The sequence below is a fragment of the Paenibacillus sp. CAU 1782 genome, from assembly GCF_054551715.1.
On record NZ_JBTOLL010000002.1, the window covers coordinates 230686 to 288356 of the forward strand.

A 57671-nucleotide genomic window follows, 5' to 3' on the forward strand; every position below is an offset into this window, starting at 1 on the left:
GCTAAACGTCTGCTCCGGCTTGCCTTTGAACAGTCCCCTGGACACCGCTCTTCTGAGCTCGGCATCAATGTGCTCTTGTACTAGCGGCATTGTCCCCCCGGCTTCTTCCTCTGTCACAAACAGAATCTGAACTCCAGCATGAGCCGTTCCTCCAGCCGCTCCATTACTTTCTCCGGCGATTTCGCCGTATGTTAATTTCGTTTTAATCATCTTATTCCCCACTTTCATTTTCCCCATAAAAAAGAATCGGAACATATGCCCCGATTCGATTCTAATCCTTTATTCCGCCAATGGCAAATAAATGATAAACTCTGTGCCGCATCCTTCGCGGGAGTCTACCCGAATGGTGCCTCCATGATTGCGGATGATGCGATAGCTAACCGATAACCCCAGCCCCGTTCCGGCTTGCTTGGTCGTGAAAAACGGATCGAACAGGCGGTTCATGACAGCCTTGTCCATTCCTTTGCCGTTATCCTTGATAGTAACTTCCACGTATTGACCGTCACTTTTGAGCGAAATATGTATGTTGCCTCTTCTTTCAGTCCGAACCTCTTCCACAGCGTCCAGCGCATTTTTGACCATATTCAGCATAACCTGCTTCACTTGCTTAACATCCACGGCGACAAAAGCATCGGGTTCAAGCGATTCAAACGTGATCTCGCAATTGCGGAGCAGCGCTTCGCTTTCCGTCAGCATGACGACTTCGCGGATCAGCCCGTCAATTGAGGTCGCCTTTTTCATCGGCGCGGAAGGCTTGGAGGAATTCAGAAACTCATATATGATGTCGTTTGCGCGATCGATTTCTGTCAAAATAATACGAGCATATTCTTCTTTCCCCACTTCCAGCAGATAGGGACGAAGAAGCTGAATAAATCCTCTGATGCTAGTAAGCGGATTGCGGATTTCGTGGGCGATGGCCGCGGCTATTTTGCCCAGCATGGCCAGTTTGTCGTTTTGCAGCGCGCTTTGCTCAATCTGCTTGTACTCCGAAACATCCTTGACGCTGATGAGAAAATCGCCGTTTAACTGATCGCCGTAAGTTACGGTCGCTAGCAGATGTCTGCCGTCTCTGTGCTGAAACTCGTAATACCGGTTTCTCTTGCGGAACATTTCCCGGTAGAGTCGCAAAATGATGCGTTTGGTGCCGATATGCAGGCCCGGGTGGAGCAGAATGCCCCTGATATTATGGCCAACCAGCTCGTACCGGGATATATTAAGTTCCTTGGCCATTTGCACGTTAATAAACGTCAGGATGCCGTCATCATCGAACAAAGCGATTCCGCTATCCATATGCTGCAGCACATTTTCGTACTTGTTTTTGACTCTTTCGGAATCGGTAGGGTATTGAACCGGAAGCAATCCCTGTAATTCCAGACTTGAGGTTCGACGGCGCAAATCGATAATTTCTCCGCTGGCGTCAATGCCTACCTTCTCATGTTGGGCCGCCAGCAACTCTTTCAAAAAAGAAAAAGAGTCATGATAAAGCTTCAGTGCGTCGTGTGACTCCATATTTGCGGCAAGTGTCCCTAGGCATTCTTCATGTACGGCAAAAATCGCTTCAGGATGAAAGTCGTAAAGTTGTTTGCCAAGCTCACTGGCATGAAACAGCGATGCTTCTCCGCCGCCACGAACAAATTCGGCAAGCGCCGGGAAATACCGCTTTCGAATGGCTTGCATCTACTACTCCTCCCCGGCAAAACTATGGATTATGGAATGTTCAAAAGACCATACCTCATCATAGGTTTACTTTGCGAAGGCTGTCAATCAGAAATCCTGTCGAATTATGGTAAAACCATTCATCGACTTACATTTTTCAATGGCGGCCGCCGTTTCCGCGGCCTTGCCCTTGGTTGCCGCGATCGTCGTTATCGCGGCCTTGGCCCCTGCCGCCGCGATCATCATTATCGCGGCCTTGGCCTTGGTTGCCGCGATCGTCGTTATCGCGGCCTTGACCTCTGCCGCCGCGATCGTCATTATCGCGGCCTTGACCCCTGCCGCCGCGATCATCGTTATCGCGGCCTTGACCCCTGCCGCCGCGATCGTCGTTATCGCGGCCTTGACCCCTGCCGCCGCGGTCGTCGTTATCGCGGCCTTGATCTTGGTTGCCGCGATCATCGTTATCGCGGCCTTGCCCCCTGCCAGGCTTCGCCGATGAATCTGGCGTTGCTCCAATGCCCGGCTTGGCGGAAGGGCTGGCAGGACGGGTCGTTTCCGACTGCAAAACCGGCTTGGCTGTCGGAGCAGGCTTTGGCGTAGCGGACGGCTTGGCGCTAGCCGTGCTTTGCTCCTGCTGCAGCAGCTCCTGCAGCATTTGTTTCGTTTCCACCTCGGGCTCGCTGGAAACGAGATTTTTTACGCCACCCATGGACTCCGTGGCATCATGAATCGATTGAGAGCGCAGCTCATCCAGCCCTAGCTGGAAACCTTCGCTTTTGGCCATCAAATAAACCGCCATTTTCCCTGCGGACAAGCCGTTTGCTTCGGCGGCAAGGCGCAGCTCCTCCGGGGCAAGCAGCGTTGTGATATGCACCATATCGGATGGCGTCCCATGCTCCGTTAGCCACTCCTGCAGCTTGTGATCCAGCTTACGCGCCAGCACGGCTTCAAAATCCAGCGCTGCCGAGCTTGAGCCATCCACCAGCATGCTTGTAATAAAGATATCTTTATACGGAGTATCCAGATAATGCGTGTCGCCAGCAATGTTCAGAATGGATGCAGCAACGGCTTCAATATCCATTCCACGGTATTTCAAACCTTCAATCACAATCTCGCCGTCGCTGTTCAACGCACGCAGCACACGAACCTTCTCCGATTTGTCGATGCCGATTTCGATGCTGGGATTAATATCAATTGTGACATAAGCGACAACCGTCCTTGCGCTGCTTACCGCATAAACGAGAACAACGCTCAGCAACAGGCACAACACAGCTGCTGCGGCGCCATATCGCGCATAACCGCCCCGCAACGAAAATGCGATTCGTTTCCTATCCTCTCCGGAAGGAAGCTCTTCCTCAAATGCGATTTCTTCTCCGATTTGAGGATTGCCGCGAAGGGGAGCCTTCAGAAAGCGGCCATCACGCGTCATTACAACTGCATGTTTGGAATGGATGCTCATGACTACGCCGCGTTTCATCGACTCACCTCCTTCAACGTTTCAGTCTCGCTTTTTTCGACACGCAAATAATCGTTCATATAGGGATAATTGCCTGATTTAATAATAGCGATGGCAATCAAATATTTTCGGTTGCGCTCAATCGTTTTGCGGGATACGCCCCCAACCTCCATCAATTCTTTTACCGGCAGCTTTCCCGTCGCCCTCAACTGCTCCATCAATTCGCCGTTTTCGGCCAGTACGATTGCAATCGAGATCAACATGACTCTTGAGTCGGAATGTTTGGGAGAGAGTTCGACTAGCTCCGCAAAGGTAATGCCGTACCTTCCCAATTCACTGCTAAGTTCCGCAATCTCCGAACGGCGGGCCGATTCGGTTTTTCCCGCTTCATGGGCCGCGATCGATTGCCGAGTCTCTAATACATTATAAGCCGCGCCATCATCACTTTCATAATCGAATACGCTATAGGGCACATCCTGGCGATGCTTCTTCTCTTTTCGGGCATAGTCAATAAGCCTGCGCTGAATGACCGTTTTTGCGAAACCGAGGAATGATTTGCCTGCGCCAGCATTGAAGCTGTCAATCGCTTCATTAAATGCCAGCAGCGCAATGCTGAATTCATCATCCTTCTTCGGATCGATGTAACGTCTGCAGAATTTGCTTGTTAATTTGGCTATGTATGGCGAATAATTCGCGATTAAGGCATCGCGTTTGCTTTCATCGCCTTTTATAATTTCGGAAACGGTCTCTTCCGGGCTCAGAGCTTGCTCCTTTGCCCCTTTTTTGGAGGAAGACGATTTCCGCAGAAAACGCTCCAACAGGATCAGCAACAATCGCTCCACCTCGCTACTATATAGTTTCGCCGAACGTTTGTGGTTTGCGGGGGTCCAAATGAGAAAACCTTCATTTTTTGATCAGCAATATCGTAAGGCCCCGGACATCTTGCCGATTATACACCAATTGCCGGACAAGTCACATCCCTTATAACGCTTGAAGCGCCTAAATGAAACAATTCTAATCCGGCGAGGCCGCAGGACAAACCTGTAACCCTATACCCTAAACGGTGCAAAATCAAACAGCAACAGCGTTAAATCCTCTGCTTCTAAGCTGCTAATGGTAACGTAGGCGGAATATTCACGGCAGGCGCATTTTTTAAAATTCAAAAAGACCTCCTTGAAAGGAGGCCTTGACTGTTCTTATATGGACGTTTTATAAGGTGGATTCTAAACAGAGGATCGTCTCTGCATCAGCTTATTGCGGCGCTCATTTAATGAAGAAAGCCGTTTCATCAGCATCACTTGCCACTCTCTGTCATTAATGCCTTTGGCAAAGCTCAACAAATCAAGCGCCATGTCGATTTGGCTTCGGACAACCTCCATCGGTTCTTCACTTTCGTGGTTAACGCAGTTTTCGACCAGATCCTGCTTTCTTTTTTCCACATAATCCGTAAAATCAACCTCGGCAGCCCCATCGCCAAAAGCGTATTCCGCAAGAATGTCATATTCGTGCTGGGCGAGATAATGAATGTCCACCCGATGGCATACCGGACAAAATGTAATAGGCACATTATGAACATGCGTGCTATGATGCTTCAACGTTCCTTTTGTTCCAATCATGCTGGCCCCGCAGCAAAAGCTCATCGGAAGACCTCCTTCATATCTGTTGGACGTACTTTCGAAACTGAACCACAAAACGCCGCTTCCTTCTTAACTTATTCGCTATCCTTCCGGCAAATTCCTTCATTATTTACGATTGCTTTCCCCCGTATCCGCCGATTCTTTCATTGGCAAGTTTCCGTAATAAGGGGCAATCTGATACACCGTCCAAACAACATCATTTAAAAAATGAGCCAACCACATTTCTCCATCCATGATATAGAGGCGATAAAAATCACGCTGGTCGTCGTGAGCCCTATCCAGATCGTACTGCAGGCGGGTTTGGTATGTCCCAATATCCGGAATTAATGATTTCAGCGCATAGTTCCCGTATGCTTCAATGAAGTCGTCTGGCTCCACTACCGATTTTTCATATCGGGCAGACAACTGCGTCTGCTCGCCTTTTTGATCTGTAATTGTAAAGCTGTTTTCTCTAAAGGAATAATATTCAACAAAATCAGGGCCCGGATAGAAAGAGCTCAGTGGATTCAAATACAGCTTTTTCTCAAAACGATACGACCCGCTAACTGCTTTGTCCCCCACCTGAGCCTCGTTAGCTGGTCGAACTTCCGATTCCGCAGTTGTGCCGGAGACCCCTGCACTCCCTTTCTCTGCTTGCAGCCTCTTACCGCTGCTTCCTGCTCCGGGATCAGCTGTACAAGCTACAATAGCCATTACGGTTAAGATAGCTGCCGCAGTTGAAACCCACTTGTTTGCTTTTTTGAATGAAAGAACATTTATGATTCGTTTCCGGACACTGCTTTCTCCAAAAGCAAGAGGACTTGCCGTCGGTATTCGCCGGTTTGAGGCAAAGGAAAGAAGAGAGAGGCTATATGGCTTGGTTATACCCGGCCCTGCTTCGGTCAATACCTTTTCATCGCAGCTCATCTCCATATCTCTCATCATCCCTATATAAGCCGCCCATACTAGCGGATTAAACCAATGAACAGCAAGTATTAAAAAAGCGATCGGCTGAATCCAGTGATCCCTTCTGCGCAAATGATATCTTTCGTGCATCAATATGTAGGCTTTTTCAGCCTGCCCAAGACCAAACGGAATGTAAATGCGCGGTTTAAAAAATCCTAATATAAACGGAGAGCAAATGGCGTCTGATTCATAGATATTTCCTTCAAGCTTAATTGCCGTTGCGGTTTTTCGATTAACCTTATATAGCGCAGCACCGCTATACGTTAACAATACAACAATGCCAACGAGCCAGATCAAGGCGGCAAACATTACCCATTCAGGCTGAAAGCCCCCTTCTTCAGCAACAATTTCAGGAAATGGACTCCAAATCCCGCTAAACGTTCCCGAAGAGATGTGGTCTTCAGTTGGCGTATTGAAGTAGGGGGATGGATCAGGTTCTATTGCGGAAGTTGGAAACATCCCGCTCCCCGCCGCCAATCCCGCAGAATCAGTTGACGAAAAAAGCTCCTTCAAACGAAGCAAGCTGAAATCAAACGTAAAGGAATGTGGAAAAACCAAGCGGAAACCTACAGCTACCCAAAGCAAATAGGCATATTTTTTTGGCGCTTTTTGGAGAAAGAAACGAACAAGCAGCACGGCCAAAATCACATAGCTTGCAGTCAAACTCATCTTCAGGACCGTACCAAACAAATCCTGCATGGCTATTCCTCCTTGTGCGCATCAATCAGCCGCTTCAATTCATCCGCTTCCTTGCCCGTTATTTTTTTGCCTCCAAAAAACGACACCAAAAAATTCGGCAACGAACCTTCGAAAGCTTTTTCTACAAAATTCTCGCTTTTAAACGACTGGATTTCTTCCTTAGGCACAAGCGAAGCAACGATCGTCTCCTCATTGACTAACATGCCTTTTTGAATCATTTTCCTCAGCACGGTATAGGTCGTGGACTTTTTCCAACCCAACCTTTGAGCGCAAAGCGCAACCAGCCGCCCTGAGGCTACAGGCTCATTCTCCCAAACGACCAGCATAAACTGGTAGTCGCTTTCACAAAGATTCAAACGTTCCATATCGCTTCTCCCCCGTTTTGGTTTATAATCACAGACCATTAAAACAAGTTTATAACAATAGACCAACCTGTGTCAATTTCAGGAATAGATACAAAAAAAAGCTCTACCTATCCACGGCCTGATCAATTAGACAAACTTTATCAATAGTGCCGACCTCAATTGTCCATCATGATTACCATGCAAAAAACCTATTAATTCAACACGAGGGCATAATGCCGATTGATTGGTCCATCGCCTATCTAAGCCCTCATCTCGGTGACCTGTATTGCTTGACTAAGGAACCATCTTTCAAAAGAAAAAATAATTTCAGCTTACCTTGAAGTAGCTGATCTTCAAATTGAACAGTTGAACTGGCAATTGCGAATAGCCGGTTTATATTGGCTAATTAAGACATTGGGCTGGTTTGTTTTTGGCGGTACAGAAATCATTCCTGGATCAGGCTCCTGGATACCTGATCTGCCAAAAGATGTAGAAAATCTGTACATGGGGGAGTTTTCTCAGTAGAGCCGCAAAAATAATTGCGGTATCGGAGTCATCTAGATTATTGCCGTTTGTTGCAGCGGCGTATATTGGAGGGTAATGAAAAAAAGTAGCTGTCCAAAAAGTAGATATCAACAAAAAACAAAAAGATAGCCTGGGATTACTGTGGAAACGGTTGGCACATGCAGGCAGCTTGAACCACTTGTTGAGGACAAACGATGACTTGACGGATAAAGGCACAGCTAGCGACACATGGCTAACAGAAAATACAGGTCGGCACATGGCTAACAGAAAATACAGGTCGGCACATGGCTAGTAGTACAGCGCTCGGTGCAAGCGCGACGCATGGCTAGTGGTACAGCGCTCGGTGCAAGCACGACGCATGGCTAGTGGTACAGCGCTCGGTGCAAGCACGACGCATGGCTAGTGGACAAACATGACCGTTAGCCGTATTTTTCATAGCTTTTGACGAATGTAATGGACATCCATGTCCATTACAGCCCCAAAACATGCCATTTTGGCTCTTTTTCAAGCTGTAACGGTCAAATATGTCCGTTACAATGTAGAAAAGTTACTTTTCCCCCTTCTAAGGGACATTCATGTCCACTACAGCGAAGGCGAAGATGACAGTACAGGTAAAAGTGGTGGGGATGCACCTCACCATGCACCTGTAAAAGCACGTACATAAAAGGCCGGACGGAAAACCTAACGTTTTTCCGCCCAGCCCGTAATTTTAGGGACTTTTTTGGACAGCCCCTCTCTCTATTGTTGGTTACGCAATTTGTTTTACCTAATTTGTCTACGTTGTTTCTGTTTTGTATGCTCTCTTATTTGGCAACCAGATTGCTTTGGCCAGGTTTCCAGTTGATCGGGCACAATCCGCCGGATTGGAGCGCTTGAAGCACACGAAGCGTCTCGTCAACGCTGCGGCCTACATCATTGTGGTTAACGACCTGGTATTTGATCTCGCCTTCTGGATCGATAATAAACAATCCGCGCAGCGCAACGCCTTCTTCTTCGATCAGCACGCCGTAATCGCGGGCAACGCTTTTGGTCAAATCGGAAGCAAGCGGGAAGCTCAACTGGCCAAGGCCGTTGTCGCTCACCGGTGTATTGATCCAGGCGCGGTGGCTGTGTTTGCTGTCCACGCTAACGCCTAGAATTTCGGTATTCAACTTGTTGAATTGTTCCGCAGCCAAGCTCAGCGCCGTAATTTCAGTCGGGCATACAAACGTAAAATCAAGCGGGTAAAAGAAAAATACCAGCCATTTGCCTCTGTAATCGGCCAGCGAAGCCGTTCCAAAATCCCCGCCATTGCCAGTCGCCGTTTCCATCGTAAAGTCCGGCGCTTTGCGTCCAACCAATCGTTCTGCCATAATATCGTTCCTCCTATCCGCTAGGGCGCCGCAGCGCCCTTGGATTTCTATATTTATTTTGTCATTGCCGCAACGATCAGATCGCCCATAGCAGTGGTGCCGATTGCTTTAGACTTGTCAACCGCGATATCGCCTGTACGGTGACCCGCATCCAATACGTCCTTCACCGCTTTTTCAATGGATGCAGCGGCTTCGTGATAACCAAAAGTCAAACGGAACATCAAAGCAACGGACAAAATCGTAGCGATCGGATTAGAGATGCCTTGTCCGGCAATATCAGGCGCAGAACCGTGAACGGGCTCGTAAAGGCCAAAGCTGCCTTCGCCCAGCGAAGCCGAAGACAACATGCCGATGGAGCCGGTAAGCATTGCCGCTTCATCGCTAAGAATGTCCCCAAACATGTTTTCCGTAACGATAACGTCAAAGCTGGATGGACGGCGCAGCAGCTGCATTGCGCAGTTGTCGACCAATACATGCTCAAGCTCAACTTCCGGATATTCAACCGCAATCCGGTTAACAACCTCGCGCCACAGACGCGATGTTTCCAGAACGTTTGCTTTGTCGACGGATGCCAGACGTTTGCCGCGTGTCATGGCAATATCGAAGGCTTGGCGAACGATGCGCTCCACTTCCTGTACATTATATACGCAAGTATCAACTGCTTCTTCGCCGCCGGCTCCCTCGCGGCGGAACTTCTCACCGAAATAAATGCCGCCTGTCAATTCGCGCACAACGATCAGATCCGTGCCTTCCAAAACTTCAGGCTTAAGCGTAGAAGCTTCTTTCAGACAGTCGAATACAGTTGCCGGACGAATATTCGAGAATAGGCCAAGCGCCTTGCGAATGCCCAGCAAGCCCGTTTCAGGACGAAGCTCTTTGGAATTGTTGTCCCATTTTGGACCGCCAACCGCGCCCAGCAGCACGGCATCAGCATTTTGGCAAATATCAAGCGTTTCCTGCGGAAGCGGAGTACCCTTCTCATCGATGGCGATGCCGCCGAATAATCCATGCTCCGTTTCAAATTGATAGCCGAAAAGCTCTTCTGTTTTTTTCAACACTTTCAGCGCTTCGCCAACAACCTCCGGTCCAATACCGTCTCCGCCCAAAACCGCAATTTTTTTCACTTCAGACATGTAAATTCAACTCTCCTCTTATCATTCTCATTCTATTATCATTTGTACCACAAATCGGCTAACAAGACAAAGATATAAATTCTATGAACTTTATAGCCAATAACTATAATCAAACGCGAACTCAGACATTAATTGGTTAAAAAGTTAATCAAAGCGGGCTAAAAATTAAGCCCCTTCACTGGCGGCGGCTTCTTCTCCACTTGGAGATGGAGATAATTTTCCCATCGGTTTTTTTGACTGAACCGCTGATCCTCCCGCAATAGCATCGATATACCCCTCAACCTTCCATCTCTCTTTTTCAGACAGCTTTTTCAACTTGGCCAGCAATTCGATGTCATCAGGCGTTATGTTTTCCCCGGACAAGGCTTGATTCCAGCGCTTCATGTGGGGCGATTGAAACTCGTGGCCATTGAGAATCCAATCAACGGAAACGGAAAAATAACTGGACAATGCAACGAGCGCCTCCGCTCCCGGCTTCGCCCGGCCCCGTTCCCAATCTCCGACATTTCCCCGGGAAACCTTGATCTCGGAAGCCAACTCTTCCTGGCTGATGTCATGTCTTTTTCTCAATTCTTTGATCCGTGTTCCAATTCCCGACATAAGGGCCTCCATTGTATGGTTTTTCGTGTAAAATTGGGCAAAATATGACGAATAAACCGTCCTTTTGTTGACAACGCTCGAAAATACGTGTAACCTATAATTAGGTCAATATTTTTCATCATACCAGATATGCAGATATACTAACAGAGCGGCATTAACGGGATCAGTCTGTCTTTTCGGCTTGGGTTGACTCTTGCGCTTAAACCAGAAACCCGTTTCACAACAGCTAGATATATCTGGTTGTGAATAAGGAGTGAATTCGGTTGAAGAAAAGAAAACTAACCCCGCTAGGCATGCTGATCCGAAAACGTCTGCTTGATAAAGGAGTTAGCCAAGCCTGGCTCGCTGAACATGTCGGGACGACGAAGGTATATTTGAACTATATTTTGCATGGCGAACGCTCCGGCAAAAAATATTTATCCAAAATACTGGAGACGCTGGAAATTGATCCCGAGAGCTTACGGAATGTAGCTTCTTAACCTGCATTATACCCGTAACGGCCTGCCAACAATCGGTCAAGCGAAAATTTGAAGGAGAGATCCGGTATGACCAGAGGCATTACATCGGTCGACAACTCCAATTCCGATATTGAGCAAGACGACATGGAAAGCTTGTGCCTGAAGCTTTTGAAACGGAAGAGTCCTTCGACCTACATCCATTGCATACGCGCCTCTATCATCGCCAGTCAGTTTGGCGCTTTTATGGATTTGGACGCCCGCTTTTTGAACCAGCTCGTTGAAGGATGCCGTCTTCATGATATCGGCAAGCTATTGGTTCCCAATACCATTCTGCACTGCACCAGCAAGCTGACCGAAAAGGACTGGATGATTCTGAAGCTCCACCCTGCATGCGGCGGTCATCTGCTGGATTATGATGGATGCAGCCATGACCGGGCTGTATGGGGCATTGTTATGCATCATCACGAGCGATGGGACGGCTCCGGTTATCCGGATGGGCTTTCCGGCACCCAAATTCCTTATCTGGCCCGAATTTGTTCCGTCATTGATGCGTTTGACAGCATGACATCGGATCGCGGTTATCGAAGAGGCTTGTCTTATATTACGGCCATACATGAGCTGCAACGAAACAGCGGAAGCCAGTTTGATCCCGAAATCGTTGAGGCATTTATCCATTTCACCAGAGATTCTAACTTTTTGCCTTTTATTCATAACCTGCCTGCTGCTATTTGAACGGAATTTCCCCAAGTTTACCGAAGCTATTCGAACTCATCATTATGCAAGGACCAACAAGCAAAGCCCGAAGAGAAAATTCTCTTCGGGCCTTGCTTGTTACTAGACATTTTAAATCAAGCTGATATTGTCGCGGCGACCTGGCGAATTGCGTTTGTCGAGCAGCCGGTTAACCGCATCCAGATAAGCTCTGGCGCTTGCTTCCAAAATATCGGTGCTGAGGCCGCGCCCCTGCGCCGATTGCTCATCCTGCTTCAGAACGACATGCACCTCGCCCAAAGCATCCTTGCCTTGCGATACCGACTTGATGGAATAATCCTCAAGCTCTACCGTTTCCCGAGTCGCTTTATCGAGAGCATTGTAGATGGCATCAACCGATCCGTTTCCTTCAGCGGTTTCCTCGCGCGTCTCTCCGTCTGCGGCACGAACCACAACCGTTGCGCTTGGCGTAGAACGGTTGCCATAGCTAACCTGGATCGTTTCCAGCGTAAATACTTCCGGCGTATCGATCAGGCGTTCTTCCAGCATAGCCCGGATATCTTCATCGCCAACCGTTTTTTTCCGATCCGCCAAATCCTTGAATTTAGCGAAAGCGGTATTAACCGACTCATCATCCAAATCGTATCCCATATCAATCAGCTTTTCACGGAAGGCATGGCGGCCGGAGTGTTTGCCAAGCACCAGCTTGGAATCCTTCAGGCCGATCACGTCCGGAGAAATGATCTCGTAGGTTGTTTTTTCCTTCAACATGCCGTCCTGGTGAATACCGGATTCATGGGCAAATGCATTGGCACCAACGATAGCCTTATTGCCCGGCACAGGCATACCCGTCAGCTTGCTGACAAGACGGCTTGTTTTGGCGATTTCTTTCAGGTTCAACGTGGTTTGAGCATTAAAGAAATCTGGGCGAGTCGCCAGCGCCATTGCGATTTCCTCGATAGCCGTGTTGCCTGCACGTTCGCCAATACCATTAATGGTGCCTTCGATTTGATCCGCACCATTCAGGATAGCGGCCAGGGAATTGGCCGTTGCCATTCCCAGGTCATCATGGCAATGCGCGCTCAGCTGAATTTTTTCAATTCCAGGCACGTTTTCCTTTAAGGTTTTGAAGATGTTTCCGAACTCCTGCGGGTTCATATACCCTACTGTATCAGGAATATTGACAACGGTTGCGCCAGCTTTAATGGCCATTTCCGTTACTTGGCACAGAAAGTCCAGCTCAGTCCGGCCTGCATCCTCAGGCGAAAACTCGATTTTGTCAAAATAACGCTTGGCATAACGAATAGCGCGGTCTGCCGCTTCCAGTACCTGCTCCTTCTCCATGCGCAGCTTGTGCTTGCGATGAATCGGGCTTGTAGCCAGAAACAGGTGGATGCAAGGATCCTGGGCGCCTTTAAGCGCTTCCCGCACGGCATCGATATCGCCTTCGCGCGAGCGCGACAAACCAATAATAGATGCATTTTTGATTGCGCGCGCTACAGCGTTGACCGCAGCGGAATCGCCAGGAGACGCAGCCGGGAAGCCTGCTTCAATCCGGTCTACGCCTAGCTTTTCAAGCTGAAGCGCAATTTCGACCTTTTCCTTGGTATTCAGGTTGACGCCGGGAGACTGCTCGCCGTCGCGAAGCGAAGTATCAAAAATATAGATTTTACGCATTTCTCCATTGCACCTCCGTGAACAGAATGATCCCGATTGCATACGGAGCGGCCGCAGGCTGATTCAAAATGAGTCCTCCTGCGGCCGCCCCAATGAACCGGGATTGGTCTTTTATCTATTACTTTTTAATCCAGTGCATCAGTTCACGAAGCTGTTTGCCTGTTTGCTCGATTGGATGAGCAGCTTCGTTGCGGCGTGTAGCCGTCAGCATAGCGCGACCGGATTGGTTCTCCAGGATGAAATCGCGAGCGAAACGACCGGATTGGATATCTTCCAGAACACGCTTCATCTCTTTTTTCGTTTCTTCCGTTACAACGCGAGGACCTGTTACATAGTCGCCGTATTCTGCTGTATTGGAGATGGAATCGCGCATAGTTGCAAGTCCGCCTTCATACATCAGGTCAACGATCAGCTTCAGCTCGTGAAGGCACTCGAAGTAAGCCATTTCTGGAGCGTAGCCAGCTTCAACCAGTGTTTCAAAACCTGCTTTAACCAGCGCAGTAGCGCCGCCGCACAATACGGCTTGCTCGCCGAACAGATCTGTTTCGGTTTCTTCTTTGAAGCTGGTTTCGATAACGCCTGCACGAGTACAGCCGATACCTTTAGCATAAGCCAAACCGATTGCTTTGGCATTGCCTGTTGCATCCTGGTGGATGGCGATCAGGCCGGGAACGCCAAATCCTTCTTCATAAGTACGGCGAACCATGTGGCCCGGCGATTTAGGAGCAACCAGGAATACGTCTTTGTCTGCGCTTGGCACGATTTGGCCATAGTGCACGTTAAAGCCGTGAGAGAACATAATAGCCGCGCCTTGCTTCAGGTTAGGCTCGATTTCATCTCTATATACTTGGGCTTGTGTTTCGTCAGGAAGCAAAATTTGAACAACGTCGGCAAGTTTAGTTGCTTCTGCAACTGTCAACACTTCAAAGCCGTCTTTTTTGGCAACGTCAGCGGATTTGCCTGGACGAAGACCGATAACAACTTTCAGACCGCTGTCGCGAAGATTTTGCGCTTGCGCATGGCCTTGGCTGCCGTAACCGATAACTGCGATTGTTTTGCCTTGAAGTACGCCTTGATCAGCGTCTTTTTCATAATACAATGTAACTGCCATTTTAATAATTGCCTCCTTTGATTTAACCCTTTTGAACGGGTGTTTAAGCGGAGAAGCCGGGCTTTCTGACGCCGGTTCTCCTCTTAAACGCCCGCTCAAAAGCGGTTGTGTGCATTATATCATACTATTGTTTTACGTTACCGCGGTTAAGCGCAGTTACGCCAGTGCGGGAAAGCTCGCGGATGCCATAAGGCTTCAGCAACTCGATCATAGCATCTATTTTGCTGGAATCTCCAACAACCTGAACCATTAATGATTGAGTGCCGATATCAACGACGGATGCGCGGAAGGTTTCAACCACGCCCAATATTTCGGGACGGCTGGAAGGCTCGGCGTATACTTTGATAAGCGCCAATTCCCGGCCAACCATAGCGTTGGAGCTAAGATCAATAACCTTGATTACGTCGATCAGCTTGTACAGCTGCTTTGTAATTTGCTCCAGTGTATGGTCATCGCCGGAAGTGACGATAACCATACGCGACAATCCCTGCTCCTCGCTTGCGCCTACCGTAATGCTTTCGATGTTGAACCCCCGGCGTCCGAACAAACCGGATACGCGCTGCAAAACACCGGGCTGGTCATTGACAATTACTGCGATGGTATGTTTTTTCATTCCGCATCCCCCATGATCATTTGATCGATCGTGCTGCCTTGCGCGACCATTGGGAAGACGTTTTCGTCCTTGCGAACGATAAATTCTACTACGGCAGGGCCTGGATGGCGGAGCGCTTCCTCCCATACCGACTTGGCGTCTTCTTTAGTGGAGGCACGGAAGCCTCTAACCCCGTATGCTTCAGCCAGCTTGACAAAATCCGGGCTTCCGGCCAGATCGATATAGCTGTACCGGTTACCGTGAATCAGCTCTTGCCATTGGCGAACCATGCCGAGCACCTGGTTGTTAATAATAACAACTTTAACCGGAATGTTATTGATTGAGCAAATCGCCAGCTCCTGCGCACACATCTGCATGCCGCCGTCGCCATTGATGGAAACAACCGTGCGGTCCGGCTGCGCCATCTGGGCACCGATTGCCGAAGGGAAGCCAAAACCCATTGTGCCAAGGCCGCCGGAAGTTACCCAGGAACGCGGCTTGTTAAACGGATAATATTGAGCTGCCCACATTTGATGCTGGCCTACATCCGTTGTTACGATTGCATCCCCGCCAGTTGTTTCGTGGATCAGCTCCACAACCCATTGCGGCTTAAGCTCCGTATCGGAATCCTTGTAACGGAACGGATATTGCGCTTTGGAAGCTTTCAGCTTCGCTCTCCATTCATCGGCCTTGTCTGCACGAACCGCTGCTTTGTTGGCCAAACCCAGAACCGTCTTGACATCTCCAACGATCGGGATGTCCGTCGGTACGTTTTTACCGATCTCCGCAGGGTCGATGTCGATATGAATGACTTTTGCCAGCGGCGCAAAGCCCGATAGCTTGCCAGTTACGCGGTCATCGAACCGCGCGCCGATATTGATGAGCAGGTCCGCATTCTGGATGGACGTATTGGCCGTATAGGTGCCGTGCATGCCCGGCATGCCCAGCCACAAATCGTTGCCGCTTGGAAATCCGCCCAGTCCAAGAAGGGTTGTCGTGATCGGAATTTCGGTCTTCGTAACGAATTCCAGAAGTTCCTCATGCGCTCCGGAGTAAACGACGCCGCCGCCTGCCAGAATGAGCGGACGCTCAGCTTCCGCAATAGCTTTGATCATTTTGTCTACTTGCAGCTTGTTAGGGTTAACCGTTGGATTATAGCCCCGGATGCTGACGCTTTTAACCGGTTCGAACAACGTCTGCTGCGCGGATACATCCTTCGGAATATCGATCAGCACCGGTCCTTTGCGTCCCGTATTGGCAATATGGAACGCCTCATGAATCGTGCGGGCCAGATCCTCTACGTTGCGCACCAGATAACTGTGTTTCGTGATCGGCATCGTAATGCCGGTAATATCGGCTTCCTGAAAAGCGTCTGTGCCGATCAGAGTCGACATGACGTTGCCCGTAATGACAACCAGCGGAACGGAATCCATATAAGCGGTCGCAATTCCCGTCACCAGATTGGTCGCTCCTGGGCCGGAAGTGGCGATACATACGCCAACCTTGCCGCTGGCGCGGGCGTAACCGTCCGCAGCGTGTATGGCTCCTTGCTCATGCCTGGTCAAGATATGGTTGAAATCGGAATTGCCATGCATGGCGTCATAAATATACAAGACTGCACCGCCCGGATAACCGAAGACGCAATCCACGCCTTCAAGCAATAGGCTGCGGAGCAAAATTTCGGAACCGGAAATCACTTCGGGCTTGGACAGTTTTTTCAACAACTCTTCTTTTGACTTCAATGTTGCGCTTTGTGTTGTCATTAGTGGTCCTCCTCTCAAAAAAGCAAAACAAAAAACCTTTCATCCCTCAGTCATTAAACTGAAAGGGACGAAAGGTTGATCTTCCGTGGTACCACCCAAATTCGTTACATATCTCCCGATACGTAACCTCTACAGGTCGGAACGCTGTGCACATATCGACGTTCCACCAGTGGCACTTTAACGCTTGCCCTGCGATGCTCCCTAATACGCGTTGCCGCTTTTCAGGAGGATAGCTCCGAGGTGAGCTCGTAGAAAAGGGATTTTGGCGATGGTTGCAGCTGATCCATCCGCTCTCTGAACAAAAGAGCCCTTAACACTTCGTCCTCATCATAGCTGATTGATATGACTTTTCATCATTATAGTCCGATTCAATCTGTTCGTCAAGAACAATAACCATTGAAAATTGCACCCTATTTTGGAGGGACATTTTGGCTCTGTCTTCATATCGTATTATAACCCGGGCATCGGGGATTCATTCAGCATTCGCCAATCGCCGTCTTTGCCCGAAACAAGTGGAGGTTCGATATGATCCGAATCCGCAAGCCAAGCGATGATACCGAGCTTGTCCGGTTAATCAGAGCCGAACTGCTTCCCTACTCCTATTCAGTAAGGCCGCATGACGCCCATGCCATTCGGGAGCTGCCCAAGCGCTTTCGCTGGGGCGTCACCTATGTAGCAACAAAAGGCAAGACAGGCCCCCCCGTCGCCTTTGTCCACTGCAGCGCCTCACGCGGAGAACTGCTGGTAGATATGCTGGTTACGCATCCGCAGCACCGAGGCTGCGGACACGGAACCTCATTGATGAACTATGCCGAGGCTTATGGCCGCAAGCATCACTGTTCCGTCAGCCGGTTATTTGTTGACCGAAGCAACGGGCGCGCCATGGCATATTACCATAAGCTTGGCTATTCCATCCTTCGCTTCTGGCCGAATCTGCAATGTTATGAGCTCTTCAAGCCGATTTAGAAGCCGCCAAAGCCATAACCGCCGCCTTTGCCGCCGTAACCTCCATAGCCGCATCCGCCTCCGCAGCTTGGCACGCCGCATCCGCATCCGCCGCCAAAGCCGCCTCCGAATCCGTAACCGCCGCCCCAGCCGCCTCCCCAAAAGCCAAGAGTGCCGATTGCAAGCAGGTCGAATAAAACAAGCGGCAATAAAAAGGCTTTGGTTTTAACCTTTTTTCCTTTTGATGATTTGCCTGAGGACAAATAAAGCCGATTGCCGCTAATTCGGATCAGTCGGCCAGTCACGACCGCCCCGTCACGTTTTACCGCATAAACGGACTTGCCCAGAAGCTTTCTGGCTTGTTCCCTAGAAACTTTGCCACGCATGCCGGTTCCCCCCTTCCCTGTTATCCTACAGATTATTCACTTGAAGGAGGGATTGCCTGTATGTTTGTCCGCTCGCGAACATTTGTTTACCCTATAAATCTATTACGTGAGCAAGTTTTAAGACGCGCTCTAATCAGGCGTTGTTCGACTTGTTTCTCCAGGGGTGCACCCGTATTGTTTCTTGAATGCTTTGATAAAATGGCTTACGTTGGAGTAACCCACCATCCATGCCGCATCCTTGACCTTTCGCTTCCCGGAATCCAGCAGAATGACCGCTGTTTCCATTCGTTTATTAAGAATATATCCATACACAGTATGGCCGAAGATTTTCTTGAATCCGGTCTTTAATTTGTATTCATTTAAACATACCATTCTCGACAAGCCGGAAATGGTGAGCTGCTCCGCATGTTTTTGATCTATGATTTCCTTTGCGAGCTGCAGCCGCTCGTAATCATCCTTCGAAACGGAAGGCTTGCCGCCGCTTCTGGAATCCATGCCAATCATTTCATCAAAATAAACCGCGAGCAGCTCCAGTATTTTTCCTTCCGTATATATTGGGCGAAGGCTTTCGCAAATGGAGCTTTCATCCAGCTGCTTGATCAGAAGCTGTGCCTTAGGCGAAATAACCTTTGCTTTGCCAAAATCCGCGGATGAAATATGTTTCGCACGGAAATTGGAGAGCAGCTCCCCGAAACGCCTCTGACCCAGACCGATGCTCAAGCCGGCGCAATGCTGACCGGCGTCAAACGAACTCCGGCATTCCTCAGAAGTCCCATCTTGAATCCGGCTCTCGCAACGTCCTATTGCATAATCTCCCCCGGAAAGATTGGGATAACGCCACGACATGGACCCCTCCAGACAAAAGCTAATCTGCACAAGCCGGCGGGGATCATATGGTTCATGTATAACGCAATTTTTCGCAAAGATTAAATCACTCCGGCACATTGTCAAATCGCTTGCGACATTGCTTATTATGATTTCGCCGCTTGCGGTGCCATCCGCCAGAAGATTAGCAGCGGCATTATTATCGTTCATATTGGATTCAACTCCAGAACCCGATCAAGCTAATTTGGCAAGTATGACGGATTATTATCCGGTCCATCCAATTTCCGCGCCGCTTTTTCGGGATTTTTTTTGCTGTCCAAAAATACTGATCGGGTTATTAAAAAATCCGCTTTGGAGCACAAAACTCATTGATTCTGCGTTAGTATTTTAATCCTGATGGCTATTATATACGATTATAACAGGAGGAGACGATATGCAGCCAACCCCGCCGTTTCGGATCGGACATGTCTTAATTAAAGTCGATCATTTAAAGACGGCCGTAAATAACTTCACAAAACTGGGGTTTCGCGTTACTTACCCAACCAAACCGGACAAATCCGTTAATGCAATGATCTATTTTAAAGACGGCTCCTTTCTGGAGCTGTTCTGCACAAATTTTGGCCAGCCGCTGAACAGCCTTATACGCCTGGCGGTGCGCTGCATGCTTTTTTTCAAAAAGCCTGATGGCGGCCGATACGATAACTACACCCGCGCTGGCGAAGGCTTCAGGGATTACGCCTTGGACAGCTTCCCAAACGAATCTTTTCAGCGTAACATGGAGGCTCAATCCTTATCCGGACTTCACGTACACGGACCAAAGCGCATGAAAAGAAAAAATGAGAATGGGACTGCTACAACGTGGTCCATTTATTATCCCGGTGACGAAAAGCTTCCATTTTTCATGAGCCCCTATAAGCCTGCTATTTCTCTCAGTGAAGCCTTGACGACGCATCCAAACGGCAGTTATGGATTTCAAGAGCTGATGATTGTCACGGATGAATGGAGTAATACATTGGATTGGTACCGGATTCTGCTTCAACAAAACCCGCCAGTAGAATCGGGGGGAAATGGCATGAGCTGTCGTTTTCGGTTGGGCGATACGGTTATAACGCTGAAAAACGGAAACTACAATGGCATCGAAAAAGTTATTTTGAAAAACAAGCTGCTCCATCAAGTGAAAACGCTTGACCGCAAGTTTTGCCATGGCGCAGAGCTTGAACTTAATTAGCAATTGGATAGCGCAGAAATAAAAAAGCCGTTTCGTTCGCAGGTTGTGGCCTGTAACGAAACGGCTTTTTTGCAATTAAGCGTTGATTTTTTCTTTAGCGATGCCAGCCAGGGAGTTGAACGAACCGATGTCGTTAACAGCCAGGTCAGCCAGGATTTTGCGGTTTACTTCAACGCCAGCAAGTTTCAGGCCATGCATGAATTTGCTGTAGGACAAGCCGTTGATACGAGCAGCCGCATTGATACGAACGATCCACAGTCTGCGGAAATCGCGTTTTTTGTTGCGACGGTCGCGGTATGCGTACATAAGCGACTTGCCAACTTGCTCCTTCGCTGTTTTAAACAGACGGTGTTTGGAACCGAAATAACCTTTTGCCAACTTCAAAATTCTTTTGCGACGACGAGTGCGGACAAAGCCGCCTTTAACTCTTGCCATGAGTGGAGACCTCCTGTAGTTTAAATGTACTTGGATAGGAAAGTCCAAAAAGTCTGCTTCCGATTACGCAACATGTCTATATGCATAAGCGTGTCGAATATAGCTCGGCCTTTTGAAACTCTCGTTATATTGACGTGCTATTATTTCAGGTTGGAAAGGCCTTGTTGCAGACGACGAACGTCGCCAGCTGCCATCAAAGGTTGGCCAGCCAGAACGCGCTTCTGGCGTCCGGATTTGTGCGAAAGCAAGTGGTTTCTGTAAGCTTTGTAGCGTTTCACTTTACCAGTACCGGTAATTTTGAAACGGTCTTTCAGACTGCTGTGTGTTTTCATCTTAGGCATGTCAGTATTTTCCTCCTTAAAGTTGTATCCAGTTATTGACTGGTGTTTTTCGGTGCCAAAATCATAATCATGCTCCGGCCTTCCAGCTTTGGAGCGCGCTCGACATTGCATATTTCGGCAACTTCCTTGGAAAGACGGTCCAGAATACGCTGCCCGATCGATGCATGCGTAATTTCACGGCCGCGGAAACGAACGGAAGCTTTTACCTTGTCGCCTTCATTCAGGAACTTCACAACATTGCGGAATTTAACCTGGTAGTCATGCTCCTCAATGTTTGCGCGGAACCATACTTCCTTAAGATCAACGATCTTCTGATTTTTGCGCGCTTCCTTTTCTTTCTTCTGTTGCTCGTAGCGGAATTTGCCGTAATCCATAATGCGGCAAACCGGCGGTTTAGCCGTTGGCGCAACGTTCACCAGATCCAGACTGGCATCAATTGCAAGCTGCAGCGCATCACGAATCGATTTAATGCCGATTTGCTCTCCATCAGCGCCTACCAGGCGAACTTCTCTGGCCCGGATTTCATCGTTGATTTGATGTTCTCTGCTAATAACGTGCCACCTCCAAATGGTTTTACTTCTTCTCATAATAAAAAGATGCGGGCTCGATAGAACCCGCATCACATCAACGTCCATTGAAATTCATTGCACTCCCGTTCAAAGGCAATGCAGCTATCATTCCATGATCGCGAACCTGTCAGCCTGCGCCGAGGAGGTGAGAAGCGGGTGCTTCTGCTTGTTGCATATGTTTTAACACAATACTAAATTAATATAACTTACTCATCCAACCCTGTCAAGCGCCTTTTTTCGAAAAGTGTCCAAAAGATACTTTCTCTTCCCGGACCTGCCTTATTTGCCCTGTACCTCTTCGATGCGAACCACGCGGGTATGCTGCGTATGGCTCCAGGTTTTGTTGTTTTGCGTAAAAAAGGCATAGAAGGTAATCGGCCACCATGAGACCAGGAAAAACGGCAGCGTCAGCAGATGGGCATACATTTTTTTGCTCTTGACCTTCTCCATCAACATAGCCGCCGGGAATTGCAGCACGGTTGCCGTTGCGGCGACCGCCACCAGCCACCAAGGCAGATAACTGTAGACGGAATGGAATACGTTAAACGCGGGAATCGCCATGTCCGCCCACAGCAGCACGGTCAGAAGAAAGCCTAGCAGCGTGTTGTATACCGAAATACTGTAGATTGCAGCGTCAAACTTGGTCAAATTGCGTTCCTTGATGCCTGCCCATAGCAGCGGAAAAAAATATTTGCGCGCCACGTTGAAGTGCCCCTGCATCCAGCGAAGTCGCTGGCGGGCGGATGCCTGGAACGTAACCGGCTTTTCGTCAAACACTTTGGCGTCGTAATTCAGCACGGGATAAATGTTGCGTTTGACGCAGCGCATGGAGAATTCAAGATCCTCCACCAGGCTGGTGGCGCCCCAGCCCATATCCTTAAGCAAGGCGGAATCGAAGCACATGCCCGTGCCGCCCAGGAAGTTGCTCATGTTCAAGTTTGTTCTGGAAAGCTGCCATAGCCGGTTGCAATACCAGTACGTAATGGCGTATGCCGCCGTGATCCACGAGTCGCCCGGGTTTTTGGTATCCAGATATCCCTGAATAACTTTGTGCCCCGCGCACAGATCATCGTTCATAAGCTTCAGGAAGTCCGGGTTAACCAGATTGTCGGCGTCGAACATAACCACTGCGTCGTATTGGCGCGGCATGCTCCAAAGCTCCTTCAGCATCCATTCAATGGCGTGGCCTTTGCCGCGAAGATGATAATTGGTGCGGACGCAAGCCTTCACGCCCATGCTGTGGACGATTTGCACAGTGTTGTCGGTACAGTTGTCGCAAATGACAAAAATGTCGTACATCTCTTTTGGATAATCCAGATTTTTTAAATTTTCAATAAGCGCCCCTACGACCTGCTCCTCGTTATGCGCGGCGACAAGCACGGCAAAGGACTTTTGCGGCTCATGCCGCTTGCGTGCCTTGTGCTTCATAAAGCCGAACAACGAAAGACCAAACTGATAGACGGCGATGCAGGCCAACACGACCTGAAAAGCAATAAAAGCAATTGTAAAACCCATACGGCGTTGCCCCCTTGAAACCCCTATTTTTGACCCCTTGCTTCTATCCCCTGACAATGTTGTTCAAAAAATCCGCTTCCCTGAAAACCGGACTTTGCGAACTCGAACGAATGGGGCGCAAGATTTTCCAGTGCATTATTTGCCCTGTTTGATTTACTGATTTTCCTCTGAAACCACCACTTTGTCAAAATGGGAATTCGACTGCTTTTAACTCTTTTAAGTCAGAAAAACGCATTGCGGAAGACCAGGACTCATTTCCCCGCGCTTTGCTTCGCGTCTGTCTTATTCTCAACCATTTTCTGCATTTTTAGCACAAACGTCCTTGATAAATGGGGTTGAATTAAAATTAATTAATTTATACTCATCCAAGAGGCCTTCCATCACGCCGTCCCAGGTTCTTGATTTGCTGTAGGAAAGCGCTTCACGCCCCATTTGTATAAGCAAAGAGCGATTCCGATGGAGCTCCCCGAGTCCCCTTGAAAAGGCTTCCACATCGCGCGGCTGGCAAAGAATGCCTGTGCGCCCTTGCTCCACGATATCGGTGACTCCTCCCGCATTCGCGCACAAAACAGGCGTGCCGCACGCCATCGCCTCCAATACGACATTGCCGAAGGTTTCGGTGGGAGACGGAAACAGAAATACGTCGGCGGAGGCGTACCAGCGCTGCAGCTCCGCCATCCCCGCAAAACCGACAAAACGGGCGTTGACGCCAAGTTTGTCGCACAGTTCATTCAGTTCTCCAGCGGAAGGTCCGTCGCCGGCCAGCACCAGCACGGCTTCGGGACATTGCCCATGCTGGAAATCCGCAAACGCCTTGATAGCGGTTTCCACATCTTTTTCAGGCGACAATCTGCCCGCGTAAAGCGCCAAAAACGGACATTGCCCAAGGCCGTGCCTCCGCAAAAACTCATTGCGGTCCACTAACGGGTGAAAAGCGGCGGAATCGATGCCCCTGCTCCATATTTTAAGACGCGAAGGCTCCCAGCCGCGTTTTTCCAGCATGTCTCGCGTTGTTTCGGAAGGCGCAAAGATGGCTTGGCAATCGCGATGAAACCAATCCATATATCTCCATAATATCTTTTCCATTCCGCTTAAATTGTAAAACGGCAAATAATGATCGAAATTGGTATGATAGGAAGCAACAAGGGGAATTCCGTGTTTTTTTGCGTAATGAATGCCGCAGAGGCCAAGATTAAAGGGAGTGGCTACATGGATTAGCGTGGGGCGGAATTGATGCAGCGATTTGCGGAGGTTTACCAGGTTGGGTAAAGCGAGACGGCATTCCGGATAAAGAAAAAAGGGCAAGCTCGGATACCGTTCGACGCCAATCGGAATCCCCTCCTGCACCAATGAAGGCGGGGATTCCGGCGCAAATACTTTGCAGGGAATGCCCAGGCCTTCCAGGTAACCCCTCCAGCGCTCCAGCGTTTTTGCAACGCCGTTTACTTCAGGAACAAACGTGTCGGTGAAAATCGCAACTCTCATCGTCGTCGCCTCCCATGCTCGTTTGATCCTATCGTACGAGATGATTATTTTCGCCGAATTAACACTCCGTGAAGCATTGGTTAATGCAGTTTTTTCAAAACCGGGGCTTTCTTCTAACAAATCAATGCTACAATAGAAAAAACCGCGTCCAGACAAGCAAAGGAGTGAATGACTCGTGGATAAAATGATACGCTGGATTAAACACAGCGAGCGCCGGGTTCTGCTGTGGGCCAACAGCCGAACGGGCAGCAGCAGGCGGCATCGTTTCGCTCATAGCTGGTTCAGCCGCGTCACCCATATGGGAGGGGCCACCTTTACGCTTGCTACAGCGCTACTTTTTGCCTTGCTGGCCCCTTCCCCCTGGAGCTCCGCGGGATGGAAATGCCTGCTTGCAGTCGCGATCAGCCATATACCGGTCGCCGTGGTCAAACGGGCATACCGGCGGCTGCGGCCCTATCAAGCGATGTCCAACGTGACAACCGTTGCCCGGCCGCTGCATGATCCTTCTTTTCCATCCGGCCACACCACCGCCATTTTTGCCTGGACTGTACCTATAATGATGACGGCAAGCGGCGCTTGGAACTTATTGATTATTCCGTTAGGATTAATTCTCGCCTTTTCGGTAGGCTGGTCGCGCATGTATCTGGGCCTTCACTACCCCACTGATGTGGCGGCGGGAGCTTTGGTGGGCACACTATCCGCTTTGGCTGTTCATTATTTCTGGATTGCGCCTGCAGCGATTTAACCCCCGTTCCTGCATGCAAAAAAAATCCTCCGGCTCCACTGAAGTCCATGTGGAACGGAGGATTTTTCGTTAGGGTCGGATTACGCCCCGCTAAGCGGCTAGTTCATGGGATCTGGCTCCCGCTTCGGCTTACTCTTCGTCGCCGCCTTGCTCTTCATTTGGACTCGAAGCAACGCGAACTGCCTGCGCTTCCCGTTTCCGCGTTTCGCCCTTTTCCTCGCGATAAAGCTTCAGCGCTTCATCGCCGATAACGGCTTCCAGCCGGTAAATATTTTGGCCCTTTTCCATAAACTTGGTTTCGTATTCCGTAAACACAAGATCCTCGCGCGGGCCGTCCCGATGCAAGTCCAGCGAGATATTGCGAAGCACAAGCTCCATCTCCGTAAAGCTGTTCAAAGAAAATTCGAACAAGGTCAACGAATCCGTTTTAAAATGAATTTCTCCAAGCCCGTTCAAAATGTCCTTGTATTTTTCAACAAAACGATAATGCGTCAGCCTCCGGCGCGCATGCTTGCTCTTAGGCCACGGGTCGCTGAAATTCAAATAGATCCGCTCCAGCTCGCCTGTCGCAAACATGTCTTCTATGCCCTCGATATTGGCTCTGAGCAGAGCCAGATTGGGCGGAGAAACCTCGCCTTTTTCGCTCCAGGCAATACGTGCTTTTTCGCTGGCTCTGCGCAGCAGTTCATCGTACATATCGACGCCGATGTAATTAATATGGGGATTGCGAACGCTCATCTGGCTGATAAAACGTCCCTTTCCCATGCCAAGCTCAACATGAATCGGGTTGTCGTTGCCAAAAAAATCGCGCCATTTGCCCTTATGAGGCGCAGCGTCCAGCACAACAAGCTCAGGCTGGCCCTCCAAATTTTCGCGAATGCCTTTTCTTCCTCTTAAACGCATCGGTTACAGCTCCTCTTACGTATGGATAGTCCCTATTTTGACGAACATTGCCCATCTTGTAAAGCCTCCACATTTCAGACACCAATCGTCAACAATTTTGTTCCTTTACCACTCAAAAACACACATGTTAACATACAATTACGAACTAAAACAAACATTATAAGACTTTAATGAACCAAAACGAAAATGACAAAAGGAGTGTTTCATGTGCATTCTTTTTTTGATCTGACCGGCAAAAAAGCGCTGGTCACTGGCGGAGCAGTCGGCTTGGGACAAGGCATGGCAGTTGGGCTTGCGGAAGCAGGCGCGGATGTTACAGTCGTCACGTACAAGCAAAGCGCGGAGGAAACAGCGAAGGCTATTGCCGCTCTTGGGCGGGGAGCCCACATCATCGACACCGATCTCAGCAAGGAAGAGCATTTGCCCGGAGTGGTCGAGGAAGCGCTGGAAAAAATGGGTTCCATCGACATTTTGATCAATAATGCAGGCATCATCCGTCGTACGCCCGCCGCGGAGCATTCCGCAAGCGATTGGCATGCCGTTATTCAGCTTAATTTGAATTCGGCCTTCTTTATAACCCAGCTTGTCGGCAACGTCATGCTGAAGCAGCAAAGCGGAAAAATCATCAACGTCGCCTCCATGCTTTCTTACCAAGGCGGCATCAACGTTCCCGGCTACACTGCAAGCAAACACGGCATTGCGGGCCTTACAAAAGCATTCGCCAATGAATGGGCCTCCAAAGGCATTCAGGTTAACGCCATCGCTCCCGGTTATATGAGCACGGCCAATACGGAGGCGCTTAGGGCCGATCCCGTTCGCAGCGCATCCATTTTGGGCCGCATACCGGCAGAGCGTTGGGGAACGCCGGAGGATCTGAAAGGCGCTGCCGTTTTCCTGGCGTCGCGCGCCTCGGATTATGTGACCGGCCATACGTTGTGCGTCGACGGCGGCTGGATGGTTCGTTAAGCAACGCCTCTTGGATACGATTATTGGATGTCTGCAATTCGCACGCACCGAAAGCTGCACTTGCGCATCCAAACTTCATAAGCTATAATACGAAAAAATCGAATTCGACATCATGCCTGTGAAGAGCATCCAACTCGGAGGCGTTTTCGTCAAGTGGACAGCTGTAAGATTTAGCCGTCTCTCCTAAGTCAACCGGGCCCGCCCGTTACCGCGGAACAAAGAGGATCAAGCCGTTTATCAGCTTGGTCAACTTGGGTGGCACCGCGAGAGAAGCGCTCCTCGTCCCATGTGGGATTAGGGCGCTTTTTTTATTTTCTCTCGAGAAGGAGTGCGGTGGACATGATGGACTTGAAATGGATTAGGGAAAACGCGGAAGAGGCACAGCAGACGGCGGACCGCAAAGGAATCGCGCTGTCGATCAACGAGCTGCTCCGCTGGGACGAGAAGAGACGGAAGCTCCAGCGTCAGGCGGACGGTTTGCGGGAAGCCCGCAACAGGCTGTCGGGCGAGATCGGGCGGCTAATGGTTGCGCTGCGCGAGTCGAAAAGCATGCCGGAAGCTAAGAACAGCGTGACGCTCAAACCCGGCGAAACGTCGGACGGAAAAGGCGAATTTAGTGAACTTGAGGGGCAATCGGCGGCTCAAATCGACGCAATAGGCGCACCGGAGCCCCCTCCGCTTGAGATGAGGCTTGCCGCGTGTAAGAAAGAGGCGGCTGCCGCCGGCGCCGCTTTAGGAGAGATGGAGCCTCGTCTGGAAGTGGCAGAGCGGAAACTTGCGGAACTGATGGAGCTTGTGCCGAACCGCGTTTCGCCGGATACGCCGATCGGCTTTTCGGATGCGGACAACATCATCCTCAAGGCGGAAGGCGAGCGACCGGCCTTCCCATTCCCAGCGAAGGATCATATGGAGCTTGGCGAGCTCCATGACATGATTGAAGTCCCGAGAGGCGTGAGAACGGCAGGCAGCCGCCATTATTACTTGAAGGGCGCCGGAACGCTGCTGCATCGGGCCGTGCAGCAGCTGGCTCTAGACCTGCTGCTCGACAACGGCTATACGCCGATGGAGGTGCCATTGATGGCGAGGCCCGATGCATTGCGAGGCACCGGATTTTTCCCGCTTGGTCAGGATCAGACCTACCGCATCGCGGAGGAGGAGCGATATCTCGTAGGTACCTCGGAGGTGCCGCTGATCACTTATTGCGCGGGTGAAATCGTTGATGTGGAGCAGCCGATCCGCATGGCTGCGGCATCGATGTGTTTTCGCAGCGAAGTCGGCTCGGCTGGACGGGATGTACATGGGCTTTACCGCGTGCATCAGTTCGCCAAGGTGGAGCAGGTCGTCATCTGCCGGGGAGACGAAGCGCATTCGGAGGAACTGCTCCAGGAGATAACCCGCAATGCTGAGCAATTGCTGCAGTTGCTGGAGCTGCCGTACCGCCTTGTAGCTGTATGTACAGGAGATATGTCGCAGAAAACTTACAAGCAATACGATTTGGAGACTTGGATGCCAAGCAGGGGCGCTTATGGTGAAACACATTCTTCGTCGAACCTGCTCGACTTTCAGGCCAGACGCTCCAATATTCGTTATCGCGACGAACAAGGCGCGCTGCAGTTCTGCCACACATTGAACAACACGGCCGTTGCGAGCCCGCGTATTCTGATTCCATTGGTGGAGAATCATCAACAGGAGGACGGTTCGATACGGATTCCGAAGGCGCTGCAGCCGTATATGCGCGGTCTGGACTTGCTCGTTCCAATGGAAAAACTCTAAAAAGAGTGAGTCGCGTAACGGGGCTGAAGGCTTATAGATGGGATGATATAAAAAAGGACCTCGGTCTCCACTGGGGAGTGGAAATCGAGGTCCCTTCATTTATAATGCGAAGACTACTGCCTGCTAGTTCAGCAATTGGTAAGGAATCGGAGCATTATCTCTTGCTTCCTGCTCCCATTTGTCTACAAGCACGGAATTGATTTTTTTGCGTGCCGATATTTTAATGTCGTGGTTGGAATGGAAATGTACGCCGGTCAAAGCCAGCAGCTCTTTCACTGTCAATTCAACTGTTACTTTTTCGTCGCCGCCGGGAACTTTTGTCATGCTCATCTAAAATCACCTCATCAGATTGTTTTTTGTTTCCAATTTATCGACGTTTCGTGTGTGCGGTTACATTTAGGCTATGTCAGGTATTTTTATTGTTTTGTCGCACTTTTAATATAACACATCATGTTAGGTTATGCAAGCCTAAAATGCATTTCCGTTTTTATTATTTCCAATTTTCAAGGATTCCGAACATTCCTTGACGACCCATGCTCAAAGCATGGCTTTTCGGCGGTTTTTTCGCTAAAATGGAAGAGGATCGCTTGGAAAGAAGGGGAAATGATGATCGAGCTTCAAGACCCTCGCCAGGAGCCCCTGCTGTGGGGGGACAAGAAATTTCATACATGGAATTATGAAATGCGGGAGCAATTCGGAGGCAAGGTATTCAAGGTGATGCTGGACGCCGGCTTTACCTGCCCCAACAGGGACGGGACAATCGCCAAGGGCGGATGCACCTTCTGCAGCGCCAGAGGCTCCGGCGATTTTGCAGGACGCAGGCGCGATGATTTGGTAACCCAGTTCAACACTATCCGCGACAGGCAGCATCAGAAATGGCCGGACGCGGCCTACATAGGCTATTTCCAGGCTTATACGAATACGTATGCGCCAGTAGAAGAGCTGCGGGAATATTACGAGGTCATTCTTCAGCAGCCCGGCGTTGTTGGCCTGTCCATCGCCACTCGACCGGATTGCCTGCCCGATGACGTGGTGGACTATTTGGCGGAGCTGAACGAGCGTACCTATCTGTGGGTGGAAATGGGTCTTCAAACGATCCACGAATCTACCTCGGAGCTAATCAATCGCGCTCACGATACGGCCTGTTACGTGGACGCCGTTGCCAGGCTGCGCGCTCGCGGCATTCGCGTATGCGCCCACATTATCTACGGGCTGCCGCAGGAAAGCCATCAAATGATGCTGGATACAGGACGCGCTGTCGCCGCCATGGACGTGCAGGGCATCAAAATCCACTTGCTCCATCTCATGCGCAAAACGCCGATGGTCAAGCAATACGAAGCCGGACTTCTCCGTTTTTTGGAGCAGGATGAATACATCGGGCTTATCGCCGATTCGCTTGAGTTCCTCCCTCCGGAGATGATCGTGCATCGTCTGACCGGAGACGCGCCTCGGGATTTGCTGATTGGCCCCATGTGGAGCATGAAAAAATGGGAAGTGCTGAACGGCATCGACCAGGAGCTGAATCGCCGCAACAGCTGGCAGGGCAAGCTCTGGAGCGGAGGCTAGCCATGGGTTTTTTATCCGTGCTGAGCCAGGCTCACAAATGGATCGGCGAACGAGTCTCCCCCGGAGACGCCGTTATTGACGCTACGGCGGGCGGCGGCGTGGACAGTCTTGCCCTGGCGGAGCTGACGGGGCCATCCGGCACCTTGTACGCCTTCGACATCCAGGAAGAGGCGTTGGAGCGGACAAACCGCCGTCTGGAGGATCTGAAGGAGCAAGGCAAGCTGCCTCGGCTTCATCTGGAGCTGCACAGCCATGCCGTGATGGGTGAAAGGATTGACCCCGTCCATCATGGCAATATTGCCGCCATCATGTTTAATCTGGGCTACTTGCCGGGCGGGGACGAAACCGTCATTACAGAGCCGGAAGCAACTATCCGGGCATTGGATGTCGCTCTCGCGCTGCTTCGGCCGGGCGGCATTATTACTTGCGTCCTGTATCCCGGTCATCCCGGCGGCAAGGAAGAAGCGCTTGCGGTGGAAAACTGGGCGGCCGCTTTGCCGCAGATCGAAGCCCAAGCGGTTCTTTATAGGCAGCCGCAGCGTTCCGCCGCTCCGTATTTGCTTGCCCTGGAGAAGCGCCGGCTGCCAGGGGCACGGTAGCTGGCCCGTTTACAATCCTTTTAGCAGCCATTCCTTTTTATCATGAAATATGTAATCCTTACTTCAGACAGGAGGCGGACCACTATGGCAGTCAAAAAAATCGAGCATTTAGGCATTATGGTTTCAAGCATCGATAAGTCGCTTCATTTTTACGAAAACGTGCTTGGATTGAAGCATCTGTACACGATGACGCATACCAACGGCGTTATCAGACTGGCTTTTCTTGCTTTCCCCGACTCCGGAGAAACGCAAATCGAGCTGGTGGAGGGCTATAACCCGGATTTGCCCGTAGAAGGCAAGGTGCATCATGCGGCGTTTACGGTTGACGACGTCGAAGCCGAATTTCTTCGCATCAAGGAGCTGGACGTACCGCTTCGCGATACGGAAATTACGACGCTCCCCAATGGCGCGCGCTATTTCTTCCTGTACGGGCCGGACGGCGAACTGCTGGAGTTATTCCAACCGGGACAAACACCTTAAGGCATGGACGTCGGCCCGCGCAAGGACATCTGGCACCGCCCCTTCGCCCTCTGCGAAGATTGCATCCGCATCCTAGAAAACGACAACTGATAAGGGAGAGAGAAACATGACAACTGTTAAAGCATACCCGCTACAATTTAAAGCCGAAATGAAAGAGAGAATCTGGGGAGGACGCGCTCTGGAGCAATTTGGCCTGGAGCTGCCGGAAGGCGCAATCGGTGAAGGCTGGATGATCGGCGACCATCCTAACGGCATTACCAAGGTTATCAATGGCGAGCTGGCGGGACAAGGACTGGATCAAATTCGCGAGCAATTTGGACGCGAATGGTTCGGCAGCCGTGGTTTTTCGGAGAAAAACGGACGTTTCCCGCTTCTGATCAAGCTGCTGGACTGCAACGATGACTTGTCCGTGCAAGTCCACCCTACTGACAGCTACGACGGACTGCCTGCGGGAGAGCTGGGCAAAACGGAAATGTGGTACATTCTGGATGCCAAACCGGGCGCCAAAATCATTTACGGCCTAAAAGAAGGCGTGGATCGCGCTTCGATGGAAGCCGCGATTGCGGAAGGACGCATTACCGATACCTTGCAGGAAGTAACCGTGCAAGCCGGCGACGCCTTCTACATTCCAGCCGGCACTGTGCATGCTCTCTGCTCCGGCGTTCTGGTCGCGGAAATTCAGCAGAACTCCGACACGACCTACCGCCTGTACGATTACGATCGTCCCGGACTGGACGGCAAACTGCGCGAGCTGCACATTGAGGACTCCCTCAATGTTATCGCCTATGAAGGCGCCGGCGCTCAACGCATGAAGACGGACGGCGTAAAACACGGCGAGTGGCTGACCATTGCTTCGTCCCCGTATTTCCTGGTGGAAAAAGGCGTGGTTGATGGTTCGGTTTCCTTGGCTACTTCACCCGAAAGCTTCGTGATTCTCGTTATTGCCGACGGCAAAGGCAGCTTGAAATGGGACGGCGGCGAACAAGCGGTAAAAGCCGGCGAATGCTTCCTGCTCCCGGCCACACTTGGCAGCTATGAGCTTTCCGGCAATTTGACCGTTCTGCGCAGCGTTGTTCCTCAATAACAATATAAGTTGAACAAAAGGAACAAGCAGAAGGCCAGAGTGCGAATGGTTCTGGAGAAGCGAAGCGTTCACCTTTGTTCCCTGATATCACCATTAGACCCCTTCATTCAGGGAAATCGGGGAACAAGAGTGATCGGAAGAACTTTTCGCATGGCGGCCCTCTTTGCTGAAATTCCATTGTTCAACTTTTATAGCCAAAAAAATTCCCCCGCATATGTCATCATCTGGCTGCAAGACCAGAATGACCTCCATGCGGGGGATTCTTTTTTTATAGAACGGCCGAATAAGCTCGCGGCTTGGGCTTGCTCTCATTCTGATCCAGCGCATACAGCATAACCAGAAGCGATTCAGAGCCCGGGGACAACTCGCCGGTACTCAAATAGCTGCCAAGATCAAACGGGAGCTTCTCCACAACGGCATGTTTTTGCAGCTCGCGTTCCCGAAGGCCCAATTGGGCAAAGTCGCCGGATACCGTTTCCGGCTGCTCCGACAGCTTGCGAAGCCAATGTCCCCATTCCGGCTTTTCCATCGTACGCTCCCACCAGATTTTGCGGGGTTTATAGTTGTGGTTCAGGAAGTAATCGTATTTCATCAATCCAAGCACAATATCGAGACGCAGTTCCGCTCCCGGTCTAAGCACGCCTTGGCTCTGCAAAGCTTCTCCATCGCTCCCCGAGGCCAGACTGTTCAAGTACTCCCATAGCCGCGAGAACAAATCCTCGAGCTGGTGTCCGATTCTGGACCAACCCTGGCTCTCCCAAAAATCGCCGAACAGCTGAAAAAAATCAAACGGCGACGCAAACACGTTATCGACCAAATAAAGAAGTGTATGATCCAGCCTATGGCTGTTCCAATATTTCTCCAACACATCTTCTACGCGTTTGATCCTTACGATATCGGCAAAAGGCATCAACTCATTGCCCAACATTTCGTATGGCGCCCGATCCATATAGATGTAGCCCCATTTGTCGGCTTCCCTCCGCAGTCCTGTACCGCGCAGCATTTTCAAAAATCCCAGCTGCAGCTCCTCCGGGCGAAGCTCAAATACATCGTTGAATGTTTCGCGAAACGTATCATAGTTTTCCAATGGCAAACCGGCAATCAAATCCAGATGCTGATCGATTTTGCCCGACTCCTTCACCTTGGTGACGGTCCGTACCAGCTTGGACCAATTTTGGCGGCGCTGAACGGCCAGATTGGTTGGATCATTGGTCGACTGCACGCCGATCTCGAAGCGGAAAATGCCCGGCGGCGCATGCTCCGCCAAATAATCGAGCACCTCGGGACGCATGATATCCGCCGTTATCTCGAACTGAAAGACGCAGCCACCGTGGTTTTCGATCAGGAACTGAAACATTTCCAGCGCATAGTCCCTTTTGATATTAAAGGTGCGGTCAACAAATTTAATCAACTTGGCTCCTTGGTCAATCAAATACAGGATATCCTCTTTCGTCCGCTGGATGTCATAGTAACGGACGCCAACCTCGATGCTGGAGAGGCAAAACTGACAGCTGAACGGACAACCCCTGCTCGTCTCAAAATAAACGACGCGTTTGCCCAAATGAGGCAAGTCCTCGGCAAAACGGTGAGGCGATGGCAGTTCATTCAGATTAAGCTTGGGACGCGGCGGATTAACGATGATTTCGGCGCCCTCCGCACCTTGCTTCCGATAGGCAAGACCAAATACCATATGGAATTTGGATTCGCCCTCCAATTCCTGAAGCAGATGGTGGAAGGTCTCCTCTCCTTCGCCCCCGATAATAAAGTCAATATCGTCAAGCCGCTCCATCCACTGGGCAATATCGTAGCTGACCTCGGGACCGCCAAGCACGATTTTTAGCTCCGGCTTTATTTTTCGAAGCATGTTGATTACGGTAATCGTCTCTTCAATATTCCAGATATAGCAGGAAAATCCGATCACATCAGGTTCCTTTGCAAAAAGGTCCGATACGATGTTCATCGCAGGGTCCTTGATCGTGTACTCCGTAATTTCGATATCAAATGCATGCTCGCTATAAGCCTTTAAGCAGCGCAAGGCGAGCGAAGTATGAATGTATTTGGCGTTTAACGTTGACAGGACAACTTTCATTGGAATTCTCTCCCCGCTTTCGGCGACATCAAAATAATCCTGGCCGCTTTTGCATTTTGTATAGCGAGCATATTATATACCATGAAGTCTTGATGGACAAACTATTCCGGCTTCTTAACAAAAAAAACAGCGCCGGCATGGAAGCCGGCACCGCATTTTATACGCAGAGAAATGGAAAACGGATTTTTTGAACAACCCTTTAAATAAGGTTCAAAAAGTCCGGTTTTCAGTACCAAGAAGATGGGATAAAGCTAGAAATAGAGGACCGGAGCGTAGTGATAGCTACGCGAGGACCTCCAATGTTTCTGGAGGAAACATCCTTCGTAAGCCTACGCTTAGTTCGGCTGAATCCCATATTCGCCGCTGGCCATGACGCCAGTCATGTCCCGTAATGGAAAGCGGACTTTTTGAACAACCCATTAAATGAGGTTCAAAAAGTCCGGTTTTCAGTACCAAGAAGATGGGATAAAGCTAGAAATAGAGGACCGGAGCGTAGTGGCAGCTACGCGAGGACCGGATATTTCGGCTGAATCCCATATTCGCCGCTGGCCATGACGCCTGTCATGTCCCGTAATGGAAAGCGGATTTTTTGAACAACCTATTAAATGAAGTTCAAAAAGTCCGGTTTTCAGTACCAAGAAGATGGGATAAAGCTAGAAATAGAGGACCGGAGCGTAGTGATAGCTACGCGAGGACCTCCAATGTTTCTGGAGGAAACATCCTTCGTAAGCCTACGCTTAGTTCGGCTGAATCCCATATTCGCTGCTGGCCATGACGCCAGTCATATCCCGTAATGGAGAGCGGACTTTTTGAACAACCTCTCTAAAATCTTGTTTTGAGGTACATTTGATCTTGCAGCTGCATATCGATGACAAAATGGCGCAGACGCCATTTGCCGCCTTCGATTTGGGTCACTTCATCCGAAGCAAAACCTCTCGGTCTGAAGCTGTAATCCCGCACAAAATCGATTTTCACCTGAATGCGCTCCTTTGGCAGCATCCGATGCAATTCATGCCCTAAATTAATGCTCCACAAACGAAGCTCTGCTTCAGCGGCAGTGCCATTGTAAATATAGAATCGCGGGTCGATCGTTGCGCTAAGCACAAGCCAGCCTTCCCCGTCCCGTTTGGCCTCCCAATTCGAGAATTCTGCCTCTCCGTAGTTCGTTAGGACAGAACCGAATTCCTCTTTCAACAGCTTTTCAATGGTGGAAAGCGGTGCTCCAACCAGCGTGTCCGGGAGCTTTGGATCAAAAAACGCAGCGTCCTTGATCTTGGAATCGGTGGCCGTCTCGTAAAGCACGGAAGCATGAAGGATTGAAACAGCAAAATTGAGATGCGCTTGCGTATTGCTATATCCGCTTGTCGTTATGCCGACCAGATTTCCATAAGCGTCAAACAAGGCCCCGCCGGAGCTGCCATGATCGATGGGCGCATTTGTTTGCAAATACCGCACACCGTCTTCGTAATGCAAATTGCTGACGATGCCTTCGGAAATTGTGTTTTGCACCCCTTGCGGACTGCCTATCGCATAAACCTTCCCGCCTTTGGAGATAGGTGCGTAATCGACGCTGACCTGACTCAGGTCAATTGGATCTTCTGTAGTAATGATTGCAAGGTCGGCGTTTTCATTCCATACGGCCACGCCTTTTATTTTGATTTCATCGGAATAAATGGAATATGCGGTCGCCGATGATGCATCTGCAATGACATGGTAGTTGGTGAGGATCAGATTATCGCCGATGACAACGCCGCTTCCCTGAGACTTGTTCGTCATGATCATGACGACGCTTTCGTCAAACATGGCAGCAATATCTTCCGCTGTCAATGCAGCTTCCGTATCGGGACCGATCCAGTCGGTTTCGTCATCCACTTCTTCTTCTTTGGACAGGGAGTAATCCCATGTCTCCAGTTTGACTGCATGAATTGCGCCATCCCAGATGACATCGAGATACAACTGCTCCGCAATAAAACGAACGGGGATGAAGACAACGCCGCTTTTAACCGCAGGCGCTGCAGGAGCCTGTACGGACGCGCCATTAACGATTGCGCCTTTGCCTCCGACTGTCATTGATATCGTCAAATCAAAGTCGCGGATAATAATCGTTCCGGTTTTAGTCTCGTAAACGGAAGTGACGCCGAGCTTATCTAGCAAATCTTTCATTGGCGCCATAACGACACCGTTTTCCTTATAAACGGGAGCCGACAACTGAATATTTTGGTCGTCCAACCAAAGCTGAATGCTCTGCTGCTGCGCCGCTGCCGCGGAAACGGCATTTCCTCCCACCGGCGCAAGAGGGCTTAGCAGCAAGCCTGCTGCCAGCATCGTACAGATAGCAGCCTTATTCCAATTTCGTGTTGTCATTGTTTCGTCCATCCGCCTCTCCTTCATTTTCCAAATCTATCATTACCAATTTATCCTATCATTTGGGCTCTACTATTGTCTATCTGATCTTTCCATATCTTTGCGCAAAAAACCTCTATGCAGGCCGTCCTTTTCATAGGAGGCCTGCATAGAGGCTGCGTACAAAATCAACCCGCCATCAATCCAGCGGTTTTACCATTATTGTGTACATCGTTCCGCTTACGGGCAGCTTGCCGTCCTCGCGGTACCCAAGGCCGCGATAAAGCGAAGTCGCCTTTTCATTATAGGGCTCTACAATAAGAGAAAGGCGACTGCATCCGCTTAACTTGCCCCGGCTCTCGAAAGCAGCCAAAAGCCCTTTGGCTACGCCTTGTCCCCTATACCCTTCTGCAACCGCCACGGTATCCAGATAATAATCCCCTGGCGAACATTCCGCTACAAGCTCTTCTGCAGCCTGGGCTCCGTATAGCTCTGCAAGACGTTTCTTGATGGGCTCATCCAGCCTTGCGGCATCGGAGCCTGAATAACAAACCAGCATGCCCGCGATTTCACCGTCTCTGCGGTCGACCAGAATGTTGGAATAGCTGAGACGATTATTCTCTCTGGCGATCCAGTCCCGCAAAACCTCTTCCGTCTCCTTCTGATTCCGTGATCCGGACAGCGTATATGCGATTGAACCAATGGCTGACAGCAGCAACGGAAGAAGCTCACCCGCATCCTGCGGATGAGCTTCGCAAATTACGCCATTCATAAAACGTCCTTTATTCAGCAGGAGGCGTAAAGCTGCGGCCCGCAAATTCAGCATCCAGCATATAGAATGCGTTGCTGTCCTTGTCGATGCGCTTCAGCTTGTTAATGATGCTGTCAAACAACGCTTCTTCCTCTACCTGCTCGTCGATAAACCATTTCAGGAAGTTGATGGTTGCATGTTCGCGATCGTTCAGCGCGATGTCGGACAGATCATAGAACCGCTTCGTATTTTGCTGCTCGTGCTTGTAGCCTTGCTGAAACGCATGCAGCATGGAGGAATATTCATTGCTAGGCTCCGGCAGCGCGTCAAGCGTAGCGCGGCGTCCCCGGTCGTTCAAAAATTTGTATATTTTCATCGCATGGAACCGTTCTTCCTCTGCTTGCACAATAAAGAAGTTGGCGAATCCATCCAAGCTGTCGCCGGAGCAATAGGCCGCCATCGCCAGATAGACGTGCGCAGAGTAAAATTCAAAGTTCATTTGATCGTTTAACGCTTTTGCCAAATTATCATTCATGGAGGGCACCTCGCTTTTGTGTTGTAATGCCATTTTATCACAAAAACAAGAGACGGCAAAAGCCCGTCTCTTGTTCTCTCTTGATTTATCCGTTATTTCATTCTTTTTTTCAGCTTTTTGAGCACCCCTTGATGCGTAGCTGCGCTGATGTAATCCGATTTCACCATAATCAGACATTCGCTCCTGCAGGTTTTGCATTTGCCGAGGCAATCCTTCTTTTTGCGCTTGATTTCCGGAAAATCCTTTTTTAGCGCCTTGTTAAGCTGTTTGGAGCCTTTCCCCCAGTTCCGCCTGCACAACTTCACCTTTTCCGGCTTTTTCCCCATCTATTGAGTGGCCGCCTTTAAGAGCTCGACGCCTTTTTGCAGCTGAGTATCGTCGCGACCCAGCTTCTCACGCAGCAATTCCGTCAGCCGATAACCCGTTTTATCATTGAATACGCCGGTTGCCGTCAATCCTTCGTCGCTCTGGAACTTCGTCAGTGCGGCTTTTGTCGCTTCATCGAACAGGCCTTCAAGCCCCGTAGCCTCATAGCCCAATGCCTGGAGCATGGCTTGCAGCGTCGATACGTCGTCGCCGTAGCTGCCGGTTGCAAGCTTGGCTCCCAGCGGCAGCGGGCGAAGCGATGCATAAGCCGGCAGCTCTACAGGATAGTCCGGCGTAACGCCTTCCTTGTTGATCCAGGCCCCGCCCGGCGTTTTCCATTGCGCCTCCGTCAGAATCAATACGGATTGGTCCGGGTATGAGAAAAATTGCTGGACAACGCCTTTGCCAAAGGTTTGTACGCCAACGATTTTGATTCCCGCAGATTCCTGCAAAGCCGATGAGAGCACCTCGCTTGCGCTGGCGGAATATTCATTGACCAGCACAACAACGGGGAGCTTCCACTCCTCCGCCTGCTTGGAAACCAGGCTGACGACCTTTCGTTCATCTTTATAGACGATATCCAGTATCTTTTTGCCCTTCGGAATAATAACGCTGGCAATTTCCTGTGTCGCATCCAGCAGCCCTCCCGGGTTGGAACGCAAATCCAGAAGCAGAGACTTCAATTCCCCGGTTTCCTTCAGCTTGGCCAGCTCTTCCTTAAACTCGGTGGCGGTGTTGTGTCCAAATCGGGTAATCGTCACATGCCCTATCCCGTCCTCCAGCATTTCCGAGGTTACCGTATGAATCGGAATGGCAGCTCGATTCAGCGTCATTTCAATGGGTTCGCTGCTGCTGCCGCGCTGGATGGACAATGTTACGGGTTCACCCTCTTCTCCCCTGATGAAACCTAGCAAATCCTGCAGAGACTTGCCCTGCAGCGCCACCCCGTCAACCGAATTGATAATATCCCCGGGCAATAAGCCGCCTCGCTCGGCCGGAGTATCCTTAAAGACGGATTGGATAATGAAAAGGCTCTCTTCCTGGCGGATTTCCGCGCCGATGCCATAAACCTGGCCTTCATAGGATTGCGTGTACTGCGCGCCCTTTTCGCCCGCCAAATATTGCGAATAGGGATCCTCCAGCGAAGCGGCCATGCCTTGGGCGGCGCCGTTAATCAGCTGCGTTGGAGTTGCGCCATCCAAATAATCGTTCAGGATACGATTGTATGCATTGCTGAGCTGCTTAAACTCCGGTTCTTTTGTAATGGGATACCGGGCACCGCCAAATAACATGCCCAAAATAAATCCTGCAAGCAGCAGCGCAACAGCCCCGATAGCGTACCATATCCCTGAGCGCTGCTTTTGAATATCCGCGTCATAGTTGTTCATGTCATGATCTCCTTGTATGAAAGCTTAATTTTCGCTACAATCAACCTATTCACCGCACGCACGACTATAGAGAACCTGCTTTATGCATGGGAGAGGAGCTTTTCCGCCAGTATGTACAAGTTGATTGCAATTGATGTAGACGACACACTGCTAAATGATGATTTGACCGTTAGCGAAGGCACAAAAAAGGCCATGGAAGCCGCGATCGCCAAGGGCGTGACGGTTACGCTGGCTACCGGGCGCATGTTCGCCTCGGCGCAAAAAATCGCCAAGCAGATTGAACTTAATGTACCTATTATTACTTACCAGGGCGCTCTCGTCAAAACACTGCTCGACGGGCAGGTTTTATACGAGCGCAACGTGCCGACAGACGCAGCGGAAGAGCTGTACGGCTATTGCCTCAAGCACAACCTTCATCTGCAAGTGTACGTGAACGACGAGCTATATGGAACCGAGGATAACGACCGAATCAAAGCCTATTCGGCCTTGTCCAAAATTCCTTACAAGATCCAGGAGGATTACAGCGCATTAATTACGCAGCCGCTCAATAAATTGCTTATTATTGACGAACCCGAGCGGCTTGACCGAATCGCGCTGGAGCTTCAGCCGCTGATCGGCGACCGTGTCCATATTACGAAATCAAAAGCCCACTATCTGGAGTTTATGCACAAGGAAGGCACAAAAGGCCACGCCCTGCAATTTATGGCGGAGCATTTGGGCTGCTCCATGGATCAAACAATCGCCATTGGCGATGCCTGGAATGACCGCGAAATGATTCAAGCCGCCGGATTGGGCGTTGCGATGGCCAATGCCGTGGATAGCCTCAAGGAGCTTGCGGACTACGTAACTTTATCCAATAATGAGGAAGGCGTAAGGCACGTCATCGAAAAATTTGTGCTGTAAGAGGATTTTTTGAGGCGCCAAAAGAAAGTCAGCCCTGCGGCGAAATGCCGCAGGGCTGACTTGCGCAAAGGAGGAGGACAAATGAGTCCCGACAAATGTCCGCTATGCGGAGAAGAAAACCATTGCGCGGCCGAGAAGCTGCCGCCAGGGGAAGAAGCCGCCGGTCTGGATTGCTGGTGTTTCCACGCCGCAATCCCAAAAGAGCTGCTTGCCCGCATTCCGGCGGAGCAGCGGGGCAAAGCCTGCGTGTGCAGCAGCTGCGTCAAAAGCTTTCATAGCGGGTAAGCCGCTTACGATTAGCAGCATTTTTGACTTCCCTCTCCACTAGCCCGCAGCTTTCCAGCCTACAGCCTGACAGCTGCAGGCTCAGGTGCAGCAACCGTGCCAGACTTGTCCGCCGAAGGCATCATAATAATGGTATCGCAGATTGCATCGGCATCCTCGCGGTCATGCGTAACCAATATGGAGGTCATGCCGGTCTGGCGCAGCAGTCCGTTTAATTCGCCCCGTATGCTCGCCTTCAGGTCGGCGTCCAGATTGCTGAACGGTTCGTCCATCAGCAGCAATCGCGGCCTCGGAGCCAGCGCGCGCGCAAAGGCAGCCCGCTGTTGCTGTCCGCCGCTCAGCTCATGCGGATAACGTTTGGCAAAGCTCTCCAGCCGCACCATTCCCAGCATCTCCTCCACTGTTTTGCGGCGTTCCGGCCCGGACATCCCGCGCAAGCCAAATGCGACGTTTTGCCCCACCGTCATATGGGGAAACAATGCATAATCCTGAAACACCAGGCCAACGCCGCGGCGCTCCGGCTGAACAAACGCGCTGCCGCCCGCCATTATCGTCCCGCCAATGGCAATGCTTCCGCCAAGCGGAATGTCCAGGCCCGCAAGCAACCGCAGCAGCGTGCTTTTCCCGCTTCCGCTGGGACCAAGCAATCCGGCGGTTTGTCCCTTTTTCAGGCTTAACGAAAATCCGTTCAATATATCAGCTCGCCCGCCAGCATAGGCAAACCTCAAATCGGTTACTTCTACATACGCCATTTAGACCTTCCTCCTTCCGAGCCAGTGATAGAGCCAAACGGACAAAATTCCCAATGCGATAATAAATAGAGAAGGAAGCGCCGCTTGATGAATTTGCTCGTCGCTGGCGTATTGATACGCTTTTGTCGCCAAGGTTTCGAAGTTAAAGGGACGCAGCAGAAGCGTCAGCGGAAGCTCCTTGACCACCTCAAGAAAAACCATAATGCTCCCTGCCAGCACCGCTCCTTTTACAAGCGGCAAGTCCACCTTAAAAAAGGTCGCCGTCATGCCATACCCCAATGTTCGGGAGGCTTCGCTGTACTTATTGCCGATTCGGTCAAAGCCGGCATCCATTGCATTGTAGCCAACCGCGAGAAAACGAATGCAATACGCAAACACCAGCATCACAAGCGACATGCTGAGCACCAGCTTGTTGTGGCCAAGCCCCATTGCGGCGTAAACGCCGGCCAACCTTTTATCCACAGACAAAAATACAGCCAACACGCCGATGGATAATACAGCTCCGGGAATGGAATATCCCATCGACAGCAGCCTGCCGGCAGCTAACGACAGCGGGCTTCTCCACTGGCGGTTCACATTGCTCGCAATGACGGCAAAAAACATAATCAGCACAACGGCTAAGCCGGAAACCTGCAGCGTATTGGACAACATGCCGACAAACTTGGCATTCCAGACATCCTCAAACGTCCACCAGGCCCAGACCAGAAGCTGAATAACCGGTATAAAAAAAGACAGCAGCGCAATGATACTGCTCACGGTAACGGCTAGCCAGGCTGCAGGTCCTTTAAGCTTTCTTCGCGTCAGCGGCACGCTCCGATTAGCGGGGATATGGTATCGCTTGCGCCTTCTCAGCAGCCGCTCGACAACAAAAATGCCGATAATCAGCGCCATCAGAGATGCCGCAAGCCGAAGCGCGGAATCGATATCATACATCCCGAACCAGGTTTTGAAAATCGCTGCCGTAAATGTCTGAAGCCCAAAATGTTTGGAAACGCCGTAATCGTTCAGCACCTCGAAAGCGACTAAGCTTGCTCCGCCGACGATTGCCCCCGTTGAAAGCGGCAGCGCAACGCGAAAAAACACCGCAAAGGGATTTTTTCCAAGCAAACGGGCGCTCTCCACAAAGGACGCGCTATGTTTTTCCAGAAAGGAACGGACCATCAAATAAACATAAGGAAACAGGAACAAGGAAAAGATGATCACGGCGCCTTTCATCGACATCACATCAAAATAGTTCTGATTGACTGCTACGCCCATCGCTCTGAGCCAGGTTTGAACACTCCCCGTATAGCTCAGCATCGAGCTGTACGTATAAGCGGCGATATATGGCGGAATCGCAAGCGGCAGCAAAAAAACAAAACCAAAAAAACGACGCATCGGGAAATCGTAAGCAACGGTAAGCCAAGCCAGCACGATGCCGGCGATCGAAGCCAGCACAACAGTTCCACCGGTCAAAAGCAGCGATTCCAGAGCATAATCCAGCAGCATATATTCGGTGATGTGCGCCCAGTTCTCGCCAGGCTTGCCCAGCAATCCCGCCAAAATGTAAAGCGACGGAAGCAGGGCCAATATGGCCCCGATTCCGCTGACTACGCTCCAAGCGCCGAATCTTTGTTTCCATCTGCGCAGAAGCAATGTCTTCATCTTATTTCCAGCCGCTTCTGTTCAGCAGCTCAGTTGCCGCTTTATTATTAACTCCGAGCTGGGCATATTGAATGTCCTGCGTCTTGAATGTTCCCCATTCCTTCAAAAGCTCCGGAAGCTCCGCTGCCGGATTGACCGGAAATTCAAAGCTGCCGTTTGTCAGCATTTCCTGGCCTGCCTTGCTGGTCATGTATTCCGCCAGCTTAAGCGCGTTTTCCTTGTTTTTGGCATGCGCAGCTAGACCGATTCCGCTAATGTTGAGGTGGGTGCCCGTCGTTTCCTGATTCGGGAAAAAGACGCCGATATTTTCCGCCACCTTCACTTCTTCCGCATCCTTGGAATGAAGCATCTGGCCGACGTAATACGTATTCATAATCGCTACATCCGCAATGCCGGCCGCAATCGCTTTGGCCTGGTCGCGGTCTCCGCCTTCGGGATCGCGGGCGAAGTTGGCGACAATGCCTTTTGCCCATTCTTCCGTCTTGGCTTCCCCGTTTAGTTCAATAAATGAAGCAATAAGCGACTGATTGTACATATTGGTCGATGAACGGGCTACAACTTTACCCTTCCATTGCGGTTCAGCCAAAGCCTCATAGGTCGACAGCTGCTCAGGCTTTACACGATCCTTTGCATATACAATTACGCGCGCACGGGATGCCAACGCCACCCAATTGTTGTCCTTGTCACGGAATTTCTCCGGCACATTGGCAAAAAGGGACTCCGATTCGATCGGCTGAAGCACTCCGCTTTCCTTAGCATAATTCAGAACGCCGCCATCCACTGTTATGAAAAGATCCGCTTCCGAGCTTTCCCCTTCGCGTTTCATGCGCTCCACAAGCTCTTCCGCCGTGCCTTTGATTTCATTGACTGTAATGCCGGTTTCCTTCTCGAATTGATCAAACATCGCGAAATCGATATCGTAGTGCCGCGCCGTAAATACATTAACAACTCCGCTATTCTCCGGCTTTGCCGTTGCTTCGGCGGACGCGCCTGGCGATGCGCCGTTTGTTCCGCCATTGGTACCGCCGTTGCCTCCGCTGTTTGTTCCGCCGCATCCCGTTACGATGACCGCCGCGGATAAAAAGGTCAAAACCCCCGCCATTAATTTCTTTTTCATTTCAAGTCCCTCTCAATTCTCTCTTCTTTTTTGATAATGAATATCATTACCGCTTATTGTATAGGACAAAAATGAGAAAACACTGTGAAAATGAAAAAAATTATATCGGAATGACAAGCCGGGCCGTTGTGCCTTGTCCCGCCTTGCTGTCAAGGCTCACCCGGCAGCCGCTGCTATCGGCAAGTCTTTTGGCAATTGGAAGGCCAAGACCATACCCCGTCTTGCCGCTGCGCGCCTTGTCCGCTCGATAGAAACGGTCCCAGACATGGGGCAAATCCTCCTCCGATATACCGATGCCCCCATCAATAATTTCGATGACGGCTTCATTTGATGGTACGGAAACCCGGATTTGTATTGTACGGCTGTCTCCGGAATATTTGACCGCGTTGTCCAGCAAAATATGAAGCATTTGCTCCAATTGAGCTTCGCTTGCCGCCGGGCGTAAGCCTTTCGCCCGCTCTGCGGATACCTGGAGATCAAATTCGGGATGTACGATGCTTGTTCGCCAAACTACAGAGTTAATTAACTCCGCAAGATTATCGCAGGGTTTACTATTTTCCGGCACCCCGCCCGTCGTCTCCGCGCGCGACAGCAAAAGAAGCTCCTGAACCAGCCTTTTGAGACGCGTAAGCTCCTCCGTTGAGCTCTGAAGCGATTGGTCCAAAACCTCGGGTTCATTTTTCCCCCAGCGCTGCAGCATATGAAGATGTCCTTCCATAATCGCGATTGGCGTCCGCAGCTCATGCGAGGCATCCTCCACAAACTGCTTTTGCTGGCGAAAAGACCGCTCCACCTGATCCATCATATCGTTAAACATCATTTTGAGCGCGGCTACTTCATCCTTTGCGCCCTCCAGAGGCATTCTTTCCTGCAAGCCGTTTTGTTTGACCCGGTTAATGGTTTCGTTCATGACTTTCAGAGGGTTAATCAAAACGCGGGCAAGCAGGCGGCCTCCAATTACGCTAAGTACAAGCGCGATTGCGCCGCAAGCCAGCATAATACGGTTTAAGATGCTAATCAATCGGTCGATGTCCCCCATGCTGCGAACCATTTCCACCGTGCCTTTAAACTGAAAAACGGTTAACGGGCTTGCCATGACCAGCATGCCTTCTTTGACGCTTGCCGGCCTGCCCCCTTCCGCCCGGCTTGCACCGGACACCCAGGATTGCGGCATATTGTCGGCCACGGTTACGACGGGTTCTCCCTCTTCGCTCAAAATGCGGATCATTCCGTTTCGGACATTGGCCTTGTCAAGCTGGGCCCGGATCGTGGGATAATGCTCCGGCTCCATGGTGATTTCCTTTGCCAGAAGCACATTCAGCAGTTCTCTCATGTCACGTTCAATGCGTTCTTCTTCCTGATTGACCATCCATTTCTCGACAAACCAGAATTGCGCCAGGCTGCTTGACGCAAACAGCAGAAACAGGAGCAGCGAAGACCAAAGCGTCAGCTTCCAGCGAATCGAAAGCCCGGCATACCCGTTGCGGATCCTATTCATCTGCGCATCACGTAGCCGATCCCGCGCACAGCCTGGATCAAGCTGGGACCGTCCTTGACATCAATTTTGTTCCTTAGGTAGCGGATATATACATCTACAACATTTGTATCAACAGCCGCTTCAAACCCCCATACCGTATCCAGCAGCGTTTCCCGGGACAACACACGGTTTATATTTTTCATAAGCGCCTCCAGCAGGGAAAATTCCCTTTTGGTCAGCTCGACCTGAACGCCGCCTTTTGTGACAAGACGGGAATCGGCGTTTAACCTCAAGTCCCCGCATGTATAAGCAGTATGGCCCTCCGACTCCGCAACTTCCTGCCTGCGAAAAATAACGCGAATCCGCGCCAAAAGCTCTTCGATCGCAAATGGCTTTGGCAAATAATCATCCGCACCGCTGTCCAGGCCGGATACGCGGTCGTTGATGCTGTCCCGTGCCGTAATCATCATCACCGGCGTTTGCTTCAAGCTTCGAATCTCTCTGCAAATGTCCAAACCATCCCTTCCGGGAAGCATTAAGTCCAACAGCACAAGATCCCATTCCTCCGCCAGTGCCAGCTCAAGTCCGGCTTGTCCGTTGCCCGAAACAACGGCGCAAAAACCTTCATGCCTCAGCTCCAGCTCCAAAAACCGGGCCATATTGATTTCATCTTCGATTATTAGTATCCGCTTCAAGGATGTTCCTCCTAGCAATCCAACTTCCTGACATCTAGGGAGCATCTAAAAGCCCCCATACTCGTTACTCCCATTTTAATGATAACCGTTCTCAGGGTCAATCAGAATCCAGCGCACAAAAAAAGCCATGGCTGGAGATCACTCCCCTGCCGTGGCCTTTACGACATCTATTCAAGATGGATATGCAGCTGCAATATCACGATACTGCTTTATCTCCGTGTTTTTTGCAATTGCCGTTATCGCAATTTTTATAATAGCCCATAAAATCAAGACGGTGATCCAGAACCTTGAAGCCATATTCACGCTCCACGCGTTCCTCCAGCTCCGTCAGCCAATCCTCTTTGATCTCCTCCAGCGAGCCGCATTTTTGGCAAATGAGATGATGATGCATATGCTCATGCCCTTCGCCTCTCAGATCATAACGGGCAACGCCGTCGCCAAAGTTCATTTTGGCTACGATTTGAAGCTCCGCCAGCAGCTCAAGCGTCCGGTAAACGGTAGCTAGTCCGATTTCCGGAAATTTTTCCTTAACGAGCATAAATACATCCTCGGCGCTCAAATGCTCTTTTTCGTTTTCCAGCAGCACTCTGACAATGATCTCCCGCTGCGTCGTCAGCTTGGAGCCATTTTCCATTAAACTGCGTTTAATTTTGTCGATTTCGGCAGATACATTCATACACCAAACCCCCTTGATGCTGGCAGCACTTATATGTGAAGGCAACATATTAGAATCATTCTAATCTAATGGTATGTTATTTTCGTTCATAAATCAACAGCAGACATCAAATTAGATAAACCTCTTTGGCATTATTGCCACATCCAACCACTTCATGCAAGCAGGTTTCTTCCTTAATTCGTCCTAATGGCTTCATTTTCCTTCTTTTTCCTGGGTTGGCGCAGTGAGGTTTTTCACACGCTCGCCAAAAGCCAGGTCCCCTTCCCCAACTTCACTCGTTTACGATACTACAACTTCCTTCTATCTACAATAATAAAGGAATCGCTTGCTCATTAATTTCTAATCTGCATAAACAGAAATCACAAAACAAATGTTCTTTTTTTATTAATAAAAGATCGATTTTTTATGAAAAAAGCTGCTTTTGTACAGGAATATCAGTATTGTTCACTGTTAAGAAGCTGAAATGTTCATGGATGAAGCAAAGTTTCACTTTTAAAAAAACGACTGTGCATGGTAATATCAAATTCGATTGAAAGCGTTTTCTGTAATGCGTTTCAAAATTTGAAAAAGGGGGGACAAATCAATTTTCCACGCTATGCAAACATGTGGAATTGACGTGAACCTTCACGGGCAGGTAAATGAAAATCCAATACGAGGAGAGGTTAGATGAAAGCCGAACGTTGGAAAAAAATGAAAAAGACGCTTAGAAAACCGTTGCTACTGCTGTTTGCGGCTAGTTTAATTACCAGTTTGTTGCCGCTGTCTCCCAATGCAAACGCTGCGGATAGTGAACCGGAAGGAACAATCGCTCACTATCCCTTGAACAGTGCTTACCAGTATAAAAACAAATTAAATGAAGCACAGACATTATCCGGGGATACACCTATCTGGCGAACAGACTATGTGTCGTTGGTTAATCCAGGAGCAAATGGCGAGCACAAAGGACACATCGCGGGAGCTAATCCTGGACCAGCTGTAACTGGGGATAAAATCGCTTTTTCATTTAATGTAAAAAACAATTCTGTGCAAACACGCACCATTAGTGCGGCCAATTCCTTGTTTGGTTACGGCAACACAGACAACAATATTACATTGCGGCCTTATTATGCAAACGGGACGGCAGCCGTTGTGCTTAAGCGCAATGGTACGGATGAGGTAGTCGCATCTTTCCCGGCTCCTGCTGCCGATATGTGGCACAATTACACCATCTCGGTGGACGGTACCCCTAGTACTGGCCAGCTTGTCGTTTGGGTGGATGGTGTTCAGGTTCAATCGGTCTCTTCCAAAGGAATAGGAGCCGATGAGATCATCAACAACCAATTCCGGTTAAACCGTACCTTATCTGGTTTCCTGAATCTAGATGCACATTATCGCAATGTGCGTGTTTTTAATAACACTGTCAATAGTGATATTGCGGTTGAGTTAGCAAATGAAACACGTAGCTTCGCATGGAATGACCTGCTTGCTTCAATTCCGTTTGCTGATGGTTCAGAGGTGCGCAACAATCTGGCCTTGTTGAAGGACCCCAACATTAGCTGGACATCCAGTAAAAACAACGTCATCAATGCCGCTACGGGCGTTGTGACAAGGCCTTCCTCCACTGAAGAAGTCACCTTGACATTGAACTGGTTTAGCTTGACCAAAAGCTATACCGTCATCGTGCCTCCGCCGGATGCAGGCGATATGCTGATCGCAAATTTTAACTTTGACGATGCTACAACCGGCCTGCAAGGGGGCGGCGCCAAAGCGACCGTTCAAGGCACTGCAAGCTATGGCGACTCCTTTGAAGGAAACGGCAAAGCCGCCAACCTTAGCAGCAGCTTCTGGCTTAACGTAACAAAAACCGACGGCACGCCTCTGCTTGCCGGCCTTGACGAAATCACAATCTCCTACGACAGCAAATCCAATGCTGATCCGGGCTGGACTATTTTTGCGGCTACAAATACAAGCGCCCAAACCCATAATAGCGAACGTTACCTTGGCATACTCGACCAGCCGAGCAAAATCGTCGTTGAGCGCTATAACAATTCAGGCTCCAGGCCGCAAATCGCGGAAACAGCCAGCAGCAATGCATGGAAGCACATCGACGTAGTTGTATCCTCTACGGATACTAAGCTTTATGTCAATAACCAATTAAAAGCAACTGTTCCAAGCTCCCACTCCTTGTCCAGCATTGTTTCCCAAACGGGAGGTATTCTTCAGCTTGGCAAAGGCAACTGGGGCGGCGGCGAATACTTCAACGGCCTCATCGACAATGTGCAAATTTTCAATAAAGCGTTGTCGCTGGAGCAGCTTACCGATTTTAGATTAACCAATGTTTCGCCAACCATTTCACCGGCAGCCGGTCAAATTTATACGCCTGTAACCATTACTCACCCAACAGGCATCGATTACATTTATTACACGACTGACGGAAGCGACCCTACCTTATCCAGCTCGAAATATACGGGTCCATTTACCGTTTCAAAAGGCACTGTCGTCAAGACGGCAGCCATTGCTCCAAATGGCAAAAGCAGCTCTGTCAGAACCGTTGAATACTACGGCAGCCAATGGGCAGCTACTGCGCTTGCTTTCAGACTGCAAGGAGAATGGAGTGTCAATAACGCCAAAATTTCCTGGCCTGTCATTCCCGGCACAGACTATTACGAGGTATACCGCGGCGAAACCTTGATCGATAGAGTGCGCGGCGATGTCGTGGACGACTATGGGCTGGATATCGATGCATCCTTCTCCTACCGCGTCAAAGCCATTCGCGGCAGCGCAACCATCGCTGAAGCAACAACAAATGCCATTGAGACGTTTACCTACGATCCTTCGGCAGTAACGCGCGTAAAAAACAACTATACGGGCGAAGACGGCTTCACAGCAGGCCAGCCAAACGGCGTAAAAGTCGGCGGCACCTGGTACCACTACACTTATAAGGCTGAACGAAACAGCGACACAGGCATTGTCACCACCAGCATTTACGAATTCACAAGCACTGACGGCATTCAATTCGGCAATGAACGATTGCTGGAATCGTTTGAGGATATGCGTGTGGAGATGGAAGGCTACCGCTTGAATCCCGCCACCGGAAAAATCGTGTTTGTGGCTCATGAGGAAGCAAGCAGCGGCTATGGCAGAGGCGCCGTATTCCTTGGCTCCATGACACCGGGCGGCAATGATTTCGAGGATACCTTCCGAGGACATCCGCTTGATCATGATTCCCGCGATATGTCGATGTTTGTTGATGACGACAACACGGCTTATCTCGTATTTGCTACAAACACCAATAGCGATTTGGCGATTGTAAAGCTCAATGCAAGCTGGACCCAGCCTGTCGAGCTTGTGAATACCATTTTCAGGGGCAAACACAAGGAATCGCCGGTTATTATCAAGCATGACGGACGCTATTATTTCTTTGGCTCCACGGCAAGCGGCTGGTACCCAAGCCAGGCTGAATATGCCTCCGCCGATACACTGGGGGGAGAATGGACGCCGCTTCGTCCAATCGCAAACGGCGCAACCTTTGCTACGCAAGCCAACGGCGTAAAAGAATACGCCGGAACCGACGGCAAACAAAGCTTTGTTCTGAATGGCTATCATTGGGGAAATCAGCATCATGCCGGCTTCCAGGATCCAATGGGCACCTACGCCCGCCTTTTCCCGATGGTCTTCAACAACGGAATCGCAACTGCGGAATGGTTTAAGCAGCTTGACCTTGATCCTGTACGCGGACTGATCCCTGTACAGTCGGGACAATACATTTCGCTTAACAAAAACGCTTCCGATTCCCAGGGATTAAACGCTACTGCGGCAACGGACGGCGCTGATCTGGCTTCCTCTCCGCAGCTGAATCATGCCACCCTGCCTTATAGCGTTGTTGTTGATCTGGAGCAAGCCTCCCAGCTTAGCGAAATCAACTTTACAACCAGACTGGTAGGCGGCTCCGATACCGTTTTCCGCTATACGCTCTCTGGCAGCCAGGATAATCAGAACTGGACCCAGCTTGTAGACGGCTCGCAAAATAATGTAGTTGGATTTGTTACCAATCCGATCAGCAATAACTCGCCGTTCCGTTACGTGCGTCTGACTGTAAACTCGATTAAAAATGTCCATAACGGCAATGATGCGGTGTGGGCTGACGGTCTGATCGAACTAGCTGTATTTGGTACGCCGGATGTAAACAAATCACTGCTTGAAGCCAAGTACAACGAAAAGAAAGATACCGTTAAAGGAACCTATGCAAATTCCACTTGGAACAAAATAGTTACGGCATTAAACAACGCCGAAGCTGTGCTCGCCAATCAATCGGCATCTCAATGGAAGGTGGACCGCGCTGCGCTGCAAATCGACGAAGCCTTTAGATGGGCGCTGACCATCAATGAAGACAAAATTGTTGATTATACAGAAGCTGGCGTACCGGTCGGCGAGACCTGGTACGACACGGAAGGCAACGCCATTCAAGCACACGGGGGCGGCTTCCTGCAGCAAACTGCGGCTGACGGCAAACCGATTTATTATTGGGTAGGCGAAAATAAAATCCATAATAGCGCGGTTTTCCACGCTGTATCGCTTTATTCCTCGCGCGACCTTGTTAACTGGGTCAATGAAGGTGATATTGTGGATCAATTTACCCAAACGGTTCCAGGAGCGGAGTTTGGTCTGCTGGATAACAAATGGGAACGTCCTAAGCTGCTCTACAACGAGAAAACTCAAAAATATGTGCTTTACGGCCACTGGGAAACAGCAAACAGCTATGCAAGCAGCCAAATTGCGGTTGCAACCGCTGACCAGGTTAATGGACCCTATACGTTCCTCGGCCACTGGCGTCCAGGCGGCACGCTGCGCAACTGGAGAAGCGATGGCGGAAACTATCTGGATTCCGAGTTCTACAAAACAAGCGGAGTGAAAACCACCATTCCTTCGGATATCCAAAACGATGAAAATCAAATGGGCAAGCTGCTCAGAGACTACACCGTGTTTATGGATGACGATGGTAAAGCCTATCTGGTAAACGCGGAAGGCCACTCCATGAGGGTACACCGCTTGAACGAGGAATTTACGGATGTCGACTTTACCACTTATGTCGACAGCGATCCAGCAACTAAAGCAACCGATTTTGAATCTTATCTGTTCTACGATCATGTCGGCCGTGAAGCTCCGGCAATCGTGCGGGCGGAAAACGGCTATTATATGGCCACCTCCGGCCAATCCGGATGGTTCCCGAACCAAACCATGATCAGCTATACAACCGATTTAAAAGATCCAAACGGCTGGACGCCTGTTAAGGACAACAACCTCCTTATTCCTGGGTATACGCTTGGCAATAACAGCACCTTCTATAGCCAGCCGACCAACATCATGAGACTGGTTGACAGCAATGGCAACAAAAGCTTTGTTTATATGGGCGACAGATGGCGCGCAAGCCAGCTATCCGATTCCCGTTATGTCTGGCTGCCGATGACGCTTGACGAAGCTAAACAAACCGCTTCCATGACATACACCACCGGATGGAAGCTCAACGCCGAAGACGGCAGCGTGCAATTGCCGCAAACGTATCTGGTTTCCCGCGGCAAATCGTCAACAATAACCGGAAATACAGATGTATTGAAAGACATTGCTAAAGCAAATGATGGTATTGCGTATAGCTTGAGCACCTCTGGCGATTCAACCGACTATTTTGGCGGACTAGTTGGACCGTACGAATATACGATTGATTTGGGCGATAAATATGACCTGTCCCGAATCGATGTGGCTTACCGGTTGTACAACGGATCGGAAATGTACCACAAATATAGAATTCACGCATCCAATGACGGCCAGACTTGGACTCAGCTGTATGACGGAACGGCAAACAATTGGGTCGGCTTTAATTCTAGCAAGCTTGATGGTCGCTACCGTTATGTGAAGCTGGAAGTCGTGGAAGTTCGCCGTGCAAACAACAACGCCTTGAGCAACAACTGGGGAAGCGGACTTGTCGAGGTTGAAGTGTATGCCAAATCTCCGGATGCTTTTGTGCTGACGCCTCCGACAGCAGATTCTAATGCAGGCACGTACGATTATCCTAAAAAAGTGAAGCTCTCTCATCCGGTAGACGGAGCCCGTATTTACTATACGCTTGACGGAAGCGACCCTTCCGATGTGCCAAGCGATACAAACAAGCTTTATACCGGCCCTATCGCTCTGCCAATTGGGGAAACTACAATCAAAGCGCTTGCAGTCGTAGATGGCGAATCCAGCCAAGTGATTGAAATACCTTATGTTGTTGTGCTTGATCTTTCTGTTCTGAGCAATGCAATTGACAGTGCGCAAGCACTTCATGATGCAGCAGTCGAGGGCACGTTGATCGGACAATATGCAGAAGGCTCCAAAGCAACGCTGCAAGCTGCCATTGACAGCGCCAAACCTTTGCTTTCTGAAGTGTCGCCAGAGCTGTCAAATATCGAAGCTACGCTCCTTCAATTGCTTGATGCCATTCAAGCCTTCAAGGCTCTGGTTGTTCTGCCTCCTAAAGGGGACTTGAATGGAGACGGTCATCTGGGCACCGAAGATCTGCGCTTGCTGGTCTCCATCTACTATGGAAAAAGCGAAGCAAATTCCGATTGGGAGCTGTACAAGGCTGCCGATTGGAACGGTGACGGCATTATCGATATCGAAGATTTGCGCGGCATAGCCAAACAAATTCAGAACCCGATTCCAAACGCGGTGCTGAATGAGGAGCAAAACGAAATCCAGGATGAAACTCAAAATCAAGTCCAGGACGAAGGACAAACCGAGGTTCAAAACGCGGTTCAAAACGAGGCTCAAAACGTGGAGCAGAACTAACGCGCCTTACTGGTTTGTAAACCTGAATGAGGCCGGGGTAAAGCCCGGCCCATTTCCAAAGGAAAGGAAGAAGAGATCTTGAAAAACAAATTGTTATCTATCGCTTTGGCGCTGCTTCTCCTGTTTCCGGCATTGCCCCAGACGCTAAAAGCCGCAAGTGATCCAGTATTTTTCGTCAGCGCATCAAAGTCTTCGCTGCTTGTCGGCGAACAGGCGGATTTGATCATCGGTGCGCAAAACGTTGAAGATTTGGTCGCATACGAGCTTAATGTTTCCTTTGACCCTAAGCTATGGACCGTAACCGGCAGCACTTATGTAACGGACTTAAACGGTTTCAGCTCGGTTGTCAATCCAGAGCTTCTGGCAAGCGGAAAGCTCAATGCCGCTTTTACGAAAATCGGAAATGACGCCGGAGAAAACGGGGCCGTTGTACTCGCCAAATTTAAACTGACCGCCCTTTCGGTCGGCACAGGCAAAATAACGCTGGACAGAATCAAAACCGGACAATCCAACGATAGCTGGAATGTTTATACGCCTGGCGTTCAAGCCAATGTGTCTCTGACGAACTCAGTCGTCCCTACAACTCAGCCAGTGGACAATAATACGACCACTCCTGCCCCAAGTCCCGAGCCGGAACCTGTAATTACGAGCTCATCCATTCAATTGCAAGCCAAACCGAATGAAAGCGGACTTGCTTCCGTCAAGCTGTCCTCCTCACATTTGCAGCGTGCGGTTGAGCAGATGAGCGGAAACACGTTGTCGGTTGTTGTAAAACCCGACGCGGGAGCCAAAACCGTAGAACTGAACATCCCGCTTGACGGCATTCAAAAGGCCGATGCGGATAAAGTCCGCGCTGTTGCTATCGATTCCGGAGCTTCCCGCATCCTGCTGGATCGGAACCTGCTGACTCAAGGCAATCCGGGCAACCTTCAGATCACGGTGTCAGAGGTTGACCAAGCCAAATTGCCGGCTGAAGCAAAGGAAAAGCTGAAGCAAAATATCAAGGTTTACGATATTGATGTGAAGCTGGACGGACGTTCCATCGACGCCTTCAAAAAAGGCGATGTTACGATAGAAATTCCTTATACGCTGCAGCCTGGCGAAACCCCGGGCAAGGTCGTACTTTATTATGTCAATGAAAACGGCAAGCTTGAAGTAATTAAAAATGCCGTATACAATGCGGAAACCGGCACGGTGAAGCTGAGCGCTACCCATTTGGACCCTCACTTCCCGGCTTATTCCGACAAATCGTTTAATGATTTGAATGAAGCGGCGTGGGCCAAAAATTACATTGAATCGCTGGCTGCCAGAGAAGCTATTAACGGCGTTGGCAATGACCGCTTTAATCCAAACGGCCAACTGACGCGCGCCCAATTTATTACGATGCTCGTCAACCTGTTTGATTTGACAGATCCATCGGCCGCGGCATCCTTCACCGACACTGAAACCGATGCCTGGTACTACAATGCCGTTGCATCGGCGCAAAAGCTGGGAATTGTAACCGGCAAAGGAAACGGCTCATTTGGTGTCAATGATGCCATCAGCAGACAGGATATGGCGGTTATGCTCTATCGAGCCGCGCAAACGATGGGACTTGAATGGAGCAAGCCTGCGGCTGACGCAAGTCAATTTGCCGATCAGGGCAGCATTTCCGATTATGCGCTTGAAGCCGTAACCGAGCTGCAGCGCCACGGCGCAATGAATGGCAAAGAAAATGATTTGTTTGCCCCTCGCGATCTCTCTACCAGAGCGCAAGCGGCGGCAACACTCTATCGCATCTTCGGCCTTCCGGAATAAAAACGGCCTTATCGAGGCCAGCGAGAACATACAACGCGCTTGAAGCGGTATTTATTAAATCGAGCAATAAAAAATTTATTAAATCGAGCATTAAAAAGAGCCTTCCTTCCACTTTGCAATGGAATGAAGGCTCTTTTGCAGTTAATCTGTTATTGGCAGGCTGGCTCGCTCTTCACTTGCAGAAGCCTGAGATCGCTAAAGCAAGTGCTGCAAGCGACAGGACTTATTTAGCTGCGGTCACCGATTGGTACCACTCGTTAACTTCCTTCGTAATTTGATCTCCGCCGTTTGCTTTCCAGTTGGACACAAACGTGTCGAAGGCATCAATTGGAAGTTTGTTGTAAATGATTTTATTAAACGTTTCCAGTTCGGATTGGCGCAGCAGGCTCCATTTTGTAATCATGGTTTCCGTTGCGGCTCCCGTAAAGTAGTTTTGCTTGCGGACATCCATTTGCGACATAACCACTTTGGCGGAATACCAGTTCTCCGGCTTGCGGAATTCGGCTTGCTGTTTTTCGTATGGCGTCGAAGGCTCTTCCCCATCGGCGAGCTTCACCAGCGTTTTCATGTACAAATCAGGAATGCGCGCAGGTCCCGTAATAAACGGGAATTCATTGTTGAAGTCGGCGATTTTGTCTTTATTGTTCGTTGGCGTGCCGTCTACAATATCCCAGTCGTAGCCTTGGGCAAAACCGTATTCGTACGGGCTTCCTTCGGCCGGGTTAGCCAAATTGTCGAGCAGGTAGTTGTAATACAGGAAAATCGCTTCCGGATTTTTGGCATCCTTGTTAATCATAAAGCTGCTGTTGACGCCGGAGTTTTGCCATTTGGTTCCCGCATGGCCGTCCGGTCCTGCCGGAACAGGGTAGGCTTTGTAATTGGAGCCGGGAACGTTGTTCAGCAAGTCCGGCGCCGGCCAGTCAGGCACCCAGTTGGCGCCCGGCAATACGCCGGCTTTGCCGCTAGTCCAGATCTCCGCCGATTTGCCTTCATCCCACAACGCGGCATCGGGATGAATGTAGCCTTTGTTCATCCATTCCTGAAGCTTGGCAAGCGCTTGCTTTGCGCCTGGATTGATGGAGCCGTATTCCAGATTGCCGTCGTCATCCTTGTTCCACTGCTCTTCGATGGTGCCATATGCGCCAAAGAGCCAATCCAGCGAGCCCATCCAGGTGTTTGTGTTGTTTTTCAGCGAGATGGCGAGAGGATACACATCCTTGGCGGCCAGCCCGTCCGGATTTTCATTTTTGAATTTATCCATGATGACTTCCAGATCGGCGATCGTTTTTGGCGCTTCAAGGCCCAGCTTCTGCATCCAGTCCTCGCGCAGCCACAGGATCGTGTCGTCATTGTCTGTATATTCCATGATCGGTACATTCCACTTTTTGCCGTCCTTCGTGAAGGGGTACCAGAGCTCTGGATGCTGTTCCGCATGTCCCTTCCAAATATCGTTGGCGTATTTGTCGAACAGTTCGTCAACCGGAATAAACTGGCCGGATTCGATAAGCTGATTCGTCAATACCGGGTCTGTCGGAACAAAAA

At 50.2% G+C, this 57671-nt stretch carries 51 protein-coding genes (2 of these 51 only partly in view); 15 read left to right on the plus strand and 36 right to left on the minus strand.

Annotated elements, in window-relative coordinates; translation table 11 throughout:
• From ACX93W_RS10030 to ACX93W_RS10075, 10 genes are all read right to left on the minus strand, one after another.
• Positions 1-210: the start of a leucyl aminopeptidase gene (locus tag ACX93W_RS10030; protein WP_459392230.1), read on the minus strand. Its footprint begins 1326 nt before the window's first position; the window shows 210 of its 1536 coding nt (coding positions 1-210); the start codon lies at positions 208-210; its stop codon lies off the left edge, out of view.
• 69 nt (positions 211-279) lie between these two features.
• Positions 280-1677, minus strand: coding sequence for an ATP-binding protein (locus ACX93W_RS10035; protein WP_459392231.1), 1398 nt, complete (start codon positions 1675-1677; stop codon positions 280-282).
• Between the two features lie 136 nt (positions 1678-1813).
• Entirely contained in the window at positions 1814-3133 is a 1320-nt protein-coding gene (locus ACX93W_RS10040) for an anti-sigma factor domain-containing protein (protein ID WP_459392232.1), read from the minus strand.
• Positions 3130-3942, minus strand: coding sequence for an RNA polymerase sigma factor SigI (gene sigI / locus ACX93W_RS10045; protein WP_459392233.1), 813 nt, complete (start codon positions 3940-3942; stop codon positions 3130-3132). Before sigI ends, ACX93W_RS10040 begins: the two co-directional genes overlap by 4 nt.
• Positions 3943-4335: 393 nt before the next feature.
• Entirely contained in the window at positions 4336-4752 is a 417-nt protein-coding gene (locus ACX93W_RS10050) for a hypothetical protein (protein ID WP_459392234.1), read from the minus strand.
• A gap of 102 nt (positions 4753-4854) precedes the next feature.
• Entirely contained in the window at positions 4855-6393 is a 1539-nt protein-coding gene (locus ACX93W_RS10055; RefSeq protein ID WP_459392235.1) for a M56 family metallopeptidase, read from the minus strand.
• A gap of 2 nt (positions 6394-6395) precedes the next feature.
• Positions 6396-6758: a BlaI/MecI/CopY family transcriptional regulator gene (locus ACX93W_RS10060; RefSeq protein ID WP_459392236.1), complete on the minus strand. Its 363-nt coding sequence runs from the start codon at positions 6756-6758 to the stop codon at positions 6396-6398.
• Positions 6759-8065: 1307 nt separating this feature from the next.
• Positions 8066-8614, minus strand: a complete 549-nt coding sequence (locus tag ACX93W_RS10065; RefSeq protein ID WP_459392237.1) for a peroxiredoxin — start codon at positions 8612-8614, stop codon at positions 8066-8068.
• A 53-nt stretch (positions 8615-8667) separates the two neighbouring features.
• Positions 8668-9747 (minus strand): 3-isopropylmalate dehydrogenase, encoded by a 1080-nt coding sequence (gene leuB / locus ACX93W_RS10070; RefSeq protein ID WP_459392238.1) that lies wholly within the window; start codon positions 9745-9747, stop codon positions 8668-8670.
• Between the two features lie 165 nt (positions 9748-9912).
• Entirely contained in the window at positions 9913-10347 is a 435-nt protein-coding gene (locus ACX93W_RS10075) for a helix-turn-helix domain-containing protein (RefSeq protein WP_459392239.1), read from the minus strand.
• A gap of 263 nt (positions 10348-10610) precedes the next feature.
• Between ACX93W_RS10075 and ACX93W_RS10080 the strand changes: the two genes are divergently transcribed.
• Together ACX93W_RS10080 and ACX93W_RS10085 are read left to right on the plus strand one after the other, a co-directional pair.
• Positions 10611-10826, plus strand: coding sequence for a helix-turn-helix domain-containing protein (locus ACX93W_RS10080; protein ID WP_459392240.1), 216 nt, complete (start codon positions 10611-10613; stop codon positions 10824-10826).
• Positions 10827-10892: 66 nt separating this feature from the next.
• The gene (locus ACX93W_RS10085; protein ID WP_459392241.1) at positions 10893-11537 is read left to right on the plus strand and encodes an HD-GYP domain-containing protein; all 645 of its coding nucleotides are present in this window, start codon (positions 10893-10895) and stop codon (positions 11535-11537) included.
• Between the two features lie 111 nt (positions 11538-11648).
• Here ACX93W_RS10085 and ACX93W_RS10090 read toward each other — a convergent pair whose 3' ends face one another.
• From ACX93W_RS10090 to ilvB, 4 genes are all read right to left on the minus strand, one after another.
• Complete coding sequence (locus ACX93W_RS10090) at positions 11649-13193, minus strand: 2-isopropylmalate synthase (protein WP_459392242.1); 1545 nt, start codon at positions 13191-13193, stop codon at positions 11649-11651.
• A gap of 118 nt (positions 13194-13311) precedes the next feature.
• Positions 13312-14304 carry a ketol-acid reductoisomerase gene (gene ilvC / locus ACX93W_RS10095; protein ID WP_459392243.1) on the minus strand — a complete coding sequence of 331 codons (993 nt, stop codon included), beginning with the start codon at positions 14302-14304 and terminating at the stop codon, positions 13312-13314.
• A gap of 124 nt (positions 14305-14428) precedes the next feature.
• A complete protein-coding gene (gene ilvN / locus ACX93W_RS10100) occupies positions 14429-14917 on the minus strand; it encodes an acetolactate synthase small subunit (RefSeq protein WP_459392244.1) in 489 nt (162 codons plus the stop codon).
• Positions 14914-16659 carry a biosynthetic-type acetolactate synthase large subunit gene (gene ilvB / locus ACX93W_RS10105; protein ID WP_459392245.1) on the minus strand — a complete coding sequence of 582 codons (1746 nt, stop codon included), beginning with the start codon at positions 16657-16659 and terminating at the stop codon, positions 14914-14916. Before ilvB ends, ilvN begins: the two co-directional genes overlap by 4 nt.
• 525 nt (positions 16660-17184) lie before the next feature.
• Between ilvB and ACX93W_RS10110 the strand changes: the two genes are divergently transcribed.
• On the plus strand, positions 17185-17625 hold the full coding sequence (locus tag ACX93W_RS10110) for a GNAT family N-acetyltransferase (RefSeq protein WP_459392246.1): 441 nt from the start codon (positions 17185-17187) through the stop codon (positions 17623-17625).
• Here the strand turns inward: ACX93W_RS10110 and ACX93W_RS10115 are convergent.
• A complete protein-coding gene (locus ACX93W_RS10115; protein WP_459392247.1) occupies positions 17622-17990 on the minus strand; it encodes a hypothetical protein in 369 nt (122 codons plus the stop codon). The two genes, ACX93W_RS10110 and ACX93W_RS10115, sit on opposite strands and share 4 nt — an antisense overlap.
• Positions 17991-18119: 129 nt before the next feature.
• A complete protein-coding gene (locus tag ACX93W_RS10120) occupies positions 18120-19025 on the minus strand; it encodes a helix-turn-helix domain-containing protein (protein ID WP_459392248.1) in 906 nt (301 codons plus the stop codon).
• A gap of 223 nt (positions 19026-19248) precedes the next feature.
• On the opposite strand from ACX93W_RS10120, the gene ACX93W_RS10125 reads away from it, so the two are divergent.
• Positions 19249-20043: a VOC family protein gene (locus ACX93W_RS10125; RefSeq protein ID WP_459392249.1), complete on the plus strand. Its 795-nt coding sequence runs from the start codon at positions 19249-19251 to the stop codon at positions 20041-20043.
• Positions 20044-20118: 75 nt separating this feature from the next.
• On the opposite strand, the gene rplT is transcribed toward ACX93W_RS10125, so the two are convergent.
• From rplT to ACX93W_RS10150, 5 genes are all read right to left on the minus strand, one after another.
• Positions 20119-20478, minus strand: a complete 360-nt coding sequence (gene rplT, locus ACX93W_RS10130; protein ID WP_068682088.1) for a 50S ribosomal protein L20 — start codon at positions 20476-20478, stop codon at positions 20119-20121.
• A gap of 140 nt (positions 20479-20618) precedes the next feature.
• Positions 20619-20819 carry a 50S ribosomal protein L35 gene (gene rpmI / locus ACX93W_RS10135; protein ID WP_068682086.1) on the minus strand — a complete coding sequence of 67 codons (201 nt, stop codon included), beginning with the start codon at positions 20817-20819 and terminating at the stop codon, positions 20619-20621.
• 32 nt (positions 20820-20851) lie between these two features.
• A complete protein-coding gene (gene infC, locus ACX93W_RS10140) occupies positions 20852-21406 on the minus strand; it encodes a translation initiation factor IF-3 (RefSeq protein ID WP_459392369.1) in 555 nt (184 codons plus the stop codon).
• Between the two features lie 261 nt (positions 21407-21667).
• The gene (locus tag ACX93W_RS10145) at positions 21668-22903 is read right to left on the minus strand and encodes a glycosyltransferase family 2 protein (RefSeq protein ID WP_459392250.1); all 1236 of its coding nucleotides are present in this window, start codon (positions 22901-22903) and stop codon (positions 21668-21670) included.
• Between the two features lie 288 nt (positions 22904-23191).
• Positions 23192-24388, minus strand: coding sequence for a glycosyltransferase family 4 protein (locus ACX93W_RS10150; protein ID WP_459392251.1), 1197 nt, complete (start codon positions 24386-24388; stop codon positions 23192-23194).
• Between the two features lie 184 nt (positions 24389-24572).
• Here ACX93W_RS10150 and ACX93W_RS10155 point away from each other — a divergent pair, with 184 nt between their 5' ends.
• Positions 24573-25133, plus strand: coding sequence for a phosphatase PAP2 family protein (locus ACX93W_RS10155; RefSeq protein ID WP_459392370.1), 561 nt, complete (start codon positions 24573-24575; stop codon positions 25131-25133).
• A gap of 129 nt (positions 25134-25262) precedes the next feature.
• Here the strand turns inward: ACX93W_RS10155 and trmB are convergent, their stop codons facing one another.
• Positions 25263-26036 carry a tRNA (guanosine(46)-N7)-methyltransferase TrmB gene (trmB, locus tag ACX93W_RS10160; protein ID WP_459392252.1) on the minus strand — a complete coding sequence of 258 codons (774 nt, stop codon included), beginning with the start codon at positions 26034-26036 and terminating at the stop codon, positions 25263-25265.
• A 186-nt stretch (positions 26037-26222) separates the two neighbouring features.
• On the opposite strand from trmB, the gene kduD reads away from it, so the two are divergent.
• Positions 26223-27002: a 2-dehydro-3-deoxy-D-gluconate 5-dehydrogenase KduD gene (kduD, locus tag ACX93W_RS10165; protein WP_459392253.1), complete on the plus strand. Its 780-nt coding sequence runs from the start codon at positions 26223-26225 to the stop codon at positions 27000-27002.
• A 339-nt stretch (positions 27003-27341) separates the two neighbouring features.
• Complete coding sequence (gene serS, locus ACX93W_RS10170) at positions 27342-28775, plus strand: serine--tRNA ligase (protein ID WP_459392254.1); 1434 nt, start codon at positions 27342-27344, stop codon at positions 28773-28775.
• A gap of 123 nt (positions 28776-28898) precedes the next feature.
• Here the strand turns inward: serS and ACX93W_RS10175 are convergent, their stop codons facing one another.
• Positions 28899-29105 carry a hypothetical protein gene (locus ACX93W_RS10175; protein WP_459392255.1) on the minus strand — a complete coding sequence of 69 codons (207 nt, stop codon included), beginning with the start codon at positions 29103-29105 and terminating at the stop codon, positions 28899-28901.
• Positions 29106-29381: 276 nt separating this feature from the next.
• Between ACX93W_RS10175 and ACX93W_RS10180 the strand changes: the two genes are divergently transcribed.
• The 4 genes from ACX93W_RS10180 to manA all read left to right on the plus strand — a co-directional run bounded on the left by ACX93W_RS10180 (position 29382) and on the right by manA (position 32504).
• Entirely contained in the window at positions 29382-30341 is a 960-nt protein-coding gene (locus tag ACX93W_RS10180; protein WP_459392371.1) for a TIGR01212 family radical SAM protein, read from the plus strand.
• Between the two features lie 2 nt (positions 30342-30343).
• On the plus strand, positions 30344-30940 hold the full coding sequence (locus ACX93W_RS10185) for a tRNA (mnm(5)s(2)U34)-methyltransferase (RefSeq protein ID WP_459392256.1): 597 nt from the start codon (positions 30344-30346) through the stop codon (positions 30938-30940).
• Positions 30941-31024: 84 nt separating this feature from the next.
• Positions 31025-31420 carry a VOC family protein gene (locus ACX93W_RS10190; RefSeq protein ID WP_459392257.1) on the plus strand — a complete coding sequence of 132 codons (396 nt, stop codon included), beginning with the start codon at positions 31025-31027 and terminating at the stop codon, positions 31418-31420.
• 106 nt (positions 31421-31526) lie between these two features.
• Positions 31527-32504 (plus strand): mannose-6-phosphate isomerase, class I, encoded by a 978-nt coding sequence (manA, locus tag ACX93W_RS10195; RefSeq protein WP_459392258.1) that lies wholly within the window; start codon positions 31527-31529, stop codon positions 32502-32504.
• 268 nt (positions 32505-32772) lie between these two features.
• On the opposite strand, the gene ACX93W_RS10200 is transcribed toward manA, so the two are convergent.
• The 6 genes from ACX93W_RS10200 to ACX93W_RS10225 all read right to left on the minus strand — a co-directional run bounded on the left by ACX93W_RS10200 (position 32773) and on the right by ACX93W_RS10225 (position 39976).
• Positions 32773-34593 (minus strand): B12-binding domain-containing radical SAM protein, encoded by a 1821-nt coding sequence (locus ACX93W_RS10200; protein ID WP_459392259.1) that lies wholly within the window; start codon positions 34591-34593, stop codon positions 32773-32775.
• 822 nt (positions 34594-35415) lie between these two features.
• Positions 35416-36969: a trypsin-like peptidase domain-containing protein gene (locus ACX93W_RS10205; RefSeq protein ID WP_459392260.1), complete on the minus strand. Its 1554-nt coding sequence runs from the start codon at positions 36967-36969 to the stop codon at positions 35416-35418.
• Between the two features lie 166 nt (positions 36970-37135).
• A complete protein-coding gene (locus tag ACX93W_RS10210; protein ID WP_459392261.1) occupies positions 37136-37708 on the minus strand; it encodes a GNAT family N-acetyltransferase in 573 nt (190 codons plus the stop codon).
• A gap of 10 nt (positions 37709-37718) precedes the next feature.
• Positions 37719-38222, minus strand: coding sequence for a ferritin (locus tag ACX93W_RS10215; protein WP_459392262.1), 504 nt, complete (start codon positions 38220-38222; stop codon positions 37719-37721).
• A 92-nt stretch (positions 38223-38314) separates the two neighbouring features.
• Positions 38315-38548 carry a DUF1450 domain-containing protein gene (locus ACX93W_RS10220; RefSeq protein WP_459392263.1) on the minus strand — a complete coding sequence of 78 codons (234 nt, stop codon included), beginning with the start codon at positions 38546-38548 and terminating at the stop codon, positions 38315-38317.
• Entirely contained in the window at positions 38549-39976 is a 1428-nt protein-coding gene (locus tag ACX93W_RS10225) for a S41 family peptidase (RefSeq protein ID WP_459392264.1), read from the minus strand.
• 111 nt (positions 39977-40087) lie between these two features.
• On the opposite strand from ACX93W_RS10225, the gene ACX93W_RS10230 reads away from it, so the two are divergent.
• Together ACX93W_RS10230 and ACX93W_RS10235 are read left to right on the plus strand one after the other, a co-directional pair.
• Positions 40088-40879, plus strand: a complete 792-nt coding sequence (locus tag ACX93W_RS10230; RefSeq protein WP_459392265.1) for a Cof-type HAD-IIB family hydrolase — start codon at positions 40088-40090, stop codon at positions 40877-40879.
• 81 nt (positions 40880-40960) lie between these two features.
• Positions 40961-41164 (plus strand): cysteine-rich CWC family protein, encoded by a 204-nt coding sequence (locus tag ACX93W_RS10235; RefSeq protein WP_459392266.1) that lies wholly within the window; start codon positions 40961-40963, stop codon positions 41162-41164.
• Positions 41165-41223: 59 nt separating this feature from the next.
• Here the strand turns inward: ACX93W_RS10235 and ACX93W_RS10240 are convergent, their stop codons facing one another.
• From ACX93W_RS10240 to fur, 6 genes are all read right to left on the minus strand, one after another.
• Entirely contained in the window at positions 41224-41916 is a 693-nt protein-coding gene (locus ACX93W_RS10240) for an ABC transporter ATP-binding protein (RefSeq protein ID WP_459392267.1), read from the minus strand.
• Positions 41917-43560 (minus strand): ABC transporter permease, encoded by a 1644-nt coding sequence (locus ACX93W_RS10245; RefSeq protein ID WP_459392268.1) that lies wholly within the window; start codon positions 43558-43560, stop codon positions 41917-41919.
• A 1-nt stretch (position 43561) separates the two neighbouring features.
• A complete protein-coding gene (locus tag ACX93W_RS10250; protein WP_459392269.1) occupies positions 43562-44677 on the minus strand; it encodes a Fe(3+) ABC transporter substrate-binding protein in 1116 nt (371 codons plus the stop codon).
• A gap of 100 nt (positions 44678-44777) precedes the next feature.
• The gene (locus ACX93W_RS10255; RefSeq protein WP_459392270.1) at positions 44778-46175 is read right to left on the minus strand and encodes a HAMP domain-containing sensor histidine kinase; all 1398 of its coding nucleotides are present in this window, start codon (positions 46173-46175) and stop codon (positions 44778-44780) included.
• Positions 46172-46849 carry a response regulator transcription factor gene (locus ACX93W_RS10260; protein WP_459392271.1) on the minus strand — a complete coding sequence of 226 codons (678 nt, stop codon included), beginning with the start codon at positions 46847-46849 and terminating at the stop codon, positions 46172-46174. Before ACX93W_RS10260 ends, ACX93W_RS10255 begins: the two co-directional genes overlap by 4 nt.
• Before the next feature lie 196 nt (positions 46850-47045).
• Positions 47046-47525, minus strand: coding sequence for a ferric iron uptake transcriptional regulator (gene fur, locus ACX93W_RS10265; protein WP_459392272.1), 480 nt, complete (start codon positions 47523-47525; stop codon positions 47046-47048).
• Positions 47526-48191: 666 nt separating this feature from the next.
• On the opposite strand from fur, the gene ACX93W_RS10270 reads away from it, so the two are divergent.
• Both ACX93W_RS10270 and ACX93W_RS10275 read left to right on the plus strand, forming a co-directional pair.
• Positions 48192-54332, plus strand: a complete 6141-nt coding sequence (locus ACX93W_RS10270; RefSeq protein ID WP_459392273.1) for a chitobiase/beta-hexosaminidase C-terminal domain-containing protein — start codon at positions 48192-48194, stop codon at positions 54330-54332.
• Positions 54333-54410: 78 nt separating this feature from the next.
• Entirely contained in the window at positions 54411-56129 is a 1719-nt protein-coding gene (locus ACX93W_RS10275) for an S-layer homology domain-containing protein (protein ID WP_459392274.1), read from the plus strand.
• Between the two features lie 223 nt (positions 56130-56352).
• Here the strand turns inward: ACX93W_RS10275 and ACX93W_RS10280 are convergent, their stop codons facing one another.
• A protein-coding gene (locus ACX93W_RS10280; RefSeq protein ID WP_459392275.1) for a type 2 periplasmic-binding domain-containing protein crosses the window boundary here: on the minus strand, positions 56353-57671 show its 3' portion. It continues 373 nt past the right edge of the window; only the last 1319 of its 1692 coding nucleotides appear in the window; the start codon falls outside the window, past its right edge — the gene reads right to left on this strand; the stop codon is at positions 56353-56355.

Excerpts from the sequence above, each read along its gene's own strand:
- ACX93W_RS10035 (WP_459392231.1), bottom strand. The coding sequence starts at position 1,677 with ATGCAAGCCATTCGAAAGCGGTATTTCCCGGCGCTTGCCGAATTTGTT.
- ACX93W_RS10040 (WP_459392232.1), bottom strand. The coding sequence starts at position 3,133 with ATGAAACGCGGCGTAGTCATGAGCATCCATTCCAAACATGCAGTTGTA.
- ACX93W_RS10050 (WP_459392234.1), bottom strand. The coding sequence starts at position 4,752 with ATGAGCTTTTGCTGCGGGGCCAGCATGATTGGAACAAAAGGAACGTTG.
- ACX93W_RS10055 (WP_459392235.1), bottom strand. The coding sequence starts at position 6,393 with ATGCAGGATTTGTTTGGTACGGTCCTGAAGATGAGTTTGACTGCAAGC.
- ACX93W_RS10060 (WP_459392236.1), bottom strand. The coding sequence starts at position 6,758 with ATGGAACGTTTGAATCTTTGTGAAAGCGACTACCAGTTTATGCTGGTC.
- ACX93W_RS10065 (WP_459392237.1), bottom strand. The coding sequence starts at position 8,614 with ATGGCAGAACGATTGGTTGGACGCAAAGCGCCGGACTTTACGATGGAA.
- leuB (WP_459392238.1), bottom strand. The coding sequence starts at position 9,747 with ATGTCTGAAGTGAAAAAAATTGCGGTTTTGGGCGGAGACGGTATTGGA.
- ACX93W_RS10075 (WP_459392239.1), bottom strand. The coding sequence starts at position 10,347 with ATGTCGGGAATTGGAACACGGATCAAAGAATTGAGAAAAAGACATGAC.
- ACX93W_RS10085 (WP_459392241.1), top strand. The coding sequence starts at position 10,893 with ATGACCAGAGGCATTACATCGGTCGACAACTCCAATTCCGATATTGAG.
- ACX93W_RS10090 (WP_459392242.1), bottom strand. The coding sequence starts at position 13,193 with ATGCGTAAAATCTATATTTTTGATACTTCGCTTCGCGACGGCGAGCAG.
- ilvC (WP_459392243.1), bottom strand. The coding sequence starts at position 14,304 with ATGGCAGTTACATTGTATTATGAAAAAGACGCTGATCAAGGCGTACTT.
- ilvN (WP_459392244.1), bottom strand. The coding sequence starts at position 14,917 with ATGAAAAAACATACCATCGCAGTAATTGTCAATGACCAGCCCGGTGTT.
- ilvB (WP_459392245.1), bottom strand. The coding sequence starts at position 16,659 with ATGACAACACAAAGCGCAACATTGAAGTCAAAAGAAGAGTTGTTGAAA.
- ACX93W_RS10110 (WP_459392246.1), top strand. The coding sequence starts at position 17,185 with ATGATCCGAATCCGCAAGCCAAGCGATGATACCGAGCTTGTCCGGTTA.
- ACX93W_RS10115 (WP_459392247.1), bottom strand. The coding sequence starts at position 17,990 with ATGCGTGGCAAAGTTTCTAGGGAACAAGCCAGAAAGCTTCTGGGCAAG.
- ACX93W_RS10120 (WP_459392248.1), bottom strand. The coding sequence starts at position 19,025 with ATGAACGATAATAATGCCGCTGCTAATCTTCTGGCGGATGGCACCGCA.
- ACX93W_RS10125 (WP_459392249.1), top strand. The coding sequence starts at position 19,249 with ATGCAGCCAACCCCGCCGTTTCGGATCGGACATGTCTTAATTAAAGTC.
- rplT (WP_068682088.1), bottom strand. The coding sequence starts at position 20,478 with ATGGCAAGAGTTAAAGGCGGCTTTGTCCGCACTCGTCGTCGCAAAAGA.
- rpmI (WP_068682086.1), bottom strand. The coding sequence starts at position 20,819 with ATGCCTAAGATGAAAACACACAGCAGTCTGAAAGACCGTTTCAAAATT.
- infC (WP_459392369.1), bottom strand. The coding sequence starts at position 21,406 with ATGAGAAGAAGTAAAACCATTTGGAGGTGGCACGTTATTAGCAGAGAA.
- ACX93W_RS10145 (WP_459392250.1), bottom strand. The coding sequence starts at position 22,903 with ATGGGTTTTACAATTGCTTTTATTGCTTTTCAGGTCGTGTTGGCCTGC.
- ACX93W_RS10150 (WP_459392251.1), bottom strand. The coding sequence starts at position 24,388 with ATGAGAGTTGCGATTTTCACCGACACGTTTGTTCCTGAAGTAAACGGC.
- ACX93W_RS10155 (WP_459392370.1), top strand. The coding sequence starts at position 24,573 with ATGATACGCTGGATTAAACACAGCGAGCGCCGGGTTCTGCTGTGGGCC.
- trmB (WP_459392252.1), bottom strand. The coding sequence starts at position 26,036 with ATGCGTTTAAGAGGAAGAAAAGGCATTCGCGAAAATTTGGAGGGCCAG.
- kduD (WP_459392253.1), top strand. The coding sequence starts at position 26,223 with ATGACAAAAGGAGTGTTTCATGTGCATTCTTTTTTTGATCTGACCGGC.
- serS (WP_459392254.1), top strand. The coding sequence starts at position 27,342 with ATGATGGACTTGAAATGGATTAGGGAAAACGCGGAAGAGGCACAGCAG.
- ACX93W_RS10175 (WP_459392255.1), bottom strand. The coding sequence starts at position 29,105 with ATGAGCATGACAAAAGTTCCCGGCGGCGACGAAAAAGTAACAGTTGAA.
- ACX93W_RS10180 (WP_459392371.1), top strand. The coding sequence starts at position 29,382 with ATGATCGAGCTTCAAGACCCTCGCCAGGAGCCCCTGCTGTGGGGGGAC.
- ACX93W_RS10185 (WP_459392256.1), top strand. The coding sequence starts at position 30,344 with ATGGGTTTTTTATCCGTGCTGAGCCAGGCTCACAAATGGATCGGCGAA.
- ACX93W_RS10190 (WP_459392257.1), top strand. The coding sequence starts at position 31,025 with ATGGCAGTCAAAAAAATCGAGCATTTAGGCATTATGGTTTCAAGCATC.
- manA (WP_459392258.1), top strand. The coding sequence starts at position 31,527 with ATGACAACTGTTAAAGCATACCCGCTACAATTTAAAGCCGAAATGAAA.
- ACX93W_RS10200 (WP_459392259.1), bottom strand. The coding sequence starts at position 34,593 with ATGAAAGTTGTCCTGTCAACGTTAAACGCCAAATACATTCATACTTCG.
- ACX93W_RS10205 (WP_459392260.1), bottom strand. The coding sequence starts at position 36,969 with ATGGACGAAACAATGACAACACGAAATTGGAATAAGGCTGCTATCTGT.
- ACX93W_RS10210 (WP_459392261.1), bottom strand. The coding sequence starts at position 37,708 with ATGAATGGCGTAATTTGCGAAGCTCATCCGCAGGATGCGGGTGAGCTT.
- ACX93W_RS10215 (WP_459392262.1), bottom strand. The coding sequence starts at position 38,222 with ATGAATGATAATTTGGCAAAAGCGTTAAACGATCAAATGAACTTTGAA.
- ACX93W_RS10220 (WP_459392263.1), bottom strand. The coding sequence starts at position 38,548 with ATGGGGAAAAAGCCGGAAAAGGTGAAGTTGTGCAGGCGGAACTGGGGG.
- ACX93W_RS10225 (WP_459392264.1), bottom strand. The coding sequence starts at position 39,976 with ATGAACAACTATGACGCGGATATTCAAAAGCAGCGCTCAGGGATATGG.
- ACX93W_RS10230 (WP_459392265.1), top strand. The coding sequence starts at position 40,088 with ATGTACAAGTTGATTGCAATTGATGTAGACGACACACTGCTAAATGAT.
- ACX93W_RS10235 (WP_459392266.1), top strand. The coding sequence starts at position 40,961 with ATGAGTCCCGACAAATGTCCGCTATGCGGAGAAGAAAACCATTGCGCG.
- ACX93W_RS10240 (WP_459392267.1), bottom strand. The coding sequence starts at position 41,916 with ATGGCGTATGTAGAAGTAACCGATTTGAGGTTTGCCTATGCTGGCGGG.
- ACX93W_RS10245 (WP_459392268.1), bottom strand. The coding sequence starts at position 43,560 with ATGAAGACATTGCTTCTGCGCAGATGGAAACAAAGATTCGGCGCTTGG.
- ACX93W_RS10250 (WP_459392269.1), bottom strand. The coding sequence starts at position 44,677 with ATGAAAAAGAAATTAATGGCGGGGGTTTTGACCTTTTTATCCGCGGCG.
- ACX93W_RS10255 (WP_459392270.1), bottom strand. The coding sequence starts at position 46,175 with ATGAATAGGATCCGCAACGGGTATGCCGGGCTTTCGATTCGCTGGAAG.
- fur (WP_459392272.1), bottom strand. The coding sequence starts at position 47,525 with ATGAATGTATCTGCCGAAATCGACAAAATTAAACGCAGTTTAATGGAA.
- ACX93W_RS10270 (WP_459392273.1), top strand. The coding sequence starts at position 48,192 with ATGAAAGCCGAACGTTGGAAAAAAATGAAAAAGACGCTTAGAAAACCG.